This window comes from Streptomyces sp. NPDC101160 (genome assembly GCF_044768205.1).
In the GTDB taxonomy this organism is placed as follows: Bacteria; Actinomycetota; Actinomycetes; order Streptomycetales; family Streptomycetaceae; genus Streptomyces.
Genome location: NZ_JBIWPJ010000006.1, coordinates 111,332 through 167,830, shown reverse-complemented (window position 1 = coordinate 167,830; position 56,499 = coordinate 111,332). Strand labels below are relative to the sequence as shown.

The following is a 56,499-nucleotide window of genomic DNA, read 5'->3' as shown; positions in this document are numbered from 1 at the left end:
GAGCGCCGGTGACGAGGATGCTCACCATCGAAGCGAGGCCGAACACCAGGAGTACGAGGTCACGTTGGCCGCTCATGCCGTACGCGTCGAGGAACGAGGCGATGTACGTGTAGAAGGTGTTGTGCGCCAGTACGTAGGCGGCGACGACGAACAGCACGGCGGCGACGCCCGGCAGCCGGACGGCCCGCAGGATGGGCTCGCGGCGGCCCGGCCGCTGTCCCGGGTGGTCCGGGACCGACACGAGGATCCACCCCAGCAGGAGCACCGACACCAGGGTGACGAGCCCGAAGGTCACCCGCCAGCCGACCAGCGAGCCGAGGAAGGTGCCCGCCGGGATGCCCAGGGAGAGGGCGAGCGGGATGCCCGCCATGGCGATGGCGATCGCCCGGCCGGCGAGGTGGGGCGGGGCGAGCCGGCGGGCGTAGACGACGAGTTCGGCCCAGACGGCGGCCGAGGCGACTCCGGCGACCAGTCGGAACGCCATGGTCAGCGGATAGCAGGCGGAGAGGGCGGTGACGGTGTTGGCGACGGCGAACACCGCCACGGCCGTCACGAGCAGCCGCTTGCGCCGCCAGCCGGCGGTGAGAGCGGCCAGTGGCACGGCCGCGAGCCCGGAGGCGAGCGCGTACACGGTCAGCGCCTGCCCGGCCGCCGACTCGCTGACGGACAGGCCGCGGGCCATCTCGGGCAGGACACCGGCGGGCAGCGCCTCGGTGAGGACCACCACGAAGGCGGCGGTGGCGAGGGCGAGCAGGGGCGAGAGCGGAAGCTTCTGATCCGTGTCGACAGGACGTTTCGACGTACGGACCGAGGTCGTGGTCGTCATGCCCGACATCGTTAAAGATTCACATTGATGTGAGGGTCAAGCCGAGCGCCAAGCCGAGCGCCGAGCCGACGATCACGCGGGCATCCACGCACTGACGCAGACGGCGTACGGGGAGGTGGTCGTACGGGTCGGGAAGCCGTACGCCGTGAGCGCGGCCGCCGTCCGGGCGGCGGCCTGCGTCGAGCGGTCGGCCGGCCCCCCGCCGTACCCGAAGAACAGGTGCAGCGCCCCGCCGGGCACCAGCACGCGCTCCAGCACGGCGAGCTCGCGGTCCGGCGAGCGGGTCCAGAACACGTTGACGTTGAAGGCGAACACCGCGTTGAACTCGTGCCGTTCGGCCAGGTCGAGCAGGGGCAGCGTGCGGACCTCCGCCCGCCCGGCGGCGATCTGACCGGCGAGCCGGCGGCGCGCCAGGGCGGTGGCCCTGGCCGAGCGGTCGATCGCCACGATCCGTCCGCCGCCGCCGGAGAGCCGCTCGCACACGAGCGCGGCGGCCGCGCCGTTGCCGCAGCCGATCTCCAGGACGCGGTCGTCGGGCCTCAGATCGAGGACCGTCAGCGCCCAGGCGAAACGCGGGGGAATCGCAGCCATGCGGCCACCTTACGGCGGCGGCTCGCCGTGGAGACACCGGAAGAAGACCGTCAGGCCCGGCCTGTTCCCCTTCACGACACCCTGGCATCGCGGACTGTTCACGGCCCGCTCCTAGCGTCGCTGACACCCGGCTCTGCCGGGTGCGTCGCACCCGGCACACGACGGGGCCGAGGAGCGACGCCCAGCGTCTAGGAGCATCCGCATGCGCAGATCCGTCAGGATCCTGACGGTCGTCGCCACGACCGGCGCCCTCGCCGCCGGCAGCGCCGTGGCGGCCAACTCGGCGCCCCAGCACGGGGGCAAGGGCAACGAGATACGCAACGTCATCTACCTGCTCGGCGACGGCATGGGCCGCACCCACGTCACCGCCGCCCGCGAGCGGTACTACGGCGCCACCGGCAAGCTGAACATGGAGCGGCTGCCGAACTACGGCGCCGTCGCCACGTACGCCGTCGAGAAGGACAGCGACCAGCCCGCACTGGTCACCGACTCCGCCAGCTCGGCCACCGCCTGGTCGACCGGCGTGAAGACGTACAACGCCGCCATCAGCGTCGACGCCTACGAGAAGAAGAGGGCGACCCTGATGGAGCAGGCCCACCAGGCCGGCTTCGCCACGGGCAACGTCTCCACCGCCGAGATCACCGACGCGACCCCGGCCGCCCAGTTCAGCCACGCGCTGCTGCGCGGCTGCCAGGGCCCGGTCTACTCGGACGCCTCCTGCCTGCCGAAGAAGGCCGACGGCACCTTCGAGGACAAGCCTGCCGACCAGACCCTGATCACGCCGATCGCCGAGCAGATCGCCCGCAACGGCACCGCCGACGTCATCCTCGGCGGCGGCCTGGCCCGCTTCGAGCCGGACGACCAGAAGGCGCTGCAGGCTCAGGGCTACCAGGTCCTCGGCAGCTTCGGCGACCCGGCGCTGCCCGCGCAGACCGCCGCCACCCAGAAGGTCGCCACCAAGGCCGACCTGGCGAACGTCAGGCGCGGCAAGGTCGTCGGCCTGTTCAGCCGCGGCAACCTGACCGTCGAGCAGGCCAAGGCCAAGCTGCCTGCCGACGCGCCGCAGCAGCAGGAGCCGACCCTCGCGGAGATGACCAAGAAGTCCATCTCCCTGCTCGACGGCCGCTCCAAGAAGGGCTTCCTGCTCCAGATCGAGGGCGCCCAGATCGACAAGCGGTCGCACGCCAACGACGCGGCGCAGACCCTCGGTGAGATCAAGGCGTTCGACGACGCCGTCAAGGCCGCGGTCGACTTCGCCAAGAAGGACGGCCACACCCTGGTCGTCGTGACGGCGGACCACGAGTGCGCCGGCTTCAACATCATCGAGAAGGGCACCTTCACCAACGCCGAGGCGGCCGCCCCGCCGGCCAACACCGACGCGGGCAACCCGGCGAACAACTCCACGCCGTCGCGCTCCTCCTCGGCCAACGTCAAGGACCCGGCCCGCTCCACCGGCATCGTCAACGGCGCCGGGGCGAACGACCCGAAGAACTTCGGCCCGGCCACCTTCCGCACCCCGGACGACCCGGCGGACGTGCAGGACGGCAGCCCGGAGGCCAGCCTCTGGCTGTCCTACCTGTCCGGCAACCACACCGGCGCCGACGTCCCGATCTACGCGTACGGCCCGGGCGGCAAGCGCTTCGCCGTCAGCCAGAACAACGTCGAGCTGTACGGCAAGATGTACCGCTCGCTGTTCGGCACGGCTCCGCGCAACGACTGAGCCCGTTCGCGGGGCCGGGGCGCGTCCCACGCGGAGCGCCCCGGCCCCGCGCCTCGTCTTCGCAGGTCCCCGCGCCTGGTCTTCGCAGGTCCCCACCCTCCCCGGAGTTCGCCGATGAGCCCGCTCACCCGCACCACCAAGGCCGCCGTGCTCGGCCTCCTCGCCCCGGCCGCCCTGCTCGCGACGCTCACCGCCTGCGGCGGCCCCTCGGCGGACGGCGGGCAGGACGCGGCCCCTGAGCCCCGGCCGACCGCCACCGCGGCCGCCCAGGTCACCTTCCCCGCCCCGCGCACCGCCCCGCCCGCCGCGCCGACCCTCACCCCGGCCCCCACCAAGGGCGAAGTCCGCGTCGAACAGGGCCCCTTCACCGACCGCGTCCGCCTCACCCGCCTGGCGCTCGCGTCCGCTGCCGCCGAGCCGCGGGTCACCGGCCACCTGGCCATCACCTCCGACGTCAGCGACGTCCTGGCCCTCGAACTCCGCGCCGCCTACTACGACGAGCACGGCCGGCTCCTCGGCACCGGCTCCTTCCAGTACCAGGAGGAGGGCGAGGACGCGCACGGCACCGAGCGCCACGACGGCCCCCGCGCCGCCGGCGACGGCATCGACTTCACCGTCCCGGCGAAGGGCCTCACGGGGACGCCGGTGGCCGCGGTGGTCTCCGTACCGGTGCTGGTCAACGAGTAGCCTCGGAAAACCGTTTGGCGGACCAGGGCACGGCTGCTACTTTTCCGGAAGCCGTGCAAGAGAACGAGGAGGTGGTACCCGTGAACGCAGTATCGACATGGGTGCTCCCCTCCGGGGTCACGGTCGGGCGATAGGTCGTCGTCCGGGAGCGCCGTTTCACGAGCCCTCCCGAAAGGCACGACCATGCACTTCACTTCTGAGCAGCGCTTCGACGACGGCGTCCTCGAGCGCGAATTCACCCTGGGCGAGATCCCCGGCATCCTGTGGACCCCCGGATCCGCGTCCGCATCCGCACCGGTTCCGCTGATCCTGATCGGCCTCCCCCCTCTCGGACTGCACAAGGTGTACTCCCGGGTGGCGGGGCGAGCCCGCTTTTACGCGGCGGAGTACGGCTTCGCCGCGGCGACCATCGAGCTCCCCGGGAGCGGCGAGCGGCCCCGTCTGGCCGCCCTCGAACAGGCCCGGGCCGACCTGCGCCGGGCGATGCAGGCCGGCGAGCCGATCGGCGACGAGATCGTCGCCCCCCTCGTCCTCCCGCTGGTCGACCTGGCGGTCCCTGAGTGGCGGGCCACCCTGGACGCCCTCCTGGAGCTGCCCGAGATCGGCGGCCCGGTCGCGTACGAGGGCGGAGTGATCTCCATCGGCATCCGGCTGGCGGCGGTCGACCCCCGCATCGCGGCCGCCGCCCTCTTCGCCGGGACTTTCGTGCCCGCCGCCATGTTCGAGGAGGCCCGCCGGGTCACCGTTCCGCTGCAGGTCCTGCTGCAGTGGGACGACGAGGCGAACGACCGGCAGGCGGCCCTGGACCTCTTCGACGCCTTCGGCTCCAAGGAGAAGACCCTGCACGCCAACCTCGGCGGCCACACCGGCGTCCCGCAGTACGAGGTCGACGCCGGGGCCCGGTTCTTCACCCGCCACCTGAAGTGACACCGGGCCGTTCGCGGCCCTGATCGCTCGCCCCTCAAGAGGTCGAGGCGACTGCCACCACGGTGGCAGTCGCCGGCATCCGCCACGGCCGGACACGCGGGGAGCGACACCCACGCGACGTAGGCCCGGAGACACAGACAGGTGAGGCCGGTACTGAGATCAGTACCGGCCTCACCTGCTGTTTCGGCTGTCGGGGTGGCGGGATTTGAACCCACGACCTCTTCGTCCCGAACGAAGCGCGCTGCCAAGCTGCGCTACACCCCGATGTCGCTACTTTGGTCTTCCCTCGCGGCGACATCGATTACTTTAGCCCACCCGCGCCCAGAGACGAAATCCGGTTCTCGCGGCCCCCCACCGCAGGTCGGAAGCGGTCGGCCGTGACGAGAGCGAGGCCGAGGCCGTAGGAGGCGAGACCCAGGACGAGCGCGTTGACGAGGACGCCGGGGTAGCCGTGCGCGGGGACGTCCAGGAAGGGGTACGGGTAGCGGGTCGGGGTGTCGGGGGAGACGAGGGCGCCGCGGGTGAGGGCGAAGGCGAAGTAGGCCGCGGGGGCCGCGAGCCACTGGGCGGCGTGGCGCCACTGGAGGGCGGCCGGACGGGTGAGGAGGAGCCAGTCGATGAGCACGCCGATCGGGGTGACGGTGTGCAGGAGCTGATTGGCGACGGCCCGCGCGCCGGTGAGGCGGGCGATGGCGTCGGCCGCGTTGAACTCGCTCGACGCGTTGTCCAGGACCAGGTGGAAGACGAGCCCCACGACGGTGATGCAGAGGACCACCCCGCCCGTCCACAGCGCCGGGAGCGGTGGCTCGCGCCGCCAGGCCCGGACGGCGCCCAGGCCGAGGACGACGGCGACGGCGGTGTTCGACCAGACCGTGAAGAAGCTGAAGATGACGAGGGGGCTGCCCTCGACGCACTCGAGCACGATGCCGGTCGCCGCGGCCAGGGCGATCAGCACGCGGAAGGCGGCAGTGAGGCGATACGGCATGGGCCTCACCGTATGCGCCGTACGAGTGGCGGCGCAGGCGGCGAGGCCGAAGCCGTGCGGCTCGGTCGGCGGACCCGTACGGCTCAGTCCCGCGCCGTCAGCGTCAGCAGCGTCGCCTCCGGCGGGCAGGCGAAGCGGACCGGCGTGTAGCGGTTGGTGCCGCAGCCGGCGGAGACGTGGAGGTACGAGGTGTGGCCGCCGGCCGTGTGGGTGGAGAGGCCCTTCACGCGGTCGGTGTCCAGGTCGCAGTTGGTGACCAGGGCGCCGTAGAAGGGGATGCACAGCTGACCGCCGTGGGTGTGCCCGGCGAGGACCAGGTCGTAGCCGTCCGCTGTGAACGCGTCGAGGGCCCGCAGGTAGGGCGCGTGGACCACGCCGAGCGTGAAGTCGGCGTCGCGGTCGGGGCCGCCCGCGACGCGCTCGTACCGGTCGCGCTTGATGTGCGGGTCGTCGATGCCGGTGAACGCGAGGTCAAGGTCGGGCAGCTTGAGCCGGCCGCGGGTGTTGGTGAGGTTGACCCAGCCGGCCGCGTCGAAGGCGTCCCGCAGGTCCTCCCAGGGGTTGTGCACGGCGCCGACCACCGGCGGGTTGCCGTTCAGGCCGTGCTTGCCCTGCACCTTCTCCTTCAGATAGAGCGCGGGGTTGCGCAGCCGCGGCCCGTAGTAGTCGTTGGAGCCGAAGACGTACACGCCCGGGAACTCCATCAGCGGCCCCAGCGCGTCGAGCACCTCCGGCACCGCCTCCGTGTCGGAGAGGTTGTCGCCAGTGTTGACGACGAAGTCGGGGCGCAGCCCCGCGAGCGACTGCAGCCAGGCGCGCTTCTTGTCCTGGCCGGACACCATGTGGATGTCGGAGACCTGGAGGACCCGCAGGTCACGCATGCCGCGGGGGAGCACCGGGATGGTCACCCGGCGCAGTCGGAAGGAGCGGGCTTCGAAGCCCGCCGCGTAGACGAGTCCGGCCGCGGCCGTCGCCGCGAGGCCGGCCGTGATCTTCAGGGGGATCCCGTACCGTGCGCGCATCCCCTTATCGTCGCAGACCCGGTGAGCCGAAATGCGCGGGCGGTACCGGCCCGTCACCTGACACACTTGACCCCATGACCACGCTCAAGGCCAAGCTCCAGGACGACCTCACCGCCGCGATCAAGGGGCGCGACGAACTGCGCTCCTCGACCCTGCGGATGACCATCGCCGCGATCAACAAGGAAGAGGTCGCGGGCAAGACCAAGCGCGAGCTCTCCGAAGACGAGGTGCAGAAGGTGATCGCCAAGGAGGCGAAGAAGCGCCGCGAGGCCGCGGACGCCTTCACCCAGGGCGGTCGCACCGAGTCCGCCGCCCGTGAGCTGGCCGAGGGCGAGATCCTCGACGCGTACCTGCCCAAGCAGCTGAGCGACGAGGAGCTGGAGGCCGTCGTGGCCGCCGCCGTCGAGGAGGCGAAGGCCGCCGGCGCCGAGGGGCCGCGCGCGATGGGCGCCGTCATGAAGATCGTGAACCCGAAGGTCGCGGGCCAGGCGGAGGGCGGCCGCGTCGCCGCCGCGGTGAAGAAGCTGCTCGCCGGCTGACACCCCTGACGGCTGACATCCGTAGTCGCGGACATATGAGGGCGCCCCTCCCGGACCGGGAGGGGCGCCCTTCGTCATGCGGTGTGCGGGTCCGTGGCGTGCCGGCCCGCGGTGTGCGGACCTGCGGTGTGCGGGCCCGCGGTGTGCGGGTCCGTGGCGTGCCGGCCCGCGGTGTGCGGCTCTACGGCTTGTGGTGGCCGCGGCCGGTCGTCCCGCCGATCAGGTTCGGCGGGATGACGACGCCGCCCGGGAGTGTCGTACCGGGCTGCGGGCCATGCGGCTTGTTGTCGTCGGGGCGCTTGGCCGGGTCCTTCGTCTTGTCCTCGGGGTTCGCCCCGCGCGGCAGGACGACCGGGACGAAGGACGAGGTCTGGCCGGCGTCGAGCGCGCCGGTCATCGCGATCTTCCAGATCGGGCCGGGGAGGCAGCCACCGCAGACCTTGTCGTAGTACTGGCCGCCGATGGTGATGTCGTACATCGGCCGCTTCTCGCCGACGTCGTCACCGACCCACACCGCCGTGGACAGGTTCGGCGTGTAGCCGACGAACCAGGCGTCCTTGCGGTCGTTGGTGGTACCCGTCTTGCCCGCGTTGTCGCGGTCGCTCAGACCGGCCCGGGTACCCGTGCCGTCCTCGACGACGCCCTTCAGCATCTGGTTGACGGTGTCGGCCGTCTTCTCGCTCATCGCCCGCGAGCACTGGCTCTGAGGGACCTTCAGCTTCTCGCCGTTGGCCGTCGTGATCGACTCGATGATAACGGGGGAGCAGTACGTGCCGCGGTTGGCGAACGTCGCGTAGACGGAGGCCATGTCGAGCGGGGTCGCCTCCTGGCCGCCGAGGGTGATGGAGGGGAGCTCCTTCAGCGTCTTGCCGAGCTCGCTCTCGTACCCCATCTTCTTCGCCATCTGCACCGTCTCGCACAGCCCGGTCATCTGCTCCAGGTTGGCGAAGTACGTGTTGATGGACTTGCCGAGCGCGCTGGTCATGTCCCAGCTGCCGGTCTCGGTCTCCATCTCGTTCTGCAGGTCCCAGTTGCCGGAGCCGGACGGGGCGCCCGAGCAGGTGGTGTACGAGTTCATCGGCACCGAGATCTTCCACGGCGTCGAGAACGACTGGGCCGGACTCAGCCCCTTCTCCAGGGCCGCCGCGGCGGTGATCGGCTTGAACGTCGAACCGACCTGGAAGCCGTACGTCGTGCCGCCCATCTTCTTGCCGACGGCGAGGTTGAGCGTCGTCTGGTGCAGCTTCTGGTCGAGGCCGTACGGGCGGGACTGGCCCATCGAAAGGATCTTGCCGGTGCCGGGCTGGACCTGGACCACCGTGGCGGCGACTGGGTCGTCCTTGTCGACCTTGGCGACCGCGGCCTCGTTGGCGGCGGCCTGGGCGCGCGGGTCGAGGGTGGTCCGGATGGTCAGACCGCCCAGGTTCCACAGCTTCTGGCGCTCCTCGGCGGTCTTGCCGAAGACCGGGTCGTTGAGGATCGTCTTGCGGACGTAGTCGCAGAAGAAGCCGGCGCCGTCGACGGCGGTGATGCAGCCGTTCTTCGGCGACTTCACCTTCAGCTTGATCGGGGTGGCCTTCGCCTTGTCGGCCTCCGCCTGGCTGATGTCCTTCACGTCGGCCATGCGCTGCAGGACGATGTTGCGGCGCTTGGTGGCCTCCTGGATGTCGTTCACCGGGTCGAAGCGGCTCGGCGACTGCACCAGGCCGGCCATCATGGCGGCCTCGGGGAGGGTCAGGTCGGCGGCGTGCTTGGAGAAATAGCGCTGCGAGGCGGCCTCGATGCCGTACGCCTGCTGCCCGAAGAACGTGATGTTGAGGTAGTTCTCCAGGATCTTCTTCTTGCCCAGCTCCTCCTCGACCTGGATCGCGAACTTCAGCTCGCGCACCTTGCGGCCCAGGGTCTGCTGGGTGGCGAGCGCGACCTTCTCCGGGTCGTCGCCGGCCTCCTCGACGAAGACGTTCTTCACGTACTGCTGGGTGAGCGTGGACGCGCCCTGCGCGACCCCGCCCGACTGCGCGTTGCGGTTGATGGCGCGCAGCACGCCCTTGAGGTCGATGGCGCCGTGCTCGTAGAAGCGCGAGTCCTCGATCGCGACGATCGCCTTCTGCATGTACGGCGAGATCTTCTCGATCGGCACGACCTTGCGGTCACGCGAGTACACGGTCGCGATGTGGCCGCCCTCGGAGTCGAGGATCGTCGTACGCTGACTCAGCGGCGGCGTCTTCAGGTTGGACGGGATCTCGTCGAACCCCTCGACCGTACCCTTGGCGGCCAGTCCGAGCGCCCCGGCCGCGGGCAGGGCGATGCCCGCCAGCACGGCTCCGGAGAGCACACTGACACCGAGGAACTTGGCGGCTTGCTGGGTCCGGGTGAGACCACCGCCCGAGCGCTTCTTTGCCATGGGGGCAGCCTACGTTCTCATTCGCCGGACACACGTATATGCCTTGGCCTAAGCTGCTCCCAACTGTCACAGCAGTGGGGTCCCGCATCAAGACCCGTGCGTGACATCGGCGTGAAAACCGGCCTTGACCGGCCTGATCGGCGTGAGATTCCGCGTACCCGAAGCGCGGGACGTTCATGCCTGAATCCGAGTCATGTCCGGAAAGGGAGTTATGTCCCTCGATCACTCCCCTGGGTGATCTCACGCGCACGCATAGTCCGTTCGGGCCATTCAAGATTGGGCCCGAAGGGGGTGTTGCGCTGTCGCCACCTTCCGTAACGTCCCAACTGGCAGCGGTGAATATGCCGCTACCGCCGTGGGGGAGCCTCGATTCGGGAGAGGACGGCGCCGGTATGGGCTGGGTAGCTGACTGGAGTGCGCAGGCGGCCTGCCGCACTACCGATCCGGATGAACTTTTCGTGCAGGGTGCGGCGCAGAACAGGGCGAAGGCGGTGTGCACCGGATGTCCGGTGCGGACCGAGTGCCTCGCCGACGCCCTCGACAACCGCGTGGAATTCGGCGTGTGGGGCGGCATGACGGAGCGCGAGCGGCGCGCCCTGCTGCGCCGTCGGCCCACCGTCACCTCGTGGCGCCGGCTTCTGGAGACCGCGCGCACGGAGTACGAGCGGGGAGCGGGCCTGCTGCCCGTGGCGATGGACGACGACGCGACGTACGAGACGTACGCGGCGGTGGGTTAGCCCCGCCGGGCGCACCGAGCGGCGCCCGCGGCGGGATCGCGCCTCGGCTACGGTATGCGGCCGACCGTCAGACGGTCACCGATGGCCCGCAGTCCGTCGAGGTCATGTACGTCACCGGGAAGGGCGGCCACTTCGGCGACCGCCACCTCCGGGTGAAGCGCGGTGAAGCGATCGCGCGTGCGCTGCTCACGCGCGAGCACCTGCATCCGCTCGGCATGCAGGCGCAGCAGACCGGCGGTGAGTTCCCTGACGTCCGGATCGCTGACGTCGGAGTCGTGCGTGTCGGCTGTGGGGGCAGCCTCAGGTGCGGACAACTGCGGCGGTACGGCGGCGGTGGCGAGGTCTGACGGCTCGGGAGCAGTGGCCAAGGGGCCACGCCCAGCAGTCTTCCCGGCGCCCTGATCCACAATGCGGCCCTCGTCAAGATTTTCTGCGGCGGCCCGCGCCCGCTCGGCCGACAGCCGGGCGGCGCCGCTGCCATGGACCCGGTTCAGGACGAGACCGGCCAGCGGCATCTCCTCCGCGGCCAGCCGCTCCACGAAGTACGCCGCCTCGCGCAGTGCGTCGCGCTCCGGCGTGGCGACCACAAGGAAGGCCGTGCCCGGCGCCTGGAGCAGCTTGTACGTGGCGTCCGCGCGGGTCCGGAAGCCGCCGAACATCGTGTCCATCGCGGCCACGAACGTCTGCACGTCCTTCAGGAACTGACCACCGAGCAGCTTCCCCAGCGTGCCCGTCATCATCGACATGCCGACGTTCAGGAACTTCATCCCCGCCCGGCCGCCGACCTTCGCCGGGGCCATGAGCAGCTTGATGAACTTCCCGTCCAGGAAGGACCCGAGCCGTTTCGGCGCGTCCAGGAAGTCCAGCGCCGAGCGGGACGGCGGAGTGTCGACCACGATCAGGTCCCACTCGTCCCGGGCCCGCAGCTGGCCCAGCTTCTCCATCGCCATGTACTCCTGCGTACCGGCGAAGCCGGCCGACAGGGACTGGTAGAACGGGTTCTCCAGGATCGCCCGGGCCCGGTCGGCGTCCGCGTGCGCCTCGACGATCTCGTCGAAGGTCCGCTTCATGTCGAGCATCATCGCGTGCAGTTCGCCGCCGTCGCAGCCCTTGATGCCGTCCACCTTGCGCGGCACGTTGTCGAGCGAGTCGATGCCCATCGACTGGGCGAGCCGGCGCGCCGGGTCGATGGTCAGCACCACCACCCGCCGGCCGCGCTCCGCCGCCCGGACGCCGAGCGCCGCCGCGGTCGTCGTCTTGCCGACGCCGCCCGCGCCGCAGCACACGATGATGCGGGTGGCCGGGTCGTCGAGCAGCGGGTCGAGCTCCAGGACGGGCGCGGTGTCGAGACCGCCCGCCTCCGGAACGGTCTTCCCCTTCCCCGCCGCCGTCTCGTCCTCCGCCCCGTCCGCGGTCCCGCTCTTCGTCCCAGCCTTCGCCTCGGTCTTCGTCTCGGTCTTCGCCCCGGTCTTCGCCCCGGTCTTCGCCCCGGTCACCTTGGTCGCCGTCACGCGCCCACCCCTTGTCCCCGCAGCTCCTTCGCCAGCCGGTACAGGCCGGCGATGTCCGCCCCGTCCCCCAGGAAGGGGAGTTCGTACGTCGGCACGCCGATGGCGTTCAGCGCCTCGCGCTGGGCCCGCTCCAGCTCCACCCGCTGAGCGTGCTCCGCCGCCTGCTCCAGGAGCGGTTCGACCAGCCGCGTACCGCCCTTGATGCCGACGGACGCCAACGCCCCGGCGACGGCATCCCGGTGGGCGCCGGAGGCGGCCCGTACCGCCGCCTCGTCGAGGACGTGCGGCCGGACCATGTTCACGATGGCGCGGCCGACGGGCAGTCCCGCCTCGCGCAGCTCCGCGATGCCGTCGGCGGTCTCCTGGACCGGCATCTCCTCCAGCAGCGTCACCAGATGCACCGCCGTGTCCGGCGACTTGAGGAAGCGCATGATCGCCTGTGCCTGGTTGTGTATCGGGCCGATCCGGGCGAGTCCGGCCACCTCGTCGTTGACGTTCAGGAAGCGGGTGATGCGGCCGGTCGGAGGCGCGTCCATCACCACGTAGTCGTAGGTGAAGCCGCCCTGCTTCTCGCGGCGGCGCACCGCCTCGCACGCCTTGCCGGTCAGCAGCACGTCACGGACGCCCGGCGCTATCGTCGTCGCGAAGTCGATCGCGCCGAGCTTCTTCAGGGCCCGGCCCGCGCTGCCCAGTTTGTAGAACATCTGGAGGTAGTCGAGGAGGGCGCGCTCGGCGTCGATCGCCAGCGCGAACACCTCGCCGCCGCCGGGCGCGACGGCGATCTTGCGTTCCTCGTACGGCAGCGCCTCCGCCTCGAAGAGCTGCGCGATGCCCTGCCTGCCCTCCACCTCGACCAGGAGGGTCCGCTTTCCCTCGGTCGCGAGGGCGAGCGCGAGTGCGGCGGCGACCGTCGTCTTACCGGTACCGCCCTTGCCGCTGACGACCTGGAGCCTGCTCACGTCTTCGAGCCTAACCACTGGCGGCCCGCACCAATCAGAGGGCCGCCCCGGAGAAGCCCCCGAGAAGCCCCGGAGACACCCCCGAGAAGCCCCGGAGACACCCCCGAGACGCTCCCCGAATGAGCCCCTACGGGAACGGGGCGCCTCCCCGCAGCGGCTACAGTCGGCTCATGACCAAGTGGGAGTACGCGACTGTGCCGCTGCTGGTGCACGCGACGAAGCAGATTCTTGACACCTGGGGCGAGGACGGCTGGGAGCTCGTCCAGGTCGTGCCCGGGCCGAACAACCCCGAGCAGCTCGTGGCCTACCTGAAGCGGGAGAAGTCCTGATGAGCGGGGCCGTCGAGGCGAAGCTCGCCGAACTGGGCCTGACCCTGCCGGACGTCGTGCCGCCGCTCGCCGCGTACCAGCCGGCCGTGCAGTCGGGCGTGTACGTCTACACCTCGGGCCAGCTCCCGATGGTCGCGGGCAAGCTCGCGCTGACCGGCAAGGTCGGCGCCGAGGTGACGGCCGAGGAGGCCAAGGAGCTCGCCGCCACCTGCGCGCTGAACGCGCTCGCGGCCGTGAAGTCGGTCGCCGGTGACCTGGACCGGATCAAGCGGGTCGTGAAGGTGGTCGGCTTCGTCGCCTCCGCCCCCGACTTCACCGGCCAGCCCGGCGTCGTCAACGGCGCCAGCGAGCTGCTCGGCGCCGTCCTCGGCGACAAGGGCGTGCACGCCCGCAGCGCGGTCGGCGTGGCGGTCCTCCCGCTCGACGCCCCGGTCGAGGTCGAGGTCCAGGTGGAGCTCGAGGCCTGAGAGCTCGAGCTCTGAGGGCTCGAAGTCGGTGACCTTGGAGCCTGAGAGCACGAGGTCTGTGAGCTTGGGGCCTGAGAGCGCGAGGTCTGTGAGCTTGGGGCCCAAGACTCGCGGCCTGAGGCCCGCGCCCGGCCCTTCCGCACGTGTGGAGCCGGTTCCTCCCGTCCAGGAGGAATCGGCTCTCGTGCATTTCGATGCTTGCGCATAGCATCCGGCCATGTCGAATGGTCAGACGAATGGTCAGTGGTATCCACCGGAATGGCCCGACCGCATCCGCGCCCTCGCCGCCGGTGAGCTCGTGCCCGCGGCCCCCAAGCGGGCCGCCACCGTGCTGCTCCTGAAGGACGGCGCGGACGGCCCCCTCGTGCACATGCTGCGCCGCCGCGCCTCCATGGCCTTCGCGGGCGGCGCGTACGCCTACCCGGGCGGCGGCGTCGATCCGCGCGACGAGCACCCGGTGCGCTGGGCGGGTCCGTCCCGCGAGGAGTGGGCGGCCCGGCTCGGCCTCGCCGACCCGGCGCAGGCGCAGGCCGTCGTCTGCGCCGCCGTCCGGGAGACGTACGAGGAGGCGGGCGTCCTGCTCGCCGGCCAGACGCCGGACTCGGTCGTCGGCGACACGACCGGCGACGACTGGGAGAAGGACCGGGAGGCGCTCGTCGCCCGCGAGCTCTCCTTCGCCGACTTCCTGGACCGGCGCGGCCTGGTGCTGCGCTCCGACCTGCTGGGCGCGTGGGCCCGCTGGATCACGCCCGAGTTCGAGCCGCGGCGCTACGACACCTGGTTCTTCGTGGCGGCGCTCCCGGCCGGCCAGCGCACCCGCAACGCCTCCACCGAGGCCGACCGCACCGTCTGGATCCGCCCGCAGGACGCGGCGGCCGGCTACGACCGCGGCGAGCTCACGATGATGCCGCCGACCATCTCCACCCTGCGCGGTCTGCAGCGGTACGGCACGGCCGCCGAGGCCCTCGCCGCGGCCCGGGGCCAGGACATGACCCCCGTGCTCGCGCAGGCGCGCCTCGACGGCGACGAGGTGATCCTGAGCTGGCCGGGGCACGATGAGTTCACGAAGCACATCCCCTCGGCCGGACGCGAAGGAGGGACGATATGAGCGACGCCCACGCCCTTCCCGGGCAGCCGCGCGGGGCCGTGGTCTCCGGGCCTGCGACCGCCCGCGCGGTCAACGTCCTCGCGCCCAACCCCTCCGCGATGACCCTGGACGGCACCAACACCTGGATCGTCGCCGAGCCGGACGCCGACCTCGCCGTCGTCATCGATCCCGGCCCGCTCGACGAGGACCATCTGCGGCGGGTCGTGGACACCGCCGAGAAGCTCGGCAAGCGGATCGGGCTCACCCTGCTCACCCACGGCCATCCGGACCACGCCGAGGGCGCGGCGCGGTTCGCCGAGCTGACCCGGACCAAGGTGCGGGCGCTCGACCCGGTGCTGCGGCTCGGCGACGAGGGCCTCGCCGCCGGTGACGTGATCACCACCGGCGGGCTCGAGCTCAGGGTCGTACCGACGCCGGGCCACACCTCCGACTCGCTGTGCTTCCACCTGCCGGCCGACCGCGCGGTGCTGACCGGGGACACCATCCTGGGGCGGGGCACGACGATGGTGGCCCATCCGGACGGGCGGCTCGGGGACTACCTGGACTCGCTGCGGCGGCTGCGCTCGCTCACCGTCGACGACGGCGTCCACACGGTCCTCCCGGGCCACGGGCCGGTCCTGGAGGACGCGCAGGGGGCCGTGGAGTTCTATCTGGCGCACCGGGCGAGCCGCCTCGCCCAGGTGGAGACGGCCGTGGAGGCGGGCTACCGGACGGCTCCGGAGGTGGTGGCCCACGTGTACGCGGACGTGGACCGCTCGCTGTGGCCGGCCGCGGAGCTGTCGGTGCGGGCGCAGCTGGAGTATCTGCGGGAGCACGACCTGATCTGATCGGTCCTTGATCCGATCGACCTCTGATCTGACCAGACGTCTGATCTGATCAGCGTGCGATTCGATCGGCCCGTGATGCGATCGGCCCGTGATCTGATCGGCCTCTGATCCGATCGTCTCCATGAACTGACCGGACCCTGGAACCCCTGGGCTGCGGCGGGTGTCTTACGCTCCGCTTACATTTGGCCGTAGCTCTCGGGGGGAAGCCCGTGTTCGTCATAGCCATCCTGCTGGTCATCACAGCGGCGGTGCTCTACTTCATCGGCCGCGCGAACGACACCCGCGGCCTCAAGCTGGGTGCGCTCGGCGCCCTGCTCGCCGGCCTGTTCTCGCTGGTCGCGAGCATGACGTACGTGGTCAGCGCGTACGAGGTCGGCGTCCCGGTCGCCTTCGGAAAGGTCGGCTCGCCGCTCTCCTCCGGCCTGCACATGGTGTCGCCGTTCACCAGCGTGACGACCTTCTCGACGCGCCCGGTGGACCTCAACCTCTCCGACAAGGAGGTGGTCGAGGTCCGCTCCTCGCAGGGTGGCGTGATGTACGCCGAGGTCACCGTGAAGTGGGCGGTGCACCCGTCGCAGGCCGTCGAGCTGTACCGGCTGGCCGGCAGCGAGGACGCCATCCAGCAGCGGCTGGTCTACCCGGACAGCCGTGAGATCGTCCGCAACGTCTTCGCCCGCCACACCAGCGAGGAGGGGTACGCCTCCGACCGCGAGGGGATCAACGCCGAGATCGCGGCCCTCATCAAGCAGCGGCTCGCCCCGCGCGGCATCCAGGTCACCACGGTCAACCTGCGCAACGTGAAGCCGTCCGACGCCCTGCAGGACCAGATCGACCGCAAGATCCAGCAGCAGCAGGCCACCGAGCGCGCCCTGGAGGCCTCCCGCACCGCGAAGGCCGAGGCCGACCGGCGCCGCATCGAGGCCGAGGGCATCGCCCGCGCCAACAAGATCCTCAACGACTCGCTGACCGACAAGGTCCTGATGAACCAGTGCATCGACGCCTACCGGGAGGCCTCGGCGAAGAACCCGGTCTACGCGGTGCCCTGCGGCGGTGGCAGCTCGAACCCGCTGATCGTGGACGGATCGAAGCGCTAGAAACAGATAGCGCCACTACCTATAAGTAGACGAAAGGGGGCCGCCCGGATCGACCGGGCGGCCCCCTTCTCGTACGTACGACTCCGCTGAGTGCGCTGAGTAGACCGCTTACCGCGAGCGCTTCGCGAGGCGCTCCACGTCCAGCAGGATCACGGCGCGGGCCTCCAGGCGCAGCCAGCCGCGCTGGGCGAAGTCGGCGAGCGCCTTGTTGACCGTCTCGCGGGAGGCGCCGACCAGCTGGGCCAGCTCCTCCTGGGTGAGGTCGTGGACGACGTGGATGCCCTCCTCCGACTGCACGCCGAAGCGGCGCGACAGGTCGAGGAGCGCGCGGGCGACACGGCCCGGGACGTCGGAGAAGACCAGGTCGGACATCTGGTCGTTGGTCTTCCGCAGGCGGCGGGCGACGGCGCGCAGCAGGGCGCTGGCCACCTCCGGGCGCGCGTTCAGCCAGGGCTGGAGGTCGCCGTGGCCGAGGCCGAGCAGCTTGACCTCGGTGAGCGCGGTCGCGGTCGCGGTGCGCGGGCCCGGGTCGAAGAGGGACAGCTCGCCGATCAGCTCGCCGGGGCCGAGGACCGCCAGCATGTTCTCGCGGCCGTCGGGCGAGGTGCGGTGCAGCTTGACCTTGCCCTCGGTCACCACGTAGAGCCGGTCGCCCGGGTCGCCCTCGTGGAACAGTGCGTCGCCACGGGCGAGCGTCGCCTCACTCATCGAGGCGCGCAGCTCGGCGGCCTGCTCGTCGTCGAGCGCCGCGAACAGCGGCGCGCGTCGCAGAACGTCGTCCACGAGTTCTCTCCTATGTCGACCTCAGGTGCGATCAATCACAACAAGTTTGACTCACCGGAGGGCCTTTCCGTACGTCAGGGGCCCGATTGGGTCGTGATCGGGTGCGCGCGGGGCGGATGTCGGCGGCGGCCCCTAGGCTGGCCGGGTGTCCAACTCGCCGGTGAGAGCACAGGCCAAGGGGGCTGGAAGAGTGCGGGACGAAGCTAATTCCGCTGTGGGCGAACGCGGTGTGTCGAAACAGGCAAATGCGACAAAAGGCTCATCGCGGGGCGCGGCTGGCACGTCGAAGAAGACGACGGCAGCCGTGAAGAAGGAGACGACGCAGGAGGCGGCGAAGAAGGCGGAGCAGGAGTCGGCGCAGGAGCCGGCCAGCAAGGCGGCCGCCGCCGGGCAGCCGGCTGCCGCGAAGCCCGGCGCGAAGGCTGCCAAGAAGACCGCGAAGAAGGCCGCCGCCAAGCCCGAGTCGCACCTCGGCATGGTCCGGCGGGCCCGGAAGATCAACCGGGAGCTCGCCGAGGTCTATCCGTACGCCCATCCCGAGCTCGACTTCCGCAACCCCTTCGAGCTCCTGGTCGCCACGGTCCTGTCCGCCCAGACCACCGACCTGCGGGTCAACCAGACCACCCCGGCGCTCTTCGCGGCGTACCCGACCCCCGAGGACCTGGCCGCCGCCGTCCCCGAGGAGGTCGAGGAGCTGATCCGGCCGACCGGCTTCTTCCGGGCCAAGACCAAGTCGATCATGGGCCTGGCCGCCGCGCTCCGGGACGACTTCGGGGGCGAGGTCCCCGGCCGCCTGGCGGACCTGGTCAAGCTGCCCGGAGTGGGCCGCAAGACCGCCTTCGTCGTGCTCGGCAACGCCTTCGGCGTGCCCGGCATCACCGTCGACACCCACTTCATGCGCCTGGCGCGCCGCTGGAAGTGGACCGAGTCCGACGACCCGGTGAAGATCGAGGCCGAGGTCGCCGAGATCTTCCCGAAGAGCGAGTGGACGATGCTCTCGCACCGGGTGATCTTCCACGGCCGCCGCATCTGCCACGCCCGCAAGCCCGCGTGCGGCGCCTGCCCGATCGCCCACCTCTGCCCTTCGTACGGAGAGGGCGAGACGGATCCGGAGAAGGCGAGGAAGCTCCTGAAGTACGAGAAGGGCGGCTTCCCGGGCCAGCGGCTCAACCCTCCCCCGGACTACCCGGGGCAGCCGGCGCCCCCGCTGGGCGCGAGCCCGGGCGCATGAGGGAACGAACGACGACTCCGACCGCGTTGTGAAACACGGGGGTGCCTATGACGCGCACTGGTGAAGAGGTCCACGGCGAAGAGCTCCACGGCAAGGAGATCGACGGTGTGGCCGACGGCATGACCGGGGGCCTGCTGAGCCGTGCCGGGCTGCCCGACTGGCTGGAGCCGGTCGACCGGGCGGCCCGCACGGTCGAGCCCGCGCAGCTGAGCCGCTTCCTGCCGCCCGAGGACGGTGCGGGGCGGCAGTCCGCCGTGCTCGTCCTCTTCGGCGAGGGCGCGCGCGGCCCCGAGCTGCTCCTGATGGAGCGCTCCGGCAGCCTCCGCTCGCACGCCGGCCAGCCGTCCTTCCCCGGCGGCGCGCTGGACCCCGAGGACGGCGATCCGGCCGACGGCGGCCTGCTCCGGGCCGCGCTGCGCGAGGCCCGGGAGGAGACCGGGCTCGATCCGGCCGGCGTCCAGCTCTTCGGCGTGCTGCCGCAGCTCTACATCCCGGTCAGCGGCTTCGTCGTCACCCCCGTGCTCGGCTGGTGGCGCCACCCCAGCCCGGTCGGGGTCGTCGACCCCGCCGAGACCGCCCGGGTCTTCACCGTCCCCGTGGCGGATCTCACGGACCCCGCCAACCGCGCCGTGGCCGTCCACCCGCTCGGCCACGAAGGGCCCGCATTCCTCGTCGCATCGGCTCTGGTCTGGGGTTTCACCGCCGGAGTGATCGACCGGCTGCTGCACTACGCGGGCTGGGAGCAGCCCTGGGACCGCTCCAGGAAGGTCCCGCTCGACTGGAGGGCATGACAGGCTGGCCCCCGGGCGACCGAAGACGAATCTGCGAGGCTCTTGACGGTGAACGTGCTGGACATCCTGTTGCTGCTCCTCGCCGTGTGGTTCGCGATCATCGGCTACCGCCAGGGCTTCGTGGTCGGCATCCTCTCGGTGATCGGCTTCCTCGGCGGCGGTCTCGTCGCCGTTCTGCTGCTGCCGGTCATCTGGAACCAGCTGACCGACCACAGCGAGGTCTCCACGGTGGCCACCGGGGTCTTCGTGATGGTGGTCATCGTCTGCGCCTCCGTCGGTCAGGCCTTCACCACCCACCTGGGAAGCAGACTGCGCCGGCACATCACGTGGACGCCGGCGCGCGCCCTGGACGCGACCGGCGGCGCGCTGGTGAACGTCGTCGCGATGCTCCTCGTGGCCTGGCTGATCGGCTCCGCGCTCGCCGGCACCGTCATGCCGACGATCGGCAAGCAGGTCCGCAACTCCAAGGTGCTGCTCGGGGTCTCCCGGGTGATGCCGGATCAGGCGCCCGGCTGGTTCTCCGACTTCACCTCGGCGCTCGCCCAGAACGGCTTCCCGCAGGTCTTCAGCCCCTTCGCCAACGAGCCCATCACCGAGGTCAGGCCGCCGGATCCGGCGCTCGCCCACAGCCCCGTCGCCGACCGCGCCAAGCGCTCCGTCGTCAAGGTCGTCGGTACGGCGCCCAGTTGCGGCAAGGTGCTCGAAGGCTCCGGCTTCGTCTTCGCCGACCGCCGGGTGATGACCAACGCCCATGTCGTCGGCGGCGTCGACGAGCCGACCGTGCAGATCGGCGGCGAGGGCAAGCTCTATGACGCCAAGGTCGTGCTCTACGACTGGAAGCGCGACATCGCCGTCCTCGACGTGCCCGACCTGGACGCCCGACCGCTCCAGTTCACCGACCAGGACGCGCGCAGCGGCGACAACGCCATCGTGGCCGGCTTCCCGGAGAACGGCGCGTACGACGTGCGATCCGCCCGCGTCCGCGGCCGGATCGCCGCCAACGGACCTGACATCTACCACCGCGGCGAGGTACGCAGGGACGTGTACTCGCTGTACGCGACGGTCCGTCAGGGCAACTCCGGCGGACCGCTCCTCACCGAGGACGGGAAGGTGTCCGGCGTGATCTTCGCCCGCTCCCTCGACGACGCCAACACCGGATACGCGCTCACGGTCGACGAGATCCAGCAGGACATCGCCCAGGGCCGCGCTGCCAACCAGCAGGTCGACAGCCAGGGCTGCGCGCTGTAGCGCGCCGCGGGCGGTGGTGTGACGTACGGGGCTTCCCGCTACGTACGGGTGTGGCGCAGCCGGGCCGAGACCCATCGGGCCCGGCGGCGCAGGATGCGCGAGATCCCCACGGCCGGCGCGGGGTGCGCGTGGCCCTGGTCCTGCGTGCCGCCCCGCTCAGGGGCGCCGGAGCCGCCCATCGAGCGTCGGTCGCGTGCTGTGTCACCGTAGTCGTGCGTCCAGCCCATACCGGGACGTCTGCCCGGGGCCCAAGGTCGGTAACCGCCCCGGGGCCCGCCAATTGGCGTATGCGCGGGGCACATGGCAGTTCGGTGGACGCCTGTGTGCGCCATCACCGAGCGGCCGGCCGTCGACGGACCGTCAGCGGCCCGTCGACAGCCCGTCAGCGGTCCGGCTCGGGGTCCTTCAGCCAGTTGACGAGCTCCGTGGTGAACGCGACCGGGTCCTCCTCGTGCGGGAAGTGCCCCAGCCCGTCGAAGAGCCGCCAGCGATACGGGGCCTCCACGTACTCCCCGGAGCCCGCCGCGCTGCGGGTGCGCATCACCGGGTCGAGCGACCCGTGCAGATGCAGTGTGGGCACCCGCACCGGCCGCTTCATGCGCCGGTTGAACTGGATGCCGTCGGGCCGCGCGAGGGAGCGCACCATCCAGCGGTACGGCTCGATCGAGCAGTGCGCGGTCGACGGGATGCACATGGCCCGCCGGTAGACCGCCAGGGCCTCCTCGTCGGCGGCCGACCGGGGATGCGGGCCGGACCACTCCTCGATGAGCTTCCCCACGAGCGCCGCGTCGTCGGCGACGAGCTGACGCTCCGGCAGCCACGGTCGCTGGAAGCCCCACACATGCGAGCCGGCGCGCGACTGGGAGAAGTCCGAGAGCATCGCCGAGCGCCAGCGGCGCGGGTGCGGCATCGAGGAGACCACCAGCCGGCGCACCAGCTTGGGCCGCATGACGGCGGCCGTCCAGGCGAGATAGCCGCCCAGGTCGTGGCCGACGAGCGCCGCGTCCGGCTCGCCCAGCGAGCGGACCACGCCGGTGATGTCGAGGGCCAGGTTGGCCGGATCGTAACCCCGGGGCGTGCGGTCGCTGCCGCCCACGCCCCGCAGGTCCATCGCCACGGCCCGGAACCCGGCCTCGGCGAGGGCCGGCAGCTGGTGCCGCCAGGTCCACCAGAACTGCGGGAAGCCGTGGAGCAGCAGCACGAGCGGGCCGTCGCCCATCTCGGCGATGTGGAAACGGGCACCGTTGGCCGCCACGTCGCGGTGCGTCCACGGTCCGTCGATGCGGACCGGGCTTCCGCCGTTGGCGCTGCTGCTCTCAGGGACGGTCATGCGGACGAGCGTGCCACAGACTCGCCCTTGTCCAGGGCGACCAGGTCCGCGCCGGCCGGCTCGGGGCGCGGGTGCGGCTTGACGTTCTGCATGATCGCCGCGGTCTCCTTGGCCGAGGCGATGGACTTCTTCGGCGGCTTCACCTTCTTGAACTTCGCGACCGCGACGGCCCCGAGCAGCCCGGCGAACAGCACGTTCGCGGCGAAGGAGAGCAGGAAGCACCAGAGCAGGTTCCAGCCGCCGTTGCCGTTGTGCCCGCCGGTCCAGGTGTTGATGGCGTAGGCGAGCGCGAAGCTCAGCATCGGCAGCGAGAACAGCAGGACCACCAGCGCGCCGATGCCGAGGATCGCGCCGATCCCGCCGCGCTTGACGTCCTGGCGGATCTCGGCCTTGGCCAGGGCGATCTCGTCGTGCACCAGTGCGGACATCTCGGCGGTCGCCGAGGCGACCAGCTGGCCGAGGCTGCGCTCGGTTCCGTCGAACGGGTCGCTCATGGCTGCTCCCTCTTCTCCCCTTACGGGCCGGATAGTGGCTCTCAGATCATGCCGGACGGTCGGCCTCATCGCGCGATGCCCCCGCCAGTTGGGCGCGCTCACGATGTTCGGCGGCCTTCCGCTCGTAGATCTCGGCCATCCTCAGGTGGTACTCCGGGTCGTGCTCCTCGTACACGTCGGGGATGCCGTCGTGGTCCTCGTCACGCTCCTCCTCGGCGCACAGCGCCTGGTACTTGCGCACCCGCAGCTTCAGCAGCACCGAGGCGAGCGTGGCGGCTATCAGCGAGCCGATGAGGACGGCCGCCTTGACCTCGTCGGTGAGGGCGGGGTCGCCCGCGAAGGCCAGCTCGCCGATGAGCAGCGAGACGGTGAAGCCGATGCCGGCGAGCGAGGCGACGGCGAAGACGTCCGGCCAGGCCAGGTCGGGGTTGAGCGAGGCCCGGGTGAAGCGGGCGGCGAGCCAGGTGCCGCCGAAGACGCCGACCGCCTTGCCGACCACGAGCCCGAGCACCACGCCGAGCGTCACGGGCTGTGTGAAGACGTCGCTCACGGCCTTCCCGGAGATCGTCACCCCCGCCGAGAACAGCGCGAACAGCGGCACGGCCAGACCGGCGGAGACCGGCCGCACCAGGTGCTCGATGTGCTCGCCGGGGGAGTGCTCCTCGCCCTCCCGGGCGGTGCAGCGCAGCATCAGGCCCATGGCGACACCGGCGATGGTGGCGTGGACGCCGCTGTTGTACATCAGGCCCCAGATGATCAGGGCCAGCGGCACGTACACGTACCAGCCGCGGACGCCCTTGCGCAGCAGCAGCCAGAAGACGGCCAGGCCGACGACGGCGCCGCCGAGGGCCGCGAAGTTCAGCTCGCCGGTGAAGAAGATCGCGATGATCAGGATGGCGAACAGGTCGTCGACGACGGCCAGCGTGAGCAGGAAGGCCCGCAGCGCCGAGGGCAGCGAGGTGCCGATCACGGCGAGGACGGCGAGCGCGAAGGCGATGTCCGTGGCCGTGGGCACCGCCCAGCCGCCGAGATCGCCGCCGCCGGCCACGTTGACCACCGTGTAGACCAGCGCGGGCACGGCCATGCCGCATATCGCGGCGATGACGGGCAGGGCGGCGGCCTTGGGATCGCGCAGCTCGCCCGCGACCAGTTCGCGCTTGAGCTCGATGCCGGCCACGAAGAAGAAGATGGCGAGCAGCCCGTCCGCGGCCCAGTGCTGGATCGACAGGTCGAGCCCGAGGGCGGCCGGGCCGATGTGGAAGTCCCGTATCGCCGCGTAGGCGTCCTTGAGCGGGGAGTTGGCCCAGACGAGCGCGGCGATGGCGGCGACCAGGAGCAGCACGCCGCCGACGGTCTCCGTGCGCAGCGCATCGGCGACGAACCGGCGCTCGGGCAGCGAGAGGCGGCCGAGGAACCTGCGGTCGTTGGCGGGCTTGGACGCGGTCGTGGGCGCGGGCACGGGGCGAACCTCCGGTCGGTGGGCAGCACAGAGCTCTTGCCGACCAGACTTCCCGGCGCACCTCGTAAACCCTTACTTTACCTAAAGATGCTCCGGTGGTGTCCGGTGATCTTCACTTTAGGTGCGTATGGGGATACCAGCACCCCCTGTGGACAACCGCCTGTGGACAACGCGAGGGCGCCTGTCCCGGATGCTCCGGGACAGGCGCCCACCTGCGCTTTACTGGCTCAGTCCGCCGCTCAGTCCTCGCTCGGGGCGGCCGGCAGCTTGCTCTGGATGAGGTCCATGACCGACGAGTCGGTCAGCGTCGTGACATCGCCCAGCTCGCGGTTCTCGGCGACGTCGCGAAGAAGCCGGCGCATGATCTTGCCCGAGCGGGTCTTCGGCAGCTCCGCCACCGGCAGGATCCGCTTCGGCTTGGCGATCGGGCCGAGGGTCGCGCCCACGTGGTTGCGCAGCTCGGCGACGAGGGCGTCGTCCTCGCTCGCCGTACCGCGCAGGATCACGAAGGCGACGATCGCCTGGCCGGTCGTCTCGTCGGCGGCGCCGACCACGGCGGCCTCGGCGACGGACGGGTGGGAGACCAGCGCGGACTCGACCTCGGTGGTGGAGATGTTGTGGCCCGAGACGAGCATGACGTCGTCGACCCGGCCGAGCAGCCAGATGTCGCCGTCGTCGTCCTTCTTGGCGCCGTCGCCGGCGAAGTACTTGCCCTCGAAGCGGGACCAGTAGGTGTCGATGAAGCGCTGGTCGTCGCCCCAGATGGTGCGGAGCATCGCCGGCCACGGCTCGGTGAGGACCAGGTAGCCACCGCCCCCGTTCGGCACCTCGTTCGCCTCGTCGTCGACGACGGTGGCGGAGATGCCGGGCAGCGCCCGCTGCGCGGAGCCGGGCTTGGTCTCGGTGACGCCGGGCAGCGGCGAGATCATCATCGCGCCGGTCTCGGTCTGCCACCAGGTGTCCACGATCGGGCAGCTGTCGGCGCCGATGTTCTTGCGGTACCAGATCCACGCCTCGGGGTTGATCGGCTCGCCGACCGACCCCAGGATCCGCAGCGACGACAGGTCGAACTTGGCGGGGATGTCGTCGCCCCACTTCATGAACGTACGGATCGCGGTCGGCGCCGTGTAGAGGATCGTGACGCCGTACTTCTGCACGATCTCCCAGAACCGGCCCTGGTGCGGGGTGTCCGGCGTGCCCTCGTACATGACCTGCGTCGCGCCGTTGGCCAGCGGGCCGTACGTGATGTACGAGTGGCCGGTGACCCAGCCGATGTCGGCGGTGCACCAGAAGACGTCGGTCTCCGGCTTGAGGTCGAAGACGGCGTGGTGGGTGTACGCGGCCTGGGTGAGGTAGCCGCCGGAGGTGTGCAGGATGCCCTTCGGCTTACCGGTCGTGCCGGAGGTGTACAGGATGAAGAGCGGGTGCTCGGCCTCGAACGCCTCCGGGGTGTGCTCGGCGGACTGCCGGGCCACGATGTCGTCCCACCACACGTCCCGGCCCTCGGTCCAGGCCACGTCCTGCCCGGTGCGCCGCACGACCAGCACGTTCCGCACCCGGTCGACCCGGTCGAGTGCCTCGTCGACGGCGGGCTTGAGCGCGCTCGGCTTGCCCCGGCGGTAGCCGCCGTCGGCGGTGATGACCAGCTTGGCGTCGGCGTCCTCGATGCGGGTGGCGATGGCGTCGGCCGAGAAGCCGCCGAAGACCACCGAGTGGGCGGCGCCGATGCGCGCGCAGGCGAGCATCGAGACGACGGCCTCGGGGATCATCGGGAGGTAGACCGCCACGCGGTCGCCCTTGGTGACACCGAGTTCGGTGAGGGCGTTGGCCGCCCTGGACACCTCGTCCTTGAGCTCGGCGTAGGTGATGGCGCGGCTGTCGCCGGGCTCGCCCTCGAAGTGGATGGCCACCCGGTCGCCGTGGCCGGCCTCGACGTGCCGGTCGACGCAGTTGTACGCGACGTTCAGCTCCCCGTCGGCGAACCACTTGGCGAACGGCGGGTTCGACCAGTCGAGGGTCTCGGTCGGCGCGGTGGCCCAGCTGAGCCGCTTGGCCTGCTCGGCCCAGAAGCCCAGCCTGTCCGCCTTGGCCTGCTCGTACGCCTCTGCCGTCACGTTGGCGTTCGCTGCCAGCTCGGCGGGCGGCGCGAAGCGGCGCTCTTCCTTGAGCAGATTGGCCAAGGATTCGTTGCTCACGACATCTCCCTTTCCCAGGGCGTCCCTATGTGCCTGTGTGTCCCGCGTCATAGCTCATCAGGCGGATGCCCGGGTGACAAGAGCCTCCGGGTAATTGGTTTAGACCTGTGAGGGGACGCGCGGAAGTGACGCCCGCTCCCCGAGCGGAAGGGAGCGGGCGTCACACCATGGCACGGACGCACGGAACGGATGGTTCAGCGAGCGCGGGGCCGGCCTCGCGCCGGCTCATGACGCCCGGGCCACCTCCAGGAGGGGGACAGCCGGCTCCGGTGCCGCGGACTTCCGCGTTTTCGGCGCGGGCGGCACATGGTTGAACACGTCGTCGTAGCTGTGCACCTCGTCCGTGCCGGCGAGCAGATACGCCTGGGCCTCGCCCACGTGGAAGTACATCCCGTGCAGAGTCAGGGTGCCCTCGGCAAGCCGCCGCGCCACCGACTCGTGCTGCCGCAGATGCTCCAGCTGCTGCACCACGTTGGTCAGGCACAGCTGCTCGACCTCGTCCGCCGGCAGCCGCCCGGCGATCCGGGCCCAGGCGTGGCGCCGGCTCGCCATCCGCTCCAGGCTCGGCCGGCCGTGCCGCAGCCAGCGCCGCAGCGGGGTCGACGGGGCGTCGGCGGCGCCGCCCAGCAGTGCCTGCATCGCGCCGCAGCCGGAGTGCCCGCAGACCGTGATCGACTCGACTCGCAGCACCTCCACCGCGTACTCGATCGCGGCCGCCACCGAGTCGTCCCCGCTCTCCTCGCCGGGCAGCGGCACCAGATTGCCCACATTGCGCACGGTGAACAGGTCGCCCGGGCCGCTGGACGTGATCATGCTCGTGACGAGCCGGGAGTCGGCGCAGGTCAGGAAGAGCTGCGAGGGCCGCTGCCCTTCCCGGGCCAGCCGCGCCAGCTCGTCCCTGACCAGCGGCGCGGTGTCCCGCTGGAACGCGCCGATACCGGTCGCCAGCCGGTGTCCGGTGCCGCTCCGGGTCTCGCCGGCCGGCTGCACCTCGCCGCACTGGTGGTTGCGCCACGGCGTCCACGGACGGCAGCAGGAGTGCGCGGCAGAGGAGCCGGCGGCCGCGGCGCCGCCACCCGGGGCGGGCGCTCTTTCGACGATCAGTCCGCCGCGGGGCCCGGTGGTCCGCACCGTGCCGCCGTGCGCCAGATGCGCGGTCTGCCAGTCGTGCAGCGTCTCGTACGCCGCGTGGTCCATGAACGAACCGTCCAGCTCCACGACGGCGTCGGCGCCCGCCGGGATCTGGTGCAGGGCCCGGCTCAGCCGCGGCACCGCGAGGAAGGTCAACTGGCCGCGGATCCGGACGAGGTGCTGGCCGTCCCGCTCCTCCCGGGTGATCCGGGTGCGGGCCAGCCGCTGCATCGCGACGGCCACCGCCACCGCGACCCCGAGGCCCACGCCTTCCAGGATCCCGAGGAACACCACTCCCGCCAGCGTCACCGCGTAGACCAGGACTTCACGATGACGGGTGACGGCCCTGATGTGCGTGATGCTGACCATCTGCACGCCGACCACCATCACGAGGGCGGCCAGCGCGGGCAGGGGGATGAGTTCGAGGACCGGGGCGAGGAAGAGGGCGGCGAGCACGATCCAGACGCCGTGCAGTATCGCCGAGTTGCGGCTCACGGCCCCGGCCGACACGTTCGCGACGCTGCGCACCGCGACCCCCGCGACCGGAAGCCCGCCGAGCGCGCCGGACACGATGTTCGCCGCGCCCTGACCCGCGAGTTCGCGGTCGAGCCGGGTGCGGGCGGCCGCGGGGGCGTCGGTGGTCCCCGTGGCGGCGGTGCGCTTGGCGACCAGCTTGTCGACGGCGACGGCGGAGAGCAGCGACTGCACGCTGGTGACCAGCATGATCGTCAGCACTCCGGCCGCGATTCCGAGGACCGGGCCGTCCGGCAGCCCGGGCAGCGCGTGGCTGCTCCACGACGGCAGGTCGACCCGCGGCACACCGAGCCCCGTGAGCGCGGCGAGCGCCGTGGCGGCGCCCACCGCGACCAGCGCGGCGGGGGCCGTCCGCAGCAGCCGTCCCGTACGGGCGGGCAGGCGCGGCCAGAGGAGCAGCAGCGCGACGGTGAGGGCGCTGACGGCGAGCGCGGCGCCGGACGCGTGGGCCAGCTGGTCCGGCAGGCCGAGTGCGTTGTCGACGGTGGAGCTCTGAGGGGTGCCGCCGAGCACGATGTGGAGCTGGGCGAGGGCGATGGTGACGCCGATGCCCGCGAGCATCCCGTGCACGATGGCGGGCGAGACGGCGAGGGCGGACCGGGCCACCCGCAGGGCGGCCAGACCCAGTTGGGCGAGTCCGGCGAGGACCGTGATGGCGCAGGTGGTGCGCCAGCCGTAGCGCTGGATCAACTCGGCCGTGACCACGGTCAGTCCGGCGGCGGGGCCGCTGACCTGGAGCGGCGATCCGCCGAGCCGGCCGGCCACGATGCCGCCGACGGCGGCGGCGACCAGACCGGCCTGGAGCGGGGCTCCGGTGGCGAGGGCGATGCCGAGCGAGAGCGGCAGCGCGATCAGGAAGACGGCGACGGACGCGGAGAGGTCCGCGCCGGCGACACGGAAGCGGCGGCGGTCGCCGTCCGGCGGGCTGTGGGGCCGCTGGAGGCGGGGCCGGGTGGTCGGTCGGGTGGGGCGGTAGAGGGTCATGTTCCCGTCTCCTCCGTGGCAGTGGCGGGGACACCGATCAACGCTCAGTAAATGGATAGTAATGGAGAGTAAAGACTCTGGCATGATTTTCGGGGCAAATAGGGCAATGATTCACCGGATCCGGTGACAGAACGTAGGCATGCCGCTTGTCGTTGCGGCTCCCCGGCCGACCGGGTGCGAGGTTTGCGCCGCTTGTACGGAAATCCGAGGATCCGAGGAGAGGTGGGCTACATGGCAGCCGCCGGGAGAAGCACCGGAAGAGGGACCACTGTCCAGCGGAGGGTGCTCGCCGTCGGCGCCCTCGCCGTCGCCCTGACGGCAGGCCTGGCCGGCTGCTCCGACTCGGGAGGTTCCAACCCGAAGGGCGCGCCGGGTGCGGGACCCGCGAGGAAGGGCGCTGCCGCGGCCCCGCAGAGCGCGGTCCGGCTGATCGGCGACGGCTCCACCGCCTTCACCGGCGCCCAGCCCAACCAGCCGGTCTGGCAGCGCCTGAAGCCCGGTCAGGTGCCGCCGCAGTTCGTGGTGTTCTCCTGGGACGGCGCCGGCGAGGACAGCCAGAAGCTCTTCTCCCACTTCCGCAAGGTGGGCAAGGAGTACGGCGCGACGATGACGTACTTCCTCAGCGGCGTGTACCTGCTGCCGGAGGAGAAGCGCGACCTCTACGACCCGCCGCAGCACTCCCCGGGCCGCTCCGACATCGGCTTCAACGACCTCGAGGGCATTCGCGACACCGTGCGGCAGCTCCGCGGCGCGTGGGAGGAGGGCAACGAGATCGGCACCCACTTCAACGGCCACTTCTGCGGCAAGGACGGAGGCGTGGGCACCTGGTCGGTCGACGAGTGGAAGAGCGAGATCAACCAGGCCAAGTCCTTCGTCAAGCACTGGAAGACCAACGCCGGCCTGAAGGCGGAGCAGCCGCTCCCGTTCGACTACGACAAGGAGCTCGTCGGCGCCCGCACGCCCTGCCTGGAAGGCCGCGAGAACTTCGTCAAGGCGGCCTCCCAGATGGGCTTCCGCTACGACACCAGCGGCGTCAACGACCAGATCTGGCCCAAGAAGGACCGCGGCCTGTGGGATCTGTCGATGCAGCTCGTGCCGGTCCCCGGCCGCGCCTTCCAGACGCTGTCGATGGACTACAACTTCCTGGTCAACCAGTCCGGTACGACCCAGGGTGACCCGTCGCAGCACGAGTACTGGGGCAACCAGATGCGCGACGGCCTCGTGCAGGCCTTCGAGCGCTCGTACCGGGGCAACCGGGCGCCGCTGATCATCGGCAACCACTTCGAGTCCTGGAACGGCGGCACGTACATGCGGGCCGTCGAGAACACCATCGCCACGGTCTGCGTGCAGAAGGACGTCAAGTGCGTCTCCTTCCGCCAGCTCGCCGACTGGCTCGACGCCCAGGACCCCGCCGTCATCGCCAAGATGCGCACCCTGAAGGTCGGCGAGGCACCGCGGGGCGGCTGGCAGTCCTTCCTGGCCCCCCAGCCGGCCGCCCCCGCCGGCGCCCCGGCCGCCGCTCCGGTCAAGCCGGCTGCACGGCACTGAACCCTTCGGCGAGGCCGAGCTCTTCGGACAGGGTGAGCCCTTCCGACAGCACGAACCCGGGGTCGACCTGCGCCGCCAGGTCGGCCCCCGTCTTGGCGTTGCCCCAGCTCTCCGCGTTGCGGAGGTGGAAGTGCACCATCTGGCGGGTGTAGCGCTCCCAGTCGCGGTGGGCGTACGAGTCGTCCGCCGCGTTCCGGAGGGTGCGCAGGGCCGTGCGGTTGGCGGGCTCCAGGAAGTCGAAGCGGGGCGGGCGGCCCTTCTCCATGGCGCGGACCCAGTCGGAGTGGCCGACCGTGACCAGGAGGTCGTCGCCGACCTCGGAGCGCAGGAAGTCGACGTCGTCCTCGCCCTGCACCTTGTTGCCGACGACCTTGAGCGCCACCCCGAAGTCCCGCGCGTACTCCTTGTACTGGCGGTAGACGGAGACGCCCTTGCGGGTCGGCTCGGCGACCAGGAAGGTCATGTCGAAGCGGGTGAACATGCCGGAGGCGAAGGAGTCGGAGCCCGCGGTCATGTCGACGACCACGTACTCGTCCGGGCCGTCCACCAGGTGGTTCAGGCACAGCTCCACCGCGCCGACCTTCGAGTGGTAGCAGGCCACGCCGAGGTCCGACTCGGTGAACGGGCCCGTCGCCATGAGCCGGATCTCGTCGCCGTCGAGCCGCACGGGCCGGGCGCAGGCCGCGTAGACCGGGTTGTCCTCGCGGACCCGGAGCAGCCGCGAACCCTGCCCGGGCGGCGTCGTCTTGATCATCGAGTCGGCGGAGGCGATCCGCGGGTTGTCGCCCCGCAGGTACTCCTTGATCAGCGGCAGGTGCGCCCCCATCGCGGGCAGCGCCGCGGCCTCCTCGTCGGAGAGGCCGAGCGCCGCCCCGAGGTGCTGGTTGATGTCGGCGTCGACCGCGACGACCGGGGCTCCGGTGGCGGCGAGGTGTCGGATGAAGAGCGAGGACAGCGTGGTCTTGCCGCTGCCGCCCTTCCCCACGAAAGCGATCTTCATGTTCACCTAGCGTAGTGGAATGACTGCGGTTCGTGGTCGGGATGCGTGAAGAAGACCACTCCAAGGTGGGGCGGGCCCGCCGGGCGCGTAGCCTCCCTACTTATGAGTACGCACGCCTCTGATCCCCTGGCCGCCCTCGGCTCCCTGCCGGGCGTCGCTGACTCGGTGGACTCCGTACGCAAGGCCGTCGACCGGGTCTACGGCCACCGTGTGATGCGCCGTCGCAGCAACGAGATCACCTCCGAGGCGGCGCTGCGCGGCTCGCGCGGTTCGGCCGCGCTCGCGGGTGCCGACTGGGCCCTGGAGGAGGTCCGCCGGCGTACCGACTTCAGTGCCGACCCGGAGGCCCGCACGATCGGCGCGGCCCTGCGGCTGACCGCCGAGTGCGGGCAGCTGCTGTCCATCTGGCGCCAGTCGCCGGTGCGCGTGCTGGCCCGGCTGCACCTGGTCGCCGAGGGCGAGCCGCTCGACTCCACGGGCCGGCCGCGCCAGGCGGGCGAGACGGTGGACGAGCCGCTGATCGAGGCGCCGCTGCCGACTCCCGCGGAGGTTTCGGCCCGGCTCGACGGGCTCGCGGAGCTGATCATCGCGGGCGGCGACGCCCCGGCCCTGGTCACCGCCGCCGTCGTGCACGGCGAACTCCTCGCCCTGCGCCCCTTCACCTCGCACAACGGCCTGATCGCGCGGGCGGCGGAGCGGATCGTGCTGATCGGCAGCGGCCTCGACCCCAAGGCGATCTGCCCGGCCGAGGTCGGTCACGCGGAGCTGGGGCGGGCGGCCTATCTGGCGGCCTTCGAGGGGTATCTGTCCGGGACCCCGGAAGGCATGGGCGCCTGGATCGCGCACTGCGGGCGGGCCGTGGAGCTCGGCGTCCGGGAGTCGACGGCCGTCTGCGAGGCGCTGCAGCGCGGCGCGGCCTGAACGTCCCGTGCGGGGCGGGGAAGTCCCCGTACATGGGTTGCGGCGGTACCAGACTTCGGTACCGCCGCTGGCACGTCTACCCAGTTACCAAGCGTCCTCGATATGTGCCCATCAGGCGGGGAACTTTGCCCTGCGCCTGGTGCGGCTGGCCCTTAATCGAAGGGTCGACGTCGCGTGGGTGCCAGGTTTCTGTGCGTTAGGTCCGTGGGGCCGACTTGCTCAACAGGTGATCCTCTCGGATGTCCTAGGTCTCGCGGGCCTGATTCCTTTCTACTCCTGTCCGGGAGGAAGCGAAAGTGCTGACTCCGCTTCTTTTCTTTCATCTCAAATCCGGGCAAAGCGATCGGCAAGGCCGAGCGGTCTAAGCGGCCTGGGCGGCCCGGGTCAGCGAGGCCGCCTGCCGGCGACGGCTGGCGTACCAGACGAGCGCGGCGGTGGCGGCCGCCGCGCCCAGCGCCGCCGCGGCGACGAGCGCCGGACGGGGCGGCATCTCGGGCAGCCGCTGCTTCAGCCGGACCGGCTTGTCGAAGGCGAGCACCGGCCAGTCCCGGGCGACCGCCTCGCGCCGCAGCGTCCGGTCGGGGTTCACCGCGTACGGGTGGCCCACCGCCTCCAGCATCGGCAGATCGGTCGCGGAGTCGCTGTACGCGTAGCAGCGCGAGAGGTCGTACCCCTCGGACTCGGCCAGCTCCCGCACCGCCTCGGCCTTGGTCGGCCCGTAGGCGTAGTACTCCACCTCGCCGGTGAAGCAGCCGTCATCGCCGACCACCATCCGGGTGGCGACCACCCGGTCGGCGCCGAGCATCTCGCCGATCGGCTCGACGACCTCGGCCCCGGACGTCGAGACGATCACGACGTCGCGGCCGGCCGCGTGGTGGTCCTCGATGAGCGAGGCCGCCTCGTCGTAGATGATCGGGTCGATCAGATCGTGCAGGGTCTCGGCCACGAGCTCCTTGACCTGCGCGACGTTCCAGCCTTTGCAGAGCGCGGAAAGATATTCGCGCATCCGCTCCATCTGGTCGTGATCGGCTCCGCCGACCAGGAACACGAACTGGATGTAGGCCGTCCGCAGCGCGGCACGGCGGCTGATCAGTCCGCCCCGGTAGAAGGACTTGCTGAAGGTCAGCGTCGAGGACTTCGCAATGACCGTCTTGTCCAGGTCAAAGAAGGCGGCTGCGCGCGGCATCGAGTGGTTTTCCACGAGCCCGAGCATAGGTGCCCGCCATTCGGCGTACGCTGGGGCGCGTGGGTTTGCCTGAGAAGGCTCTCGGGTACACCATGGAAGTCACGGATCGTTCGCGACCGTGCTAACCCGGACCGGCTCCTCCCCCCCCGAGTCGGCCGGAGAGACGACCCCCGCTCTCCCCCCCGGCGGGGGTCGTCGCATGTCCGGACCCGTTTTCGGCCTTCGAACCGACATGCCTGTCCCTCCTTCCAGCTCGCGCCCCGGCGCCGCCCGGGCAGCCGCACGACACGCCATTTCGTCACTCAGCGTAGTCGCTGGACTCCTCTCCGGGCAGCCCCTGTTTGGGTGGCGAAGTTATTCACAGGCGGCGGGTTATCCACAGTTTTCGAGCAAGATCCACAAGATTTCCGAGACGGCTGCACGGTGATTCCGGCCGCGAAGTTCGCGGACCGCTGGAATCGCGTGAGGAGTGTGCGCCGTGCACGGATCGAAGGCTTCCGGAAGGCCGGTTCGAGGCGGGTCCACCGCCCGCCGGGGCGCCGGCTCGGACATGGACACGGGCCCAGGCCCTCAGGCGGGTACGGGCGCGGGCCCGCGTGCGGGTGAGGAAGGGGTGCGGCAGGCCCGGCCGCTGATCGTCACCGAGGACCTGGTGCTCCTCGACGACCTGCTGCGGCTGTGCGCCGCCGCCGGCGCCGAGCCCGACGTGCACCACACCGTGCCCGAGCGCCCGCCCGGCTGGAGCGACCCACCGCTCGTCCTCGTCGGCGACGACGCGGCGGCCCGCTGCCGGGGCGCCACCCGCCGGCCCGGCGTGCTGCTCGTCCACAGGGAAGCCGACGACCCTGGCGTATGGAGGCGCGCCGTCGAGCTCGGGGCCGAAGGAGTCCTGACCCTGCCCGGCGAGGAGAACCGGCTGGTCGACCTGATCGCCGACGCCGTCGAAGGGACCGGCCGGCAGGCCCTCACCGTGGGCGTCATCGGCGGACGCGGTGGCGCAGGCGCCTCCACCCTCTCCTGCGCCCTGGCGCTCGCCGCCGCGCGGGCCGGGGAGCGCACCCTGCTCCTCGACGGCGATCCACTCGGCGGCGGACTCGACGTACTGCTCGGCGGCGAACGTGTCGAGGGCCGGCGCTGGCCCGACTTCGCCGCCTCGAAGGGGCGCGTGGCAGGCGCCGCCCTGGAGGAGTCGCTGCCCTCCGTCCGGGGCGTGCGCGTCCTCAGCTGGGACCGTGGGGACCCGGTGCGGGTGCCGCCCGAGGCCATGCGCTCGGTGCTCGCAGCCGCCCGCAGGCGCGGCGGAGTCGTCGTGGTCGACCTGCCCCGCCATGTCGACGGCGCGGTCACCCAGGCGCTCGCCCAGCTCGACGTCGGGCTGCTGCTCGTCCCCGGCGAACTGCGGGCCGTCGCCGCCGCCCACCGGGTGGCCGGAGCGGTCGGCACGGTGCTCCGTGACCTGCGCACGGTCGTCCGCGGGCCGTACGCGCCCGGGCTCGACGAATGGTGGATCGCCGATGCCCTGCGGCTGCCCCTCGTCGGTGAACTCCCCGCGGAAGAAGGGCTCCCGGCTGCCGGGGACAGCGGACCGCCGCCCGGTGCCGACGCCCGCGGCGGACTCGGCCGCTTCTGTACCGCCTTCTGGGAGCGCGTGCTCGCCCCGGAGCGTGCGGCATGAGCGGCGCGGGGCTGCTCGACGCCGTGCGGCAGCGGCTCGCCGAGAGCGGCGCCGAACCGACTCCGGCCCGCGTCGCGGCGGCGCTGCGCGCCCAGGGCCGGCTGCTCGGCGACACGGAAGTGCTCGGCGCTGCCGAGGAGTTGCGGTGCGAGCTCATCGGCAGCGGTCCGCTGGAGCCGCTGCTCGCCGACCCCCGGGTCACCGACGTCCTGGTCTCGGCACCCGACCGGGTCTGGGTGGACCGCGGCGCCGGACTCGAACCGACCGGGGTGACCTTCCCGGACGCCGCGGCCGTACGGAGACTGGCGCAGCGGCTCGCGGCCGTGGCCGGCCGACGGCTGGACGACGCCCGGCCCTGGGTGGACGCCCGGCTGCCGGACGGCACCCGCATGCACGCAGTGCTGCCACCGGTCGCGGTCGGCTCCACCTGTCTCTCGCTGCGGGTGGTGCGGCCGAGGGCCTTCTCCGTGGCGGAGCTGACCGAGGCCGGCACGGTCCCACCCGGCGGCGAGCCGCTGCTGCGGGCGCTGGTCGAGGCGCGCGTCTCGTTCCTCGTCAGCGGCGGCACGGGATCCGGCAAGACGACCCTGCTCTCCACGCTGCTCGGTCTGGTGGGCGAGCGGGAGCGGATCGTCGTCGCCGAGGACTCCGCGGAACTGCGTCCCGACCACCCGCATGTGGTGCGCCTGGAGGCACGCCCGCCCAACCAGGAGGGTGCGGGGCTCGTGACCCTGCGGGACCTGGTGCGGCAGGCGCTGCGGATGCGGCCGGACCGGCTGGTCGTGGGTGAGGTCCGCGGGCCGGAGGCGGTCGATCTGCTCGCCGCCCTCAACACCGGCCACGAAGGCGGCTGCGGGACGGTCCACGCCAACACGGCGGCCGACGTGCCGGCCCGGCTGGAGGCCCTGGGGACGGCGGCGGGACTCGACAGGGCCGCCCTGCACAGCCAGTTGGGCGCCGGGCTCTCGGCGGTGCTGCACGTGGTGCGGGACGGGTCGGGGCGTCGGCGGATCGCCGAGGTGCACGTCCTGGAGCGGGACCGGGAGGGACTGGTGGTGACGGTGCCCGCACTGCGCTGGACGGCCGGCGGGTTCGAGCGCGAGCGGGGCTGGGGGCGGCTGCGGTCGCTGATCGGAGGGGAGCGATGACGATGACGACGGTCGCAGCGGTGCTGTGTGCGGCGCCGGTGCTGTGGTGGACGGCCGTGCGGGAGCGGGCACTGCGCCGGGCCCGGCTGGTCCTGGCGCTGCCCGGCGGGACGGGAGCGCTGCTCCGGCCCGTGGCCGCCGGGCGCTGGTGGGAGGCGGTGCGCGGCCGGAGGGAGTGGTGGTGTCTGCCGGTGGCGGCGGTGTGCGCGCTCCTCGGAGCCTCGCCGCTCCCGCTGCTCGCGGGCGCGGTGGCGGTGCCGCTGATGGGCCGCAGGCTCCGGGCCGCGAGGGCACGCCGGGAGCGGGAGGCGCGGGCGGACCGGGTGGTGGACCTGTGCGGGGCGGTCGCCGGCGAGCTGAGAGCGGGGTGGCAGCCCGCCCAGGCGCTGGCGTTCGCGGCGCGGACGACGGGGGCGCTCGGCGGCGAGGAGGCGGCGGTCCTGGCGGCGGCCCGGTTCGGCGGGGACGTGCCGGAGACGCTGCGCCGGGCCGGACGGCGGGACGGGGCCGACGGGCTCGCCGGGATGGCCGCGTGCTGGCAGGTCGCCGTGGACGGCGGGGCGGGCCTCGCCACCGGCCTCGACCGGCTCGAGGCCGCGCTGCGGGCCCACCGGGACCAGCGGGAGCGGCTGCGGGCCCAACTGGCCGGGGCCTGGGCCACGGTGGCGGTCCTCGCGGTCCTGCCGGTCGCCGGACTCGGTCTCGGGGCGGCGCTCGGGGCACGTCCACTGCGGGTGCTGCTGCACACCCCGGCCGGCCTGGGATGTCTGCTCGTCGGCGGGGTCCTGGAGGCCGTGGGGCTGTGGTGGGCGGCCCGGATCGTGCGGGGCGGTGAGCGGCTGTGACGGCGGTTCTCGCGGTGCTCTGCGCGCTGGCGGCGGCGGTCGCGGCACTGTCCGCAAGACGCCGGGACCGTCGGACGCGTCGCCGGGCCGGGCTGCTGCTGCTCGCGACGGTACCCGCACCCGAGCGATGGCGCGGCCTGCGGCTGCCGCCCCGGGTACGAGCCTGGGCGGTGCCCTGCGCTGCGGGCCTGGCCGGGTACGTGCTGGTGGGCGGGGCGCTGGGGCTGCTCGTCGGAGCCGGCGTCGCCGTGGGCGCGTGGTGGTGGCGGGAGCGACATCCGCGCGACGCGCCCGAGATCGCGGCAGAACGGGCCGAAGTGGAGCGCCAGCTGCCGCTGGCCGCCGATCTGTTGGCCGCCTGCGCCTCGGCCGGGGCGGCCCCGGGCGAGGCTGCGGAGGCGGTGGGCCGTTCCCTTGGCGGTCCGGTCGGCGAGCGGCTGATCCGTACGGCGGCCGAGCTGCGGCTCGGCGGTGAACCGGCCGAGGTGTGGCGGAGGTTCGGGGAGATACCCGGGGCGGCGGGCCTCGCCCGCTGCCTGGAGCGCGCGGCCTCCTCGGGGGCGCCCGCGGCCGAGGCCGTGGCACGGCACGCCGAGGGCCTGCGGGCGGCCCGCGCCCGCGCGGCGGCGACCCGGGCACAGCGGGCACAGGTGCTGATCACGGCGCCGGTCGGGCTGTGCTTCCTGCCCGCCTTCCTGGCGGTGGGAGTGGCCCCGGTGGTGATCGGCCTCGCGAGCGGACTGCTCGGCGGCAGATGAAGACACGGCAGAAGACAGAAGACACGGCAGATCAAGACAGAAGTCGGCTGATGGCAGAAGTCGGCTGAAGGCGACGAATCGGACGAGGAGTTGGACATGAAGGTCGGGACGTGGACGTTCCTGAAGAAGTGGTGGCGGACCCGGACGGCGGCGGTACGGCGCGACTCCGGCATGAGCACCACCGAGTACGCCATGGGCACGATCGCCGCGGCGGCGTTCGCGGCCGTGCTCTACAAGGTGCTCACCAGTGGCACGGTCTCGAAGGCGCTGGAGTCGGTGATCGGGAAGGCCCTCGATGCGCCGTTCTGACCGGGGGGCGGTGACCGCGGAGACGGCGGTCGTGCTGCCCGCCCTGGTCCTGTTCACGGCTGCGCTGCTGTGGGCGCTGGCCGCGGCCGCCGCGCAGATCCGGTGCGTGGACGCGGCCCGGGCCGGAGCGCGGGCGGTGGCCCGGTCCGAACCGGCGCCGGCCGCCGAGGCCGCAGCCCGGGCGGCCGCTCCCGACGGCGCCCGGGTGACCGTGGCGCGGGAGGGCGAGCTGTGGCGGGTGACGGTGGAGGCGACGGCGCCAGGCCCCGGCGGCCTGGGGCTGACCCTGCGGGCCGGCGCGGCGGCGCTCGCCGAGGACACGGTGGGGGAGGCGGCGCCATGAGCCGGCGGCCCGGGACGGACCGGGGAGTGGCGACGGTGTGGACGGCGTTCGCCGCGTGCGCCCTGTGCGTGGTGTTCGGCGCCGTCCTGGCCCTCGGCCAGGCCGTCAGCGCCCGCCACCGGGCGGGTGCGGCCGCCGATCTGGCGGCCCTCGCCGCCGCCGACCGTGCCCTGTGGGGCGAGGCCGACGCCTGCGCCGCCGCCGGCCGGGTGGCCGTCGCCCAGGGGGCCGCGCTGCCGCGCTGCCGGGTCCGGGAGGACATCGCGGACGTCACCGCCCGCGTCACGCTCGGCCCCTGGTCCGCCGAGATCAGGTCGCGGGCGGGCCCGCCGGGTCTGCCGGGCCCGCCGGGTCTGCCGGGCCCTCCGGGTCTGCCGGGCCCTCCGGGTCTCGCTGGCCCCTCGGGTCTTCCGGGCCCACTGGGTCTGCCGGACCTCTCGGGCTCGGGTCTGCCGGACCTCTCGGGCTCGAGTCTTCCGGACCTCTCGGGCTCGGGTCTTCCGGGCCCACCGGGTCTGCCGGACCCTCCCGGTCCACCGAGGCCCCCGGGCCCGCCGGGTCTCGCCGGCCCCTCGGGTCTTCCGGGCCCTCCGGGGCTTGCGGGCCCACCGGGTCGTCCGGACCTCTCGGGTCCTCCGGGCCCACCGGGGCTTCCAGGCCCACCGAGGCTCCCGGATCCGCAGGGTCTTCCGGGCCCTCCGGGGCTTGCGGGCCCTCCGGGCCCTCGTGGCCCTCCTCGCCTTCCCGGGCCTGCGGCTGCGGCGCCTCGCGGAGGAGTTCCGTGAGGAGGCGGACCGCGCCGCGCTTGTGGAGGGGGTCGTTGCCGTTGCCGCACTTGGGGGACTGGATGCAGGAGGGGCAGCCGGAGTCGCATTCGCAGGAGGCGATGGCCTCGCGGGTGGCGGTGAGCCAGGCGCGGGCGGTCTGGAAGGCGCGCTCGGCGAAGCCGGCGCCGCCGGGGTGGCCGTCGTAGACGAAGACCGTCGGCAGCAGGGTGTCGGGGTGGAGCGGGACGGAGACGCCGCCGATGTCCCAGCGGTCGCAGGTGGCGAAGAGGGGGAGCATGCCGATGGAGGCGTGTTCGGCGGCGTGCAGGGCGCCGCCGAGGATCTCCGGGTTGATCCGGGCGGCGTCGAGCTGGTCCTCGGTGACCGTCCACCACACGGCCCGGGTGCGCAGGGTGCGGGGCGGCAGGTCGAGCTTGGTCTCGCCGAGCACCTCGCCGGTGATCAGACGGCGGCGGAGGAAGGAGACGACCTGGTTGGTGACCTCGACGGAGCCGTAGCAGAGGCGGCCGGCTCCCCAGGGGATCTCGGTGTCGGTGGACAGGACGGAGATGGAGGTGGTGTCGCGGGCGGTGGTCGAGTAGGGCGGGTTCGCCTCCTCGACCAGGGCCACGGAGTCCTTCAGGTCGAGCTCGCGGACGAGATAGGTGCGGCCCTGGTGGAGATGGACGGCGCCCTCGTGGACGGAGGCGTGGGAGGCGGCCTCGTCGACGGTGCCGAGCAGCCGGCCGGTGCCGGCCTCGACGATCCGGACCGGGCTGCCTCCGCCGCCCCGGATGTCGGTGAGGTCGGCGGCCCGCTCCCGGCGGGTCCAGTACCAGCCGCCCGTGCGGCGGCGCAGCAGCCCGGCCGACTCCAGCTGGGGCAGCAGTCCGGGCGCTGCCGGGCCGAAGAGTGTCAGGTCGGCCTCGGTCAGCGGGAGCTCCGCGGCGGCGGCGCACAGATGGGGGGCGAGGACGTAGGGGTTGTCGGGGTCCAGGACGGTCGACTCGACGGGCTGCCGGAAGATCGCCTCGGGGTGGTGGACCAGGAAGGTGTCCAGCGGGTCGTCGCGGGCGACCAGGACGGCGAGGGCGCCCTCGCCCGAGCGGCCGGCCCGGCCGGCCTGCTGCCACAGGGAGGCGCGGGTGCCCGGGTAGCCGGCGATGACCACGGCGTCCAGGCCGGAGACGTCGATGCCGAGCTCCAGGGCGGTCGTCGCGGCGAGACCGAGGAGTTCCCCGGAGTGCAGGGCCCGCTCCAGGGCGCGCCGCTCCTCGGGGAGGTAGCCGCCCCGGTACGCGGCGACCCGGCGGGCGAGGGAGCGGTCGACCTCGGCGAGGCGTTCCTGGGCGATCACCGAGATCAGCTCGGCGCCGCGCCGGGAGCGGACGAAGGCGACCGAGCGGACGCCCTGCACGGTCAGGTCGGTCAGCAGGTCGGCGGTCTCGGCGGTGGCGGTACGGCGGACCGGGGCGCCCTGCTCGCCGTGCAGCTCGGTCAGCGGCGGCTCCCACAGGGCGAAGACCAGTTCGCCGCGTGGGGAGGCGTCGTCGGCGACCTCGGTGACCGGCAGGCCGGTGAGCCGGCCGGCGGCCAGGGCCGGCTCCGCGGACGTGGCCGAGGCGAGCAGGAAGACCGGCTCGGAGCCGTAACGGGCGCAGACCCGCCGCAGCCGGCGCAGCACCTGGGCGACGTGGGACCCGAAGACACCCCGGTAGGTGTGGCACTCGTCGACGACGACATAGCGCAGGGAGCGCAGGAAGGAGGACCAGCGGGGGTGGGAGGGGAGTATGCCGCGGTGCAGCATGTCGGGGTTGGTGAGCACGTAATTGGCGTACTGGCGGACCCATTCGCGCTCTTCCACCGGCGTGTCGCCGTCGTAGACGGCGGGCCGGATCCGGTTGCCGAGCGGGGCGGCCAATTGGCGTACGGTGCGTCGCTGGTCTGCGGCGAGGGCCTTGGTGGGGGCCAGGTAGAGGGCGGTGGTGCCGCGGCCGTTGGGCGCCTCGGCGCCGTCCAGGAGAGTGGACAGGACGGGGGTGAGATAGGCGAGCGACTTGCCCGACGCGGTGCCGGTGGCGATCACCACGGAGGTGCCGTCCAGGGCGTGCTCGGCGGCCTCCGTCTGGTGGGCCCAGGGGTGCTCGATGCCCGCCTGCTCGATGGCGGCGATCACCTCCGCCCGGATGCGGTGCGGCCACACGGCATGGCGGCCCTCACGGGCGGGCAGATGCTCCGTATGGGTGATGCGCGCGGCCCGGCTCTCACCTCGGGAGAGCCGGTCGAGCACCTCGCTCGGAGAGGGGCGGCTGCCCGTCTCTGCGGCGGGTCGGCTGGGGCGGTGATTCTCGGCCATCGGCACCGAGTGTGTCACCGGCGTGACGGACAATGCTCCCAAGGCGTCGTGCATGGCTGCCGGTAAGTGATTGAATGCCATCGCGGCCGGCGTCCGTCCCGTGGCTCCGCACGGGAGTCCAGAGGGACGGCCGCTCGATAGCTAGGTGCTGGAGGACCCGTGGACCTGTCTCTCTCGACTCGCACTGTGCCCGGCCCCAACGGCGACCGAACGGTCGTCGAGGTCGGCGGCGAGATTGATGTGTATACCGCGCCCAAGCTGCGCGAGCAGTTGGTCGAGTTGGTGAACGACGGCAGCTACCACCTTGTTGTCGACATGGAAGGCGTGGACTTCCTCGACTCGACCGGCCTCGGCGTGCTTGTGGGCGGGCTGAAGCGCGTGCGCGCGCATGAGGGCTCGCTGCGCCTGGTCTGCAACCAGGAGCGCATCCTCAAGATTTTCCGGATCACCGGTCTGACCAAGGTGTTCCCGATCCACACGTCGGTGGACGAGGCCATCAACGCTGCCGACTGAGGCCGCGCAGCCGTCGCGCGGCCCTCGCCCTCGTGCAGCCCTCGAGAACCCCAGGGGAATCGCATGGCCACTGTTGAACTCCTCTTCAGTGCTCAGCCCGAGCATGTCCGCACGGCCCGCCTGGTGGCCGCCGCGGTCGCCAGACGGGCCGGGGTCGACGAGGCGGTCCTCGACGAGGTCCGGCTCGCCGTGGGCGAGGCGTGTTCCCGGGCGGTCGGGCTGCACCGCAGCAACGGGGTCACCACCCCCGTCCGGGTCGTGCTGACCGAGGAGGAGAAGAGCTTCTCCATCGAGGTCGGCGACGAGGTGCCGGGTGCGGGTGTGGCGGCGGCCGACGCCGCCGGCGTGCCCGGCGCGCGCGACGCGGCGCCGGACGAGGACTTCGACGACGCGGGTGGCGAGGACGAGATGGGTCTCGCGGTGATCCGCGGGCTCGTCGACGACGTCGAGGTGAGCGCCGGCCAGGAGGGCGGCACCATCCGGATGAGCTGGCCCGCCAACCCGGACGCCGCGCTCGCCTGACCCTCGGCTGTGGCCGTGGCGGAAGCCGCGCCCGCAGCCGACACCACAGAGTGAAGAAGAGGCCCTGCCACGCAGGGCCTCTTTTCATGCCTCGGGCCCCGGATCCGCCGCGAATGCCCTGGTCGCATTGCCGCATTCGGCGGTACTTGAAAGGTATTCGCGAATTACAAATGCGGCGCCCTGCTTTGCCCGGGTTTCCTCCTTAGAATCCGCCTTGTCCTGACTTCATGACGTCAAGGAGGACGGAATGGCGGGTCTCGCAGCCGCGGTGCTCACCCAGGAGAACCGCGTGATCGTGGTCGTCGTCGCGGCCGTCGCGCTCGCGGCGCTGCTCGTGGCCCAGCTTCTCGTCCGGCAGGTGCTCCGGGCGGGTGAGGGCACGGAGAGGATGAAGGAGATCGCGGCCGCCGTCCAGGAAGGCGCGAACGCCTATCTCGCCCGGCAGCTGCGCACCCTCGGCGTCTTCGCCGTGGTCGTGTTCTTCCTGCTGTTCCTGCTGCCCGCCGACAACTGGTCGCAGCGGGCCGGCCGCTCGCTGTTCTTCCTGGTGGGGGCGCTTTTCTCGGCGGTCACCGGGTATGTCGGCATGCGGCTCGCCGTCCGCGCGAACGTGCGCGTCGCCGCCGCGGCCCGGGAGGCCACGCCGGCCCCCGGCGAACCCGAGAGGGATCTGACGGCCGTCGCCCACCGGGCCATGAAGATCGCGTTCCGCACCGGTGGCGTGGTCGGCATGTTCACCGTCGGCCTCGGCCTGCTCGGCGCCTCCTGCGTGGTCCTCGTCTACGCCGCCGACGCGCCGAAGGTCCTGGAGGGCTTCGGCCTCGGCGCCGCGCTCATCGCCATGTTCATGCGCGTCGGCGGCGGCATCTTCACCAAGGCCGCCGACGTCGGCGCAGACCTCGTCGGCAAGGTCGAGCAGGGCATCCCCGAGGACGACCCGCGCAACGCCGCCACCATCGCCGACAACGTGGGCGACAACGTCGGCGACTGCGCGGGCATGGCCGCCGACCTCTTCGAGTCGTACGCCGTCACGCTCGTCGCCGCGCTCATCCTCGGCAAGGCCGCCTTCGGCGACCTCGGACTCGCCTTCCCGCTGATGGTGCCGGCGATCGGCGTCGTCACGGCGATGATCGGCATCTTCGCGGTCGCCCCGCGGCGCGCCGACCGCAGTGGGATGAGCGCCATCAACCGGGGCTTCTTCCTCTCCGCGCTGATCTCGCTCGCCCTCGTCGCCGTCGCCGTCTTCGCCTACCTCCCGTCCTCCTACGCCGAGCTCGAGGGCGTCACCGAGCCCGGCATCCCCACCCACAGCGGCGACCCGCGCGTCCTCGCCCTGGTCGCCGTCGCCATCGGCATCGTGCTCGCCGCGCTCATCCAGCAGCTCACCGGCTACTTCACCGAGACCGGCCGGCGCCCGGTCCGCGACATCGGCAAGTCCTCCCTGACCGGCCCGGCCACGGTCGTCCTCGCCGGCGTCTCCCTCGGCCTGGAGTCCGCCGTCTACACGGCCCTGCTCATCGGCCTCGCCGTCTACGGCGCCTTCCTGCTCGGCGGCGCCTCCATCATGCTGGCGCTGTTCGCGGTCGCCCTGGCCGGCACCGGGCTGCTCACCACGGTCGGCGTGATCGTCGCCATGGACACCTTCGGACCGGTCTCCGACAACGCCCAGGGCATCGCGGAGATGTCCGGCGACGTGCAGGGCGCCGGCGCGCAGGTGCTCACCGACCTCGACGCCGTCGGCAACACCACCAAGGCGATCACCAAGGGCATCGCCATCGCCACCGCCGTCCTCGCCGCCTCCGCGCTGTTCGGCTCCTACCGGGACGCCATCGCGACCGCCGTCGCCGACGTCGGGGCGAAGGCGACCGAGGCGAACCTCTCCATGAACATCTCCCAGCCCAACAACCTCTTCGGGATGGTGCTCGGCGCCGCCGTCGTCTTCCTCTTCTCCGGGCTCGCCATCAACGCGGTGGCCCGCTCCGCCGGAGCGGTGGTGTACGAGGTGCGGCGGCAGTTCCGCGAGCACCCCGGGATCATGGACTACACCGAGAAGCCCGAGTACGGGCGGGTCGTCGACATCTGCACCAAGGACGCGCTGCGCGAACTCGCCACGCCCGGACTGCTCGCCGTGATGGCCCCCATCGCGGTCGGCTTCACCCTCGGCGTCGGCCCGCTCGGCTCGTACCTCGCCGGCGCCATCGCCACCGGCGCCCTCATGGCCGTCTTCCTCGCCAACTCCGGCGGCGCGTGGGACAACGCCAAGAAGCTGGTCGAGGACGGCCACTACGGCGGCAAGGGCAGCGACGCCCATGCCGCGACCGTCATCGGCGACACGGTCGGCGACCCCTTCAAGGACACCGCGGGCCCGGCGATCAACCCGCTCCTGAAGGTGATGAACCTGGTGGCGCTGATCATCGCCCCGGCGGTCGTGCAGTTCAGCTACGGGGCCGACGCGCGCGCCTGGCTGCGGGCGCTCGTCGCGGTCATCGCGATCGCCGTCATCGTGGCCGCGGTCCGTGTCTCCAAGCGGCGTTCGGTGGCGGTCGGCGACGACACGCCCGAGCGGAACGGTTCGTCGACGGACGCCACCGTCCCCTCGTAACCCTTGTTGATGCACCGTCAAAGCCCGGGTGCCGGCCGGGGGTCGACGGCCTGTTCCGACGTGACGTCCGCCCCTGTTCGCTTGGTTCAAACGGCTGCAATGCCGGATGAACCGGTCGCACGAACGGTGGATCCCACCCGCATGGCGTGTATGTTCCGGGGCCGAGAGCCTTGGAAGGGACCGATCCGGTGAACAAGAAGCTTGCGGCCGCACTGTCCGGCGGCGCGGTACTGATGCTCGTGCTGTCCGGTTGCAGCGACGACGAGGGCAACAAGGTCGACGACTGGGCCAAGACGTTCTGCGACCAGGCGCAGCCGCAGATCCAGAAGCGGGCCAACGCCAACCAGCTGATCATCTCCACGGCGGCCGACAGCAAGCCGGCTACCATCCAGGCCGCCGACTCCAAGGCATTCCAGGACATCGCCGCCGCCGACCGGGCCCTCGCCAAGGCCGTCGAGAGCGCCGGGGCGCCCCCGGTCGACAACGGCCAGAAGATCCAGCAGGACGCCATCAAGGAGCTCAACGCCACGGCCGTGGCCTACGACGGGCTCAAGAAGCAGGTCGACGCGCTCGACACGACGAACCAGCAGAAGTTCGCCGACGGGCTCAAGGTCGTCTCGGACAACCTGGCGAAGATCCAGAACATGGACCAGGACGCCGTGGCCAAGCTCCAGGCCGGCGAGCTCGGCCAGGCCATGGCCAAGCAGCCGGGCTGCCAGACCCCGAAGGCGTCCGTGCCGCCGAGCGCGTCCCCGAAGGCGGGCGCGCCGGACGCCCAGCCGTCGGGTGCCGCCAAGCCGTCCTCCTCCGCCACCTCCGCCAAGCCGTCCGGTTCCGCGAAGCCCTCCGACTCGGCGAAGCCCTCCGCCTCCGCCAAGAGCGAGTAGTCAAGCGAGTAGTCCGCACCGAGCCGGCGCGGCGGACTCCGCACCGGACTGACAAGCGGACTTCGCAGCGGACTCCACAACGGGCCGACCGGGCGCCTTCGCCGGGTCGGCCCGCCCGTTGTCGGTGGCGGCCGTCACAATGGGGCACGTGAGTACGACCAGCACGACCACCAGCCTTCCGGTGCCCACGCACGCCGCCCGACTGCGCGAGGCACTGCTCGCCGCCGACTTCACCGCCGACGGTCTGCTCGACCTGCTCGGCGCCCAGGCGTACGCCGCCCTCGCCCGCAGCGAGGTCGTGCCCGCCCTCCGTGCCACCCGCGGGGACGCCCCGCTGGACACTCTCGTCCGGTTGTTCCTGCTCCAGCGGGCCGTCGCGTACGAGCGGGCCGCCGCCGCCCTGCCCATGGAGGAGGCGCTCGCCGACGGCTGGGTGGTGCGGGAGGACGACGCCGTGCTCGCCACGGTCGACGTCCGGCCGTACGGCGGTCCGGACGGCGAGGACTGGTTCATCGTCTCCGACCTGGGCTGCGCCGTCGGCGGCGCGGGCGGCATCGGCAAGAAGGACGAAGGCGTCGTCCTCGGCGTCGGCGGGGCCTCCACCACCCTCGCCGGCATCACCGTCCGCACCCCCGTCGCCACCGCCCTCGACCTCGGTACCGGCTCCGGCATCCAGGCGCTGCACGCCGCCCAGCACGCCACCCTGGTCACCGCCACCGACCTCAACCCGCGCGCCCTCGACTTCACCCGGCTCACCCTCGCCCTCTCCGGGGCCCGGGGCGCCGAGCTGCTCCAGGGCTCGCTCTTCGAGCCGGTCGACGGGGACACGTACGACCTGATCGTCTCGAACCCGCCGTTCGTGATCTCCCCCGGCGCCGGACTCACCTACCGCGACGGCGGCATGGGTGGCGACGACCTGTGCCGCACGCTGGTGCAGCAGGCCGGCGACCGGCTCAACGACGGCGGGTACGCGCAGTTCCTCGCCAACTGGCAGCACGTCGAGGGCGAGGAGTGGCAGGACCGGCTGCGCTCCTGGGTGCCGCGCGGCTGCGACGCCTGGATCGTGCAGCGCGAGGTCCAGGACATCACGCAGTACACCGAGCTGTGGCTGCGCGACAGCGGTGACCACCGCGGCGACCAGGCCGAGTACCGGCTCGCGTACGGGCGGTGGCTCGACGAGTTCGAGGCCCGCAAGACCAAGGGCGTCGGCTTCGGCTGGATCACCCTGCGCAAGAACCCCGCGGTGGCCTCCGGCGCGGTCGAGCCGTCGATCGTCGTCGAGGAGTGGCCGCACCCGGTCGAGCAGCCGCTCGGCGACACCGTGCGGGCCCACTTCGACCGCCAGGACTATCTGCGCGCCCACGACGACGCGGCCCTGCTCGCCGGCCACTTCGTCCTCGCGCCCGAGGTCGTGCAGGAGCAGGTCGGCATGCCCGGCGCCGAGGACCCCGAGCACGTGCTGCTCCGGCAGAACCGCGGGATGCGCCGCGCCACCCGCGTCGACCACGTCGCCGCCGGCTTCGCGGGCGTGTGCGACGGCACGCTGAGCGCCGGGCAGATCCTGGACGCCATCGCGCAGCTCACCGGCGAGGACCCGGTCGTGCTGCGGGACCGCACGCCGCAGGCGATCAGGCTCCTGGTCGAGGAGGGCTTCCTGCTGCCCGCCGGATCGCGCTGAGCGGCTGAGGGACGCGTTCCGAGCCCTGACCGAAGCTCCGTTCCCGCGGCCTTGCCTGACGGACCCGCAGGCCGCGGGCGCGCGGCCTGCGGCACTGCGCCGGCGTGATGTGAGAAGAGCCGGGATGTGACGAAGAGCCGTGATGTGACGAAGGCAAAAAGAGGAGAGGGAAGAGGAGGGGAAGAAGGGGGAGGGGAGTACCGGCCATCCTCGTGAAACCGCTCCGGCCCGTGCCCGCCGTTCACCGGGAATTAGCCCTGCTGACGCCGGGAGGTGCCAGCCTCGGCCGCGGGGGCCGAAGAGCCATGGGCGAGGGAACGGGGCAGGGGTATGGAGAGCGGGCCGGCGATCTTCGCGGGGGCGGCGTTCACGCTGTTCGGAGCGGCGCTGCTGCTGTGGACGGGGGTCCGGGTCCGGCAGGGCGCACCCGTCGCGCTCGGGGTGGCGCCCGGGCCCGCCGCCGTGCTCACGGCGGTCTTCGGCGCGGCCTTCCTCCTGCTCGGGATCTGGTGCTTCGGCCGGCTGTGACGTGGACCCGCCGGGGAGGCTGTCCGGGAGTCCGGGCGGCAGGAAGGGGTGGAGTCGGGTTACCGTTCGAGTGGCCGTTGCGGGCTTTCGCCGTTTGACACGGGGGCGGGTTGTACCGTCACACTCCGCAGCGACGACAGTGTCACCGTCCGTGCCGCTGCCGTGCGTGCCAGCGCCGTACGTACGCCGCGCCGCGTACGCACGCAGTCAGTACGTGCCAGAGAGCGTCGACCGGAGAGAAGAGCGAAGTTGTCCCCGACCAGCGAGACCGCACACGGCGGCCGCCGACTCGTCATCGTCGAGTCGCCTGCCAAGGCGAAGACGATCAAGGGCTACCTCGGCCCCGGCTACGTCGTCGAGGCGAGCGTCGGGCACATCCGTGACCTCCCGAGCGGCGCCGCCGAGGTGCCGGAGAAGTACACGGGCGAGGTGCGCCGGCTCGGCGTCGACGTCGACCATGACTTCCAGCCCATCTACGTCGTCAACGCCGACAAGAAGGCGCAGGTCAGGAAGCTCAAGGAGCTGCTCGCCGAGTCCGACGAGCTCTTCCTCGCCACCGATGAGGACCGCGAGGGCGAGGCCATCGCGTGGCACCTCCAGGAGGTCCTGAAGCCCAAGGTCCCGGTCCACCGGATGGTCTTCCACGAGATCACCAAGGACGCGATCCAGGAGGCCGTGCGGAACCCGCGCGAGCTGAACAAGCGGATGGTCGACGCCCAGGAGACCCGCCGCATCCTCGACCGGCTCTACGGCTACGAGGTCTCGCCGGTCCTGTGGAAGAAGGTCATGCGCGGCCTGTCCGCGGGCCGTGTCCAGTCCGTCGCCACCCGGCTCGTCGTCGAGCGCGAGCGCGAGCGCATCGCCTTCCGCTCCGCCGAGTACTGGGACCTCACCGGCACCTTCTCCACCGGCCGCGCCGGTGACCCGTCCGACCCGTCCTCGCTGGTCGCGCGGCTCGCGACGGTCGACGGCAAGCGCGTGGCGCAGGGCCGTGACTTCGGCGCCGACGGGCAGCTGAAGACCCAGAACGTGCTCCACCTCGACGAGGCGAACGCCCGCGCGCTCGCCGCCGCACTCGCCGACACCCGGTTCGCCGTGCGCTCGGTCGAGTCGAAGCCGTACCGCCGCTCGCCGTACGCCCCCTTCCGCACCACCACGCTCCAGCAGGAGGCCAGCCGCAAGCTCGGCTTCGGTGCGAAGGCGACCATGCAGGTGGCGCAGAAGCTGTACGAGAACGGCTTCATCACCTACATGCGTACGGACTCGACCGTGCTCTCCGACACGGCCGTCGCCGCGGCCCGTGCCCAGGTCACCCAGCTGTACGGCGCCGACTACCTGCCGGACCAGCCGCGCGTCTACGCCGGCAAGGTCAAGAACGCCCAGGAGGCGCACGAGGCGATCCGTCCCTCGGGTGATCGTTTCCGCACCCCGGCGGAGACCGGCCTGACCGGCGACCAGTTCAAGCTGTACGAGCTGATCTGGAAGCGGACCGTCGCCTCCCAGATGAAGGACGCGACCGGCAACTCGGTCACCGTGAAGATCGGCGGCACCGCGGCGGACGGCCGCGACGCCGAGTTCTCGGCCTCCGGCAAGACGATCACCTTCCACGGCTTCATGAAGGCGTACGTCGAGGGCGCCGACGACCCGAACGCCGAGCTCGACGACCGCGAGCGGCGCCTGCCGCAGGTCGCCGAGGGCGACGCGCTCGCCGCCGAGGAGATCACCGCCGACGGCCACGCCACCAAGCCGCCCGCCCGCTACACCGAGGCCAGCCTGGTCAAGGAGCTGGAAGAGCGCGAGATCGGCCGCCCGTCGACGTACGCCTCGATCATCGGCACCATCCTCGACCGCGGCTACGTCTTCAAGAAGGGGACGGCGCTCGTGCCGTCGTTCCTCTCCTTCGCCGTCGTCAACCTCCTGGAGAAGCACTTCGGGCGGCTCGTCGACTACGACTTCACCGCCCGGATGGAGGACGACCTCGACCGCATCGCGCGGGGCGAGGCCCAGGCGGTGCCGTGGCTGAAGCGTTTCTACTTCGGCGAGGGCGGCCCCGAGGGCTCCGGCGCCGCCGACGCCGGGAACGGCGACGGCGACCACCTCGGCGGTCTGAAGGAGCTGGTCACCGACCTCGGCGCGATCGACGCCCGGGAGATCTCCTCCTTCCCCGTCGGCAACGACATCGTGCTCCGCGTCGGCCGCTACGGCCCGTACGTCGAGCGCGGCGAGAAGGACCAGGAAGGCCACCAGCGCGCCGACGTCCCCGACGACCTCGCGCCCGACGAGCTCACCGTCGCGCACGCGGAGGAGCTGCTCGCCAAGCCGAGCGGCGACTTCGAGCTGGGCGTGGACCCGGTCAGCGGCAACCAGATCGTCGCCAAGGACGGCCGCTACGGCCCGTACGTGACGGAGATCCTGCCCGAGGACACCCCGAAGACCGGCAAGAACGCGGTCAAGCCGCGCACCGCCTCGCTCTTCAAGTCGATGTCCCTGGACACCGTGACGCTGGAGGACGCGCTCCGGCTGATGTCGCTGCCCCGGGTCGTCGGCACCGACGCCGAGGGCGTCGAGATCACCGCGCAGAACGGCCGCTACGGCCCGTACCTGAAGAAGGGCACGGACTCGCGGTCGCTCACCGACGAGGAGCAGCTCTTCACGATCACGCTGGAGGAGGCGCTGGCGATCTACGCCCAGCCCAAGCAGCGTGGCCGCGCCGCCGCCAAGCCCCCGCTGAAGGAGCTCGGCACCGACCCCGTCAGCGAGCGGCCCGTGGTCGTCAAGGACGGCCGCTTCGGTCCGTACGTGACGGACGGCGAGACCAACGCCACCCTGCGCACCGGCGACAGCGTGGAGACGATCACGCCCGAGCGCGGCTACGAGCTGCTCGCCGAGAAGCGGGCCAAGGGCCCGGCGAAGAAGGCGGCCAAGAAGGCTCCGGCCAAGAAGGCGCCCGCGAAGAAGACGGCGGCGAAGAAGACGACCGCGGCCAAGAAGACCACGACGGCCGCGGCGAAGAAGACCGCCGCCAAGAAGACCACGACGGCGAAGAAGGCGGCTGCCGCCAAGCCGGAGTGACGTTGCCGACACGACGGGCGGGGGTACGGGTCGTGGGCCCCGTACCCCCGCCCGTTTGTTCGGTCGAAGGCCACGGGGAGCAAGGCCGTCCGGATAGGGTGGACGGATGACGCGAGCAGAGCAGCCATCCACCGACGCCGCACTCGTCGCGGATTCCAGGGAGCGTGCCGTACGGGCCCTCTTGCGCCATCAGCCCCTGCGGAGGCTGTGGAGCGCCCAGTTCGTCGGCGGCACCGGCGACGCCCTCGCCGTCCTCGTCCTGATCCTGCTCGGCTTCCAGGCGGCCGTCACCCAGCACATGCTGGGCGGCGGCTACCGCGGCGCCGCGCTCGCCGTCGCCGCCGTCATCGGCGCCCGGATGCTCGCCGCCGTCCTCTTCGGCGCCGCGCTGCTCGGCCCGCTCACCACGCTCACCGCGCCCGGCGGCCCGCTCGACCGCCGCTGGACGATGATCGGCGCCGACGCGCTGCGGCTCGCGCTGCTCGTCGTCGCCCCCCTGTGGATCGAGTGGACCCCCGGCAAGGCGCTGTGGTTCCTGCTCGGCACCGTCTTCGTCAGCGGCGCCGCCGAACGCGTGTGGACCATCGCGAAGGAGGGCGCGGCGCCCGCGCTGCTGCCCGCCCCGCCGATCGAGGGCGCCGCCGTCCGGCCGCTGCCCGACCACCTGGGCGCGCTGCGCACCCTCAGCCTGCGCACCGGCTTCCTGGCCGTGCCCGCCGCGGCGGCCGCGCTGCTGCTCGCGACGCTCGTCGGCAACCTGCTCGGCGCCGGCATCGACTGGTTCTCGCAGCACCAGGCCGCCCTCGGCTCGTACGTCGCCGCCGGACTCTTCGCGGCCTCCGTCTCCGTCCTGTGGTTCGTCACGCTGCCCGGCGACCAGACGCCGCGGCCCCGCTCTCCCCTTGAGGGCCTGCGCCGCCCCACGTACGGCGACCAGGGCCCCGAGAAGGGGCGCACCGGCGCGCTCGGGCTGCTCGTCCTGGCCTGCGCCACCGTCGCCGGCGCCATCGCCGCCGCCGCGGCCGTCGCCGTCCTGCACGCGTACGACCTGGGCGGCGGGCCCGTCACGTACGCCCTGCTGATCCTCGCGCTCAGCGGCGGCACCGGCGTCGGCATCCGCACCGCCGGATCCGTCCTCACCGTGCTCTCCCGGCGCCGGCTGCTCGCCCTCGCGCTCGCCGTCACCGGCATCGCGCTGCTCGCGATGGGCCTGGTGCCGGACACCGCGACCGTGCTGATGATCGCCACGCTCGCCGGTTACGCGGCCGGGGTCGCCGCCCGCACCGGGCACAGCCTCGTCGACCAGGAGACCGAGGAGGCCCGCCGGGCCCGGGTCACCGAGCACCTCCAGGCCGTCGCCCGCGTCGGCATGGGCGTCGGCGCGCTCGCCGCGCCGCTGCTCGCCGCCGCGATCGGCCCGCACCGGCTCGCCTCCGGCAGCTTCGTCTTCGCCCACGGCGGCGCCGCCTTCACGCTGATGCTGGTCGGCGCGCTGCTGCTGCCCGTCGCCGCGCTCGTCCTCGCCAGGACCGACGACCGCGCGGGCGTGCCGCTCCGCCGCGACCTGCGCGACGCGCTGCGCGGCGCCGACCCGGTCCAGGCGCCCTCGCCGACCGGCTTCTTCATCGCCCTGGAGGGCGGCGACGGCGCCGGCAAGTCCACCCAGGTCGAGGCGCTCGCCGAGTGGATCCGCGCCAAGGGCCACGAGGTCGTCGTGACCCGCGAGCCCGGCGCCACCCCGATCGGCAAGCGGCTCCGCATGATCCTGCTCGACGTGTCCAGCGCCGGCCTGTCCAACCGCGCCGAGGCGCTGCTGTACGCGGCCGACCGCGCCGAGCACGTCGACTCCCTCGTCCGGCCCGCCCTGGAGCGGGGCGCCGTGGTGATCTCCGACCGCTACATCGACTCGTCCGTCGCCTACCAGGGCGCCGGCCGCGACCTGTCCGCGACCGAGATCAGCCGCATCAACCGCTGGGCGACCGGCGGGCTCGTGCCGAACCTGACCGTGCTCCTCGACGTCTCCCCGGAGACCGCGCGCGAGCGCTTCACCGAGGCCCCGGACCGGCTGGAGTCCGAGCCGCCGGAGTTCCACGCGCGCGTGCGGGCCGGTTTCCTCGCCCTCGCCGCCGCCGACCCGGGCCGCTACCTGGTCGTCGACGCGGGCCAGGAGCCGGCGGCCGTCACCACCGTCGTACGCCACCGGCTCGACCGGATGCTGCCGCTCTCCGAGGCCGAGGTGAAGGCCCAGGAGGAGGCCCGCCGCAAGGCCGAGGAGGAGGCCCGGCGGAAGGCCGAGGAAGAGGCCGCCCGCAAGGCCGAGGAGGAGCGCCTGGAGCGCGAGCGCCAGGAGCAGCTCGCCAAGCTGCGTGCCGAGGAGGAGGCGCGGCGCAAGGCCGAGGAGGAAGAGGCCCGGCGCATCGAGGCCGAGCGGCAGGCGGAGGAGGCCCGGCGGCGCGCCGAGGAGGCCCGGATCGCCGCCGAGGAGGAGCGCAAGCGGCGCGAGGCCGAGGAGAAGGCCCGCCGCGAGGAGGAGGAACGGCTCAGCAAGCAGGCCGAGGAGGAGGCCCGGCTGCGGGCCGAGGCCGAGGAACGCCGCAGGGAGAAGCAGCGCAAGGCCGAGGAGGCGCTGCTGCGCGCCGAGGAGGCCCGCAAGCTCGCGGAGGCCGCGGCGGCGAAGGCCGCGGAGGAGGCCGCGCGGAAGGCGGCCGAGGAGGCTGCGCGGAAGGCGGCTGAGGAGAAGGCCGCTGCGGCGGCCGCGGCGGCGGCGTCGGCAGCGGCGAAGGCGGAGGCCGAGCGCAAGGCGGCCGAGGCGAAGCGCCTGGAGAAGCGCGCCGAGGAGTCGGCGAACGAGATCACGGTGGCGACGCCGGTCGTGAAGCCGGACGAGGCTCCTACGGTCTCCCCGAACGAGGTCACCGTCCCCACCCCGATCGTCAGGCTCGACGACGAGACGACCGTGATCCCGCGGATCAAGGCCGCCAAGGACGCCAACGACGCCAAGGACGCCAAGGACGCCAGGGACGCCGGGGCCGTCGACGAGACGGCCGTCCTGCCCTCCGTACGCGAGACGGATCCCGCCGACCGCGTGCCGCAGGACTTCTTCCGCGACGACGAGGCCGCCGGGGCCGCCGGGTCCACCGGGGTCGCCGGGGCGAACGACCGCACGCGCGAGCTGCCGCAGCTCGACGAGCAGGGCCGGCCGCGCCGCCGCTCCGACTGGGCGGAGGAGACCCCGCTCGACGACCTGCCGACGCTGGCGGACGAGCTGCTGGGCGGGTTCGAGGACGACGAGGACGACCGCCGGCGCCGCGGACGCTGAGTGTCACAGCGGTGCCCCACAATGGAAGGCGTACCTGAGGAGGGGCATCGGACATGGCCGTATGGGACGACCTCGTGGGTCAGTCGCGGGTCGAGGAGCAGCTGGCCGCCGCCGCGCGCGACGCCGACGCGCTCGTGACCGCGCAGGCCGCCGGCGAGCCCGCCCCGGAGGCGTCGAAGATGACGCACGCCTGGCTGTTCACCGGGCCGCCCGGGGCCGGGCGGGACACGGCGGCACGGGCGTTCGCGGCGGCGCTGCAGTGCGTGAGCCCCGACCGGGCGCTCGGCGGGGCGCCGGGCTGCGGCTTCTGCGACGGCTGCCACACGGCCCTCATCGGCACGCACGCGGACGTCGAGGTGGTCCGTACGGACCTGCTCTCCATCGGTGTGAAGGACACCCGCGACCTGGTGCGGCGCGCCCAGCTGTCGCCCGCCGTCGGCCGCTGGCAGGTCATCGTCCTGGAGGACGCCGACCGGCTCACCGAGGGCGCGGCGAACGTGCTCCTGAAAGCCGTCGAGGAGCCCGCGCCCCGCACCGTGTGGCTGCTGTGCGCGCCGTCCCTGGAGGACGTGCTGCCCACGATCCGATCCCGCTGCCGGCACCTGACCCTGACCACGCCGTCGGTGACGGCCGTGGCGGACGTGCTGATCCGCCGCGACGGCATCGAGCCGGAGCTCGCGCACTCCGCCGCCCGCGCCACCCAGGGCCACATCGACCGCGCCCGGCGGCTCGCGACCGACGAGCGGGCGCGGGCCCGCCGCTCCGTCGTCCTCAAGCTGCCGCTGCGGGTCGGCGACGTCGGCGGCGGCCTGCGGGCCGCCCAGGAGCTGATCGACGCGGCAGCGGAGGACGCCAAGCAGGTCGCGGAGGAGGTCGACGTCAAGGAGGCCGAGGAGCTGAAGGCGGCCCTCGGCGCGGCCCAGGGCGGCCGGATGCCGCGCGGCACGGCCGGCGCGATGAAGGAGCTGGAGGAGCGCCAGAAGCGGCGCCGCACCCGCACCCAGCGCGACAGCCTCGACCTCGCGCTCACCGACCTCACCGGCTTCTACCGCGATGTGCTCGCCCTCCAGCTGCGCGCCGCGACGCCGCTGGCCAACGAGGACGTACGCGACTCCCTGGAGCGGATCGCCGGCGACACCACCCCGGAGCGCACGCTGCGCCGCATCGAGGCGGTCCTCGCCTGCCGCGAGGCCCTCGACCGGAACGTGGCGCCGCTGCTCGCGGTGGAGGCGATGACGATGGCGCTGCGCGACTAGCCCTCGGCCGTTCTGCGGTTGTCCACAACGCGCCGGTTGTCCACAAGGGCGATTGGACACGTTCCGTCCCCATGCGGATACGCTCCGGGAATGGACTCCAGGCGCCTGCTCCGCATCACCGCCACGGCCATCGCGGCCGCCGGCCTCGTCCTTTCCGGCTGTACGGGCGGGAGTGGCGCTGCCGCGCCCTCGAAGCGCCCGTCGGGCGCGTCCGGCCCGGCCGCGCTCGAGAAGTACTACGCGCAGAAGGTGTCCTGGCGGGACTGCGGCGTCGCGAACTTCCAGTGCGGCACCGTCCGTGCCCCGCTCGACTACGCCCGGCCCGAGGGCGCCGAGGTCAAGCTCGCCGTCTC

At 72.3% G+C, this 56,499-nt stretch carries 48 protein-coding genes, 1 tRNA gene and 1 pseudogene (2 of these 50 only partly in view); 32 read left to right on the top strand and 18 right to left on the bottom strand.

Going from position 1 to position 56,499, the window contains the following annotated elements; all coding sequences use genetic code 11:
* A protein-coding gene (locus ACIRSU_RS20145) for an MFS transporter (RefSeq protein WP_403793898.1) crosses the window boundary here: on the bottom strand, positions 1-826 show its 5' portion. It extends 386 nt beyond the left edge of the window; the window shows 826 of its 1,212 coding nt (coding positions 1-826); the start codon lies at positions 824-826; the stop codon falls past the left edge of the window.
* A gap of 72 nt (positions 827-898) precedes the next feature.
* Complete coding sequence (locus tag ACIRSU_RS20140; protein WP_403793896.1) at positions 899-1,417, bottom strand: SAM-dependent methyltransferase; 519 nt, start codon at positions 1,415-1,417, stop codon at positions 899-901.
* A gap of 202 nt (positions 1,418-1,619) precedes the next feature.
* Here ACIRSU_RS20140 and ACIRSU_RS20135 point away from each other — a divergent pair, with 202 nt between their 5' ends.
* The 3 genes from ACIRSU_RS20135 (at position 1,620) to ACIRSU_RS20125 (ending at position 4,751) form a co-directional block, all read left to right on the top strand.
* Positions 1,620-3,137, top strand: a complete 1,518-nt coding sequence (locus ACIRSU_RS20135) for an alkaline phosphatase (RefSeq protein ID WP_403793894.1) — start codon at positions 1,620-1,622, stop codon at positions 3,135-3,137.
* A 114-nt stretch (positions 3,138-3,251) separates the two neighbouring features.
* A complete protein-coding gene (locus ACIRSU_RS20130; protein ID WP_403793893.1) occupies positions 3,252-3,824 on the top strand; it encodes a hypothetical protein in 573 nt (190 codons plus the stop codon).
* 183 nt (positions 3,825-4,007) lie between these two features.
* A complete protein-coding gene (locus ACIRSU_RS20125; RefSeq protein WP_403793892.1) occupies positions 4,008-4,751 on the top strand; it encodes an alpha/beta hydrolase in 744 nt (247 codons plus the stop codon).
* 190 nt (positions 4,752-4,941) lie between these two features.
* Here ACIRSU_RS20125 and ACIRSU_RS20120 read toward each other — a convergent pair.
* From ACIRSU_RS20120 to ACIRSU_RS20110, 3 genes are all read right to left on the bottom strand, one after another.
* Positions 4,942-5,015: transfer RNA gene (locus ACIRSU_RS20120), tRNA-Pro, on the bottom strand.
* 37 nt (positions 5,016-5,052) lie between these two features.
* On the bottom strand, positions 5,053-5,736 hold the full coding sequence (locus ACIRSU_RS20115; protein ID WP_403793890.1) for a Pr6Pr family membrane protein: 684 nt from the start codon (positions 5,734-5,736) through the stop codon (positions 5,053-5,055).
* 83 nt (positions 5,737-5,819) lie between these two features.
* A complete protein-coding gene (locus ACIRSU_RS20110) occupies positions 5,820-6,758 on the bottom strand; it encodes a metallophosphoesterase (protein WP_403793888.1) in 939 nt (312 codons plus the stop codon).
* Between the two features lie 74 nt (positions 6,759-6,832).
* Here ACIRSU_RS20110 and ACIRSU_RS20105 point away from each other — a divergent pair, with 74 nt between their 5' ends.
* Entirely contained in the window at positions 6,833-7,297 is a 465-nt protein-coding gene (locus tag ACIRSU_RS20105; RefSeq protein ID WP_403793886.1) for a GatB/YqeY domain-containing protein, read from the top strand.
* A 181-nt stretch (positions 7,298-7,478) separates the two neighbouring features.
* Here ACIRSU_RS20105 and ACIRSU_RS20100 read toward each other — a convergent pair whose 3' ends face one another.
* On the bottom strand, positions 7,479-9,701 hold the full coding sequence (locus ACIRSU_RS20100; RefSeq protein WP_403793884.1) for a transglycosylase domain-containing protein: 2,223 nt from the start codon (positions 9,699-9,701) through the stop codon (positions 7,479-7,481).
* 392 nt (positions 9,702-10,093) lie between these two features.
* Here ACIRSU_RS20100 and ACIRSU_RS20095 point away from each other — a divergent pair, with 392 nt between their 5' ends.
* The gene (locus ACIRSU_RS20095; protein ID WP_046910200.1) at positions 10,094-10,438 is read left to right on the top strand and encodes a WhiB family transcriptional regulator; all 345 of its coding nucleotides are present in this window, start codon (positions 10,094-10,096) and stop codon (positions 10,436-10,438) included.
* A 47-nt stretch (positions 10,439-10,485) separates the two neighbouring features.
* Here the strand turns inward: ACIRSU_RS20095 and ACIRSU_RS20090 are convergent, their stop codons facing one another.
* A complete protein-coding gene (locus ACIRSU_RS20090; protein ID WP_403794879.1) occupies positions 10,486-11,769 on the bottom strand; it encodes an ArsA family ATPase in 1,284 nt (427 codons plus the stop codon).
* Positions 11,770-11,945: 176 nt separating this feature from the next.
* A complete protein-coding gene (locus tag ACIRSU_RS20085; RefSeq protein WP_403793882.1) occupies positions 11,946-12,908 on the bottom strand; it encodes an ArsA family ATPase in 963 nt (320 codons plus the stop codon).
* A gap of 170 nt (positions 12,909-13,078) precedes the next feature.
* On the opposite strand from ACIRSU_RS20085, the gene ACIRSU_RS20080 reads away from it, so the two are divergent.
* From ACIRSU_RS20080 to ACIRSU_RS20060, 5 genes are all read left to right on the top strand, one after another.
* Positions 13,079-13,237, top strand: coding sequence for a DUF4177 domain-containing protein (locus ACIRSU_RS20080; RefSeq protein WP_017947820.1), 159 nt, complete (start codon positions 13,079-13,081; stop codon positions 13,235-13,237).
* On the top strand, positions 13,237-13,704 hold the full coding sequence (locus tag ACIRSU_RS20075) for a RidA family protein (RefSeq protein WP_403793880.1): 468 nt from the start codon (positions 13,237-13,239) through the stop codon (positions 13,702-13,704). The genes ACIRSU_RS20080 and ACIRSU_RS20075 overlap by 1 nt, the downstream gene beginning before the upstream one ends.
* A 217-nt stretch (positions 13,705-13,921) precedes the next feature.
* Positions 13,922-14,812, top strand: a complete 891-nt coding sequence (locus ACIRSU_RS20070) for an NUDIX hydrolase (RefSeq protein WP_403793878.1) — start codon at positions 13,922-13,924, stop codon at positions 14,810-14,812.
* The gene (locus tag ACIRSU_RS20065; protein WP_403793876.1) at positions 14,809-15,639 is read left to right on the top strand and encodes an MBL fold metallo-hydrolase; all 831 of its coding nucleotides are present in this window, start codon (positions 14,809-14,811) and stop codon (positions 15,637-15,639) included. The genes ACIRSU_RS20070 and ACIRSU_RS20065 overlap by 4 nt, the downstream gene beginning before the upstream one ends.
* Positions 15,640-15,848: 209 nt before the next feature.
* Entirely contained in the window at positions 15,849-16,733 is an 885-nt protein-coding gene (locus tag ACIRSU_RS20060; RefSeq protein ID WP_403793875.1) for a prohibitin family protein, read from the top strand.
* A gap of 108 nt (positions 16,734-16,841) precedes the next feature.
* Here ACIRSU_RS20060 and ACIRSU_RS20055 read toward each other — a convergent pair whose 3' ends face one another.
* Positions 16,842-17,516, bottom strand: a complete 675-nt coding sequence (locus tag ACIRSU_RS20055) for a Crp/Fnr family transcriptional regulator (protein WP_046910193.1) — start codon at positions 17,514-17,516, stop codon at positions 16,842-16,844.
* Between the two features lie 145 nt (positions 17,517-17,661).
* Here ACIRSU_RS20055 and nth point away from each other — a divergent pair, with 145 nt between their 5' ends.
* From nth to ACIRSU_RS20040, 3 genes are all read left to right on the top strand, one after another.
* Complete coding sequence (gene nth, locus ACIRSU_RS20050; RefSeq protein ID WP_403793874.1) at positions 17,662-18,747, top strand: endonuclease III; 1,086 nt, start codon at positions 17,662-17,664, stop codon at positions 18,745-18,747.
* A gap of 119 nt (positions 18,748-18,866) precedes the next feature.
* A complete protein-coding gene (locus ACIRSU_RS20045; RefSeq protein WP_403794877.1) occupies positions 18,867-19,538 on the top strand; it encodes an NUDIX hydrolase in 672 nt (223 codons plus the stop codon).
* A 48-nt stretch (positions 19,539-19,586) separates the two neighbouring features.
* Positions 19,587-20,786, top strand: a complete 1,200-nt coding sequence (locus ACIRSU_RS20040) for a MarP family serine protease (protein ID WP_403793872.1) — start codon at positions 19,587-19,589, stop codon at positions 20,784-20,786.
* 38 nt (positions 20,787-20,824) lie between these two features.
* On the opposite strand, the gene ACIRSU_RS20035 is transcribed toward ACIRSU_RS20040, so the two are convergent.
* From ACIRSU_RS20035 to ACIRSU_RS20010, 6 genes are all read right to left on the bottom strand, one after another.
* Entirely contained in the window at positions 20,825-21,013 is a 189-nt protein-coding gene (locus ACIRSU_RS20035) for a hypothetical protein (RefSeq protein WP_403793871.1), read from the bottom strand.
* A gap of 155 nt (positions 21,014-21,168) precedes the next feature.
* A complete protein-coding gene (locus ACIRSU_RS20030; RefSeq protein ID WP_403793869.1) occupies positions 21,169-22,116 on the bottom strand; it encodes an alpha/beta fold hydrolase in 948 nt (315 codons plus the stop codon).
* Positions 22,113-22,610 carry a phage holin family protein gene (locus ACIRSU_RS20025; protein ID WP_403793868.1) on the bottom strand — a complete coding sequence of 166 codons (498 nt, stop codon included), beginning with the start codon at positions 22,608-22,610 and terminating at the stop codon, positions 22,113-22,115. The genes ACIRSU_RS20030 and ACIRSU_RS20025 overlap by 4 nt, the downstream gene beginning before the upstream one ends.
* 46 nt (positions 22,611-22,656) lie before the next feature.
* Positions 22,657-24,069 (bottom strand): Na+/H+ antiporter NhaA, encoded by a 1,413-nt coding sequence (nhaA, locus tag ACIRSU_RS20020; protein WP_403793866.1) that lies wholly within the window; start codon positions 24,067-24,069, stop codon positions 22,657-22,659.
* Positions 24,070-24,308: 239 nt separating this feature from the next.
* Positions 24,309-26,315: an acetate--CoA ligase gene (gene acs / locus ACIRSU_RS20015; RefSeq protein WP_403793864.1), complete on the bottom strand. Its 2,007-nt coding sequence runs from the start codon at positions 26,313-26,315 to the stop codon at positions 24,309-24,311.
* A gap of 174 nt (positions 26,316-26,489) precedes the next feature.
* Positions 26,490-28,913: a SulP family inorganic anion transporter gene (locus tag ACIRSU_RS20010; RefSeq protein ID WP_403793862.1), complete on the bottom strand. Its 2,424-nt coding sequence runs from the start codon at positions 28,911-28,913 to the stop codon at positions 26,490-26,492.
* A 231-nt stretch (positions 28,914-29,144) separates the two neighbouring features.
* Here ACIRSU_RS20010 and ACIRSU_RS20005 point away from each other — a divergent pair, with 231 nt between their 5' ends.
* Positions 29,145-30,461, top strand: a complete 1,317-nt coding sequence (locus tag ACIRSU_RS20005; protein ID WP_403793861.1) for a hypothetical protein — start codon at positions 29,145-29,147, stop codon at positions 30,459-30,461.
* On the opposite strand, the gene ACIRSU_RS20000 is transcribed toward ACIRSU_RS20005, so the two are convergent.
* Entirely contained in the window at positions 30,439-31,461 is a 1,023-nt protein-coding gene (locus ACIRSU_RS20000; protein WP_403793859.1) for an ATP-binding protein, read from the bottom strand. The two genes, ACIRSU_RS20005 and ACIRSU_RS20000, sit on opposite strands and share 23 nt — an antisense overlap.
* 102 nt (positions 31,462-31,563) lie before the next feature.
* Between ACIRSU_RS20000 and ACIRSU_RS19995 the strand changes: the two genes are divergently transcribed.
* A complete protein-coding gene (locus tag ACIRSU_RS19995) occupies positions 31,564-32,382 on the top strand; it encodes an oxidoreductase (RefSeq protein WP_403793857.1) in 819 nt (272 codons plus the stop codon).
* A 361-nt stretch (positions 32,383-32,743) separates the two neighbouring features.
* Here the strand turns inward: ACIRSU_RS19995 and ACIRSU_RS19990 are convergent, their stop codons facing one another.
* On the bottom strand, positions 32,744-33,595 hold the full coding sequence (locus ACIRSU_RS19990) for an HAD family hydrolase (protein ID WP_403793855.1): 852 nt from the start codon (positions 33,593-33,595) through the stop codon (positions 32,744-32,746).
* A gap of 523 nt (positions 33,596-34,118) precedes the next feature.
* On the opposite strand from ACIRSU_RS19990, the gene ssd reads away from it, so the two are divergent.
* The 7 genes and pseudogenes from ssd to ACIRSU_RS19955 all read left to right on the top strand — a co-directional run.
* Entirely contained in the window at positions 34,119-35,243 is a 1,125-nt protein-coding gene (gene ssd / locus ACIRSU_RS19985; RefSeq protein ID WP_403793853.1) for a septum site-determining protein Ssd, read from the top strand.
* The gene (locus ACIRSU_RS19980) at positions 35,240-36,391 is read left to right on the top strand and encodes a TadA family conjugal transfer-associated ATPase (protein WP_403793851.1); all 1,152 of its coding nucleotides are present in this window, start codon (positions 35,240-35,242) and stop codon (positions 36,389-36,391) included. The genes ssd and ACIRSU_RS19980 overlap by 4 nt, the downstream gene beginning before the upstream one ends.
* On the top strand, positions 36,388-37,236 hold the full coding sequence (locus ACIRSU_RS19975; protein ID WP_403793849.1) for a type II secretion system F family protein: 849 nt from the start codon (positions 36,388-36,390) through the stop codon (positions 37,234-37,236). The genes ACIRSU_RS19980 and ACIRSU_RS19975 overlap by 4 nt, the downstream gene beginning before the upstream one ends.
* Positions 37,233-37,994, top strand: a complete 762-nt coding sequence (locus ACIRSU_RS19970) for a type II secretion system F family protein (RefSeq protein ID WP_403793848.1) — start codon at positions 37,233-37,235, stop codon at positions 37,992-37,994. The genes ACIRSU_RS19975 and ACIRSU_RS19970 overlap by 4 nt, the downstream gene beginning before the upstream one ends.
* Positions 37,995-38,090: 96 nt before the next feature.
* Positions 38,091-38,303: a DUF4244 domain-containing protein gene (locus ACIRSU_RS19965; RefSeq protein WP_403793846.1), complete on the top strand. Its 213-nt coding sequence runs from the start codon at positions 38,091-38,093 to the stop codon at positions 38,301-38,303.
* On the top strand, positions 38,290-38,646 hold the full coding sequence (locus ACIRSU_RS19960) for a TadE family type IV pilus minor pilin (protein WP_403793845.1): 357 nt from the start codon (positions 38,290-38,292) through the stop codon (positions 38,644-38,646). The genes ACIRSU_RS19965 and ACIRSU_RS19960 overlap by 14 nt, the downstream gene beginning before the upstream one ends.
* A pseudogene (locus ACIRSU_RS19955) lies at positions 38,643-38,915 on the top strand (Rv3654c family TadE-like protein); the annotation flags it as partial. The gene ACIRSU_RS19960 and the pseudogene ACIRSU_RS19955, both read left to right, overlap by 4 nt.
* Before the next feature lie 40 nt (positions 38,916-38,955).
* Here ACIRSU_RS19955 and ACIRSU_RS19950 read toward each other — a convergent pair.
* The gene (locus tag ACIRSU_RS19950) at positions 38,956-41,769 is read right to left on the bottom strand and encodes a DEAD/DEAH box helicase (protein WP_403793843.1); all 2,814 of its coding nucleotides are present in this window, start codon (positions 41,767-41,769) and stop codon (positions 38,956-38,958) included.
* 159 nt (positions 41,770-41,928) lie between these two features.
* Between ACIRSU_RS19950 and ACIRSU_RS19945 the strand changes: the two genes are divergently transcribed.
* From ACIRSU_RS19945 to ACIRSU_RS19900, 10 genes are all read left to right on the top strand, one after another.
* On the top strand, positions 41,929-42,282 hold the full coding sequence (locus ACIRSU_RS19945; protein ID WP_345487142.1) for an STAS domain-containing protein: 354 nt from the start codon (positions 41,929-41,931) through the stop codon (positions 42,280-42,282).
* A gap of 63 nt (positions 42,283-42,345) precedes the next feature.
* Positions 42,346-42,804, top strand: a complete 459-nt coding sequence (locus ACIRSU_RS19940) for an ATP-binding protein (protein WP_403793841.1) — start codon at positions 42,346-42,348, stop codon at positions 42,802-42,804.
* 247 nt (positions 42,805-43,051) lie between these two features.
* Positions 43,052-45,406: a sodium-translocating pyrophosphatase gene (locus tag ACIRSU_RS19935; RefSeq protein WP_403793839.1), complete on the top strand. Its 2,355-nt coding sequence runs from the start codon at positions 43,052-43,054 to the stop codon at positions 45,404-45,406.
* A gap of 188 nt (positions 45,407-45,594) precedes the next feature.
* The gene (locus tag ACIRSU_RS19930) at positions 45,595-46,293 is read left to right on the top strand and encodes a small secreted protein (protein ID WP_403793837.1); all 699 of its coding nucleotides are present in this window, start codon (positions 45,595-45,597) and stop codon (positions 46,291-46,293) included.
* A gap of 139 nt (positions 46,294-46,432) precedes the next feature.
* Positions 46,433-47,971 (top strand): methyltransferase, encoded by a 1,539-nt coding sequence (locus ACIRSU_RS19925; RefSeq protein ID WP_403793835.1) that lies wholly within the window; start codon positions 46,433-46,435, stop codon positions 47,969-47,971.
* A gap of 330 nt (positions 47,972-48,301) precedes the next feature.
* The gene (locus tag ACIRSU_RS19920; protein ID WP_403793833.1) at positions 48,302-48,499 is read left to right on the top strand and encodes a hypothetical protein; all 198 of its coding nucleotides are present in this window, start codon (positions 48,302-48,304) and stop codon (positions 48,497-48,499) included.
* A gap of 249 nt (positions 48,500-48,748) precedes the next feature.
* Positions 48,749-51,571: a type I DNA topoisomerase gene (topA, locus tag ACIRSU_RS19915; protein ID WP_403793831.1), complete on the top strand. Its 2,823-nt coding sequence runs from the start codon at positions 48,749-48,751 to the stop codon at positions 51,569-51,571.
* Positions 51,572-51,677: 106 nt separating this feature from the next.
* Positions 51,678-54,890: a dTMP kinase gene (gene tmk / locus ACIRSU_RS19910; protein WP_403793830.1), complete on the top strand. Its 3,213-nt coding sequence runs from the start codon at positions 51,678-51,680 to the stop codon at positions 54,888-54,890.
* 53 nt (positions 54,891-54,943) lie between these two features.
* On the top strand, positions 54,944-56,146 hold the full coding sequence (locus ACIRSU_RS19905; RefSeq protein WP_403793828.1) for a DNA polymerase III subunit delta': 1,203 nt from the start codon (positions 54,944-54,946) through the stop codon (positions 56,144-56,146).
* 90 nt (positions 56,147-56,236) lie between these two features.
* Positions 56,237-56,499 carry the start of an alpha/beta hydrolase gene (locus ACIRSU_RS19900; RefSeq protein WP_403793826.1) on the top strand. The gene runs 1,276 nt beyond the window's last position, so the window shows 263 of its 1,539 coding nt (coding positions 1-263); it begins with the start codon at positions 56,237-56,239; the stop codon falls past the right edge of the window.

What these genes read in the sequence shown, in the direction of transcription:
- ACIRSU_RS20070 (WP_403793878.1), top strand. Translation starts at nt 13,922, where the DNA reads ATGTCGAATGGTCAGACGAATGGTCAGTGGTATCCACCGGAATGGCCC.
- acs (WP_403793864.1), bottom strand. Translation starts at nt 26,315, where the DNA reads ATGACGCGGGACACACAGGCACATAGGGACGCCCTGGGAAAGGGAGAT.
- ACIRSU_RS19960 (WP_403793845.1), top strand. Translation starts at nt 38,290, where the DNA reads ATGCGCCGTTCTGACCGGGGGGCGGTGACCGCGGAGACGGCGGTCGTG.
- ACIRSU_RS20000 (WP_403793859.1), bottom strand. Translation starts at nt 31,461, where the DNA reads ATGAAGATCGCTTTCGTGGGGAAGGGCGGCAGCGGCAAGACCACGCTG.
- ACIRSU_RS20080 (WP_017947820.1), top strand. Translation starts at nt 13,079, where the DNA reads ATGACCAAGTGGGAGTACGCGACTGTGCCGCTGCTGGTGCACGCGACG.
- tmk (WP_403793830.1), top strand. Translation starts at nt 51,678, where the DNA reads ATGACGCGAGCAGAGCAGCCATCCACCGACGCCGCACTCGTCGCGGAT.
- ACIRSU_RS20025 (WP_403793868.1), bottom strand. Translation starts at nt 22,610, where the DNA reads ATGAGCGACCCGTTCGACGGAACCGAGCGCAGCCTCGGCCAGCTGGTC.
- ACIRSU_RS19940 (WP_403793841.1), top strand. Translation starts at nt 42,346, where the DNA reads ATGGCCACTGTTGAACTCCTCTTCAGTGCTCAGCCCGAGCATGTCCGC.
- ACIRSU_RS20075 (WP_403793880.1), top strand. Translation starts at nt 13,237, where the DNA reads ATGAGCGGGGCCGTCGAGGCGAAGCTCGCCGAACTGGGCCTGACCCTG.
- ACIRSU_RS20100 (WP_403793884.1), bottom strand. Translation starts at nt 9,701, where the DNA reads ATGGCAAAGAAGCGCTCGGGCGGTGGTCTCACCCGGACCCAGCAAGCC.
- ACIRSU_RS19950 (WP_403793843.1), bottom strand. Translation starts at nt 41,769, where the DNA reads ATGGCCGAGAATCACCGCCCCAGCCGACCCGCCGCAGAGACGGGCAGC.
- ACIRSU_RS19925 (WP_403793835.1), top strand. Translation starts at nt 46,433, where the DNA reads ATGGGGCACGTGAGTACGACCAGCACGACCACCAGCCTTCCGGTGCCC.
- ACIRSU_RS20065 (WP_403793876.1), top strand. Translation starts at nt 14,809, where the DNA reads ATGAGCGACGCCCACGCCCTTCCCGGGCAGCCGCGCGGGGCCGTGGTC.
- ACIRSU_RS20130 (WP_403793893.1), top strand. Translation starts at nt 3,252, where the DNA reads ATGAGCCCGCTCACCCGCACCACCAAGGCCGCCGTGCTCGGCCTCCTC.
- ACIRSU_RS20125 (WP_403793892.1), top strand. Translation starts at nt 4,008, where the DNA reads ATGCACTTCACTTCTGAGCAGCGCTTCGACGACGGCGTCCTCGAGCGC.
- ACIRSU_RS20030 (WP_403793869.1), bottom strand. Translation starts at nt 22,116, where the DNA reads ATGACCGTCCCTGAGAGCAGCAGCGCCAACGGCGGAAGCCCGGTCCGC.
- ACIRSU_RS19935 (WP_403793839.1), top strand. Translation starts at nt 43,052, where the DNA reads ATGGCGGGTCTCGCAGCCGCGGTGCTCACCCAGGAGAACCGCGTGATC.
- ACIRSU_RS19965 (WP_403793846.1), top strand. Translation starts at nt 38,091, where the DNA reads ATGAAGGTCGGGACGTGGACGTTCCTGAAGAAGTGGTGGCGGACCCGG.
- ACIRSU_RS20110 (WP_403793888.1), bottom strand. Translation starts at nt 6,758, where the DNA reads ATGCGCGCACGGTACGGGATCCCCCTGAAGATCACGGCCGGCCTCGCG.
- ssd (WP_403793853.1), top strand. Translation starts at nt 34,119, where the DNA reads ATGGACACGGGCCCAGGCCCTCAGGCGGGTACGGGCGCGGGCCCGCGT.
- ACIRSU_RS20135 (WP_403793894.1), top strand. Translation starts at nt 1,620, where the DNA reads ATGCGCAGATCCGTCAGGATCCTGACGGTCGTCGCCACGACCGGCGCC.
- ACIRSU_RS20010 (WP_403793862.1), bottom strand. Translation starts at nt 28,913, where the DNA reads ATGACCCTCTACCGCCCCACCCGACCGACCACCCGGCCCCGCCTCCAG.
- ACIRSU_RS19980 (WP_403793851.1), top strand. Translation starts at nt 35,240, where the DNA reads ATGAGCGGCGCGGGGCTGCTCGACGCCGTGCGGCAGCGGCTCGCCGAG.
- ACIRSU_RS20005 (WP_403793861.1), top strand. Translation starts at nt 29,145, where the DNA reads ATGGCAGCCGCCGGGAGAAGCACCGGAAGAGGGACCACTGTCCAGCGG.
- ACIRSU_RS19995 (WP_403793857.1), top strand. Translation starts at nt 31,564, where the DNA reads ATGAGTACGCACGCCTCTGATCCCCTGGCCGCCCTCGGCTCCCTGCCG.
- ACIRSU_RS19975 (WP_403793849.1), top strand. Translation starts at nt 36,388, where the DNA reads ATGACGATGACGACGGTCGCAGCGGTGCTGTGTGCGGCGCCGGTGCTG.
- ACIRSU_RS19990 (WP_403793855.1), bottom strand. Translation starts at nt 33,595, where the DNA reads ATGCTCGGGCTCGTGGAAAACCACTCGATGCCGCGCGCAGCCGCCTTC.
- ACIRSU_RS20095 (WP_046910200.1), top strand. Translation starts at nt 10,094, where the DNA reads ATGGGCTGGGTAGCTGACTGGAGTGCGCAGGCGGCCTGCCGCACTACC.
- ACIRSU_RS20045 (WP_403794877.1), top strand. Translation starts at nt 18,867, where the DNA reads ATGACCGGGGGCCTGCTGAGCCGTGCCGGGCTGCCCGACTGGCTGGAG.
- ACIRSU_RS20115 (WP_403793890.1), bottom strand. Translation starts at nt 5,736, where the DNA reads ATGCCGTATCGCCTCACTGCCGCCTTCCGCGTGCTGATCGCCCTGGCC.
- ACIRSU_RS20105 (WP_403793886.1), top strand. Translation starts at nt 6,833, where the DNA reads ATGACCACGCTCAAGGCCAAGCTCCAGGACGACCTCACCGCCGCGATC.
- ACIRSU_RS20140 (WP_403793896.1), bottom strand. Translation starts at nt 1,417, where the DNA reads ATGGCTGCGATTCCCCCGCGTTTCGCCTGGGCGCTGACGGTCCTCGAT.
- ACIRSU_RS19905 (WP_403793828.1), top strand. Translation starts at nt 54,944, where the DNA reads ATGGCCGTATGGGACGACCTCGTGGGTCAGTCGCGGGTCGAGGAGCAG.
- ACIRSU_RS19920 (WP_403793833.1), top strand. Translation starts at nt 48,302, where the DNA reads ATGGAGAGCGGGCCGGCGATCTTCGCGGGGGCGGCGTTCACGCTGTTC.
- ACIRSU_RS20035 (WP_403793871.1), bottom strand. Translation starts at nt 21,013, where the DNA reads ATGGGCTGGACGCACGACTACGGTGACACAGCACGCGACCGACGCTCG.